This is a genomic window from Methylobacterium sp. Leaf111, from assembly GCF_001423285.1.
In the GTDB taxonomy this organism is placed as follows: Bacteria; Pseudomonadota; Alphaproteobacteria; order Rhizobiales; family Beijerinckiaceae; genus Methylobacterium.
This window is the reverse complement of the sequence record NZ_LMNE01000014.1, coordinates 1-54,678: the sequence shown is the minus strand read 5'-3', so window position 1 is coordinate 54,678 and position 54,678 is coordinate 1. Positions and strand designations below refer to the sequence as shown.

Annotated in this window: 54 protein-coding genes; 23 read left to right on the top strand and 31 right to left on the bottom strand. The window is 71.5% G+C overall.

From position 1 onward, the window contains the following. Positions 1–80: 80 nt before the first annotated feature. Entirely contained in the window at positions 81–2,822 is a 2,742-nt protein-coding gene (locus tag ASF41_RS11115; RefSeq protein WP_056493198.1) for a heparinase II/III family protein, read from the top strand. Between the two features lie 63 nt (positions 2,823–2,885). On the opposite strand, the gene ASF41_RS11110 is transcribed toward ASF41_RS11115, so the two are convergent. The 6 genes from ASF41_RS11110 to flhA form a co-directional block, all read right to left on the bottom strand. After that, positions 2,886–3,332, bottom strand: coding sequence for a hypothetical protein (locus tag ASF41_RS11110; RefSeq protein ID WP_056213214.1), 447 nt, complete (start codon positions 3,330–3,332; stop codon positions 2,886–2,888). A 15-nt stretch (positions 3,333–3,347) separates the two neighbouring features. Continuing rightward, positions 3,348–3,677 (bottom strand): hypothetical protein, encoded by a 330-nt coding sequence (locus ASF41_RS11105; RefSeq protein ID WP_056213212.1) that lies wholly within the window; start codon positions 3,675–3,677, stop codon positions 3,348–3,350. A gap of 6 nt (positions 3,678–3,683) precedes the next feature. After that, positions 3,684–4,175, bottom strand: coding sequence for a rod-binding protein (locus ASF41_RS11100; protein WP_056213211.1), 492 nt, complete (start codon positions 4,173–4,175; stop codon positions 3,684–3,686). 87 nt (positions 4,176–4,262) lie between these two features. Beyond that, complete coding sequence (locus ASF41_RS11095; RefSeq protein ID WP_056493195.1) at positions 4,263–4,664, bottom strand: hypothetical protein; 402 nt, start codon at positions 4,662–4,664, stop codon at positions 4,263–4,265. Positions 4,665–4,668: 4 nt separating this feature from the next. Next, a complete protein-coding gene (fliR, locus tag ASF41_RS11090) occupies positions 4,669–5,439 on the bottom strand; it encodes a flagellar biosynthesis protein FliR (RefSeq protein WP_056213207.1) in 771 nt (256 codons plus the stop codon). After that, positions 5,436–7,517, bottom strand: coding sequence for a flagellar biosynthesis protein FlhA (gene flhA, locus ASF41_RS11085; protein ID WP_056213205.1), 2,082 nt, complete (start codon positions 7,515–7,517; stop codon positions 5,436–5,438). Before flhA ends, fliR begins: the two co-directional genes overlap by 4 nt. Positions 7,518–7,764: 247 nt before the next feature. On the opposite strand from flhA, the gene ASF41_RS11080 reads away from it, so the two are divergent. From ASF41_RS11080 to ASF41_RS11065, 4 genes are read left to right on the top strand one after another with little or no spacing between them, the layout of a single operon-like run. After that, the gene (locus tag ASF41_RS11080) at positions 7,765–8,016 is read left to right on the top strand and encodes a hypothetical protein (RefSeq protein ID WP_056493192.1); all 252 of its coding nucleotides are present in this window, start codon (positions 7,765–7,767) and stop codon (positions 8,014–8,016) included. A gap of 48 nt (positions 8,017–8,064) precedes the next feature. Beyond that, complete coding sequence (locus tag ASF41_RS11075; protein WP_056493189.1) at positions 8,065–8,826, top strand: allophanate hydrolase subunit 1; 762 nt, start codon at positions 8,065–8,067, stop codon at positions 8,824–8,826. Further along, complete coding sequence (locus ASF41_RS11070) at positions 8,826–9,881, top strand: biotin-dependent carboxyltransferase family protein (RefSeq protein ID WP_056493186.1); 1,056 nt, start codon at positions 8,826–8,828, stop codon at positions 9,879–9,881. Before ASF41_RS11075 ends, ASF41_RS11070 begins: the two co-directional genes overlap by 1 nt. A gap of 49 nt (positions 9,882–9,930) precedes the next feature. Beyond that, positions 9,931–10,713 carry a 5-oxoprolinase subunit PxpA gene (locus tag ASF41_RS11065; protein ID WP_082487887.1) on the top strand — a complete coding sequence of 261 codons (783 nt, stop codon included), beginning with the start codon at positions 9,931–9,933 and terminating at the stop codon, positions 10,711–10,713. Here ASF41_RS11065 and ASF41_RS11060 read toward each other — a convergent pair. The 11 genes from ASF41_RS11060 to ASF41_RS24760 form a co-directional block, all read right to left on the bottom strand. Then, on the bottom strand, positions 10,686–10,952 hold the full coding sequence (locus tag ASF41_RS11060) for a flagellar biosynthetic protein FliQ (protein WP_056181443.1): 267 nt from the start codon (positions 10,950–10,952) through the stop codon (positions 10,686–10,688). The two genes, ASF41_RS11065 and ASF41_RS11060, sit on opposite strands and share 28 nt — an antisense overlap. 55 nt (positions 10,953–11,007) lie before the next feature. After that, on the bottom strand, positions 11,008–11,427 hold the full coding sequence (flgD, locus tag ASF41_RS11055) for a flagellar hook assembly protein FlgD (protein WP_056213421.1): 420 nt from the start codon (positions 11,425–11,427) through the stop codon (positions 11,008–11,010). A gap of 28 nt (positions 11,428–11,455) precedes the next feature. Beyond that, entirely contained in the window at positions 11,456–11,929 is a 474-nt protein-coding gene (gene flbT / locus ASF41_RS11050; RefSeq protein WP_056493182.1) for a flagellar biosynthesis repressor FlbT, read from the bottom strand. 8 nt (positions 11,930–11,937) lie between these two features. Further along, entirely contained in the window at positions 11,938–12,285 is a 348-nt protein-coding gene (gene flaF / locus ASF41_RS11045; protein ID WP_056213195.1) for a flagellar biosynthesis regulator FlaF, read from the bottom strand. 143 nt (positions 12,286–12,428) lie between these two features. Continuing rightward, a complete protein-coding gene (locus ASF41_RS11040; protein WP_056274202.1) occupies positions 12,429–13,478 on the bottom strand; it encodes a flagellar hook-associated family protein in 1,050 nt (349 codons plus the stop codon). A gap of 5 nt (positions 13,479–13,483) precedes the next feature. Continuing rightward, positions 13,484–15,379: a flagellar hook-associated protein FlgK gene (gene flgK, locus ASF41_RS26450; RefSeq protein WP_056493179.1), complete on the bottom strand. Its 1,896-nt coding sequence runs from the start codon at positions 15,377–15,379 to the stop codon at positions 13,484–13,486. 118 nt (positions 15,380–15,497) lie between these two features. Then, positions 15,498–16,736 (bottom strand): flagellar hook protein FlgE, encoded by a 1,239-nt coding sequence (locus tag ASF41_RS11030; RefSeq protein ID WP_056274209.1) that lies wholly within the window; start codon positions 16,734–16,736, stop codon positions 15,498–15,500. A 142-nt stretch (positions 16,737–16,878) separates the two neighbouring features. Beyond that, positions 16,879–18,204, bottom strand: coding sequence for a flagellar protein export ATPase FliI (gene fliI, locus ASF41_RS11025; RefSeq protein WP_056493175.1), 1,326 nt, complete (start codon positions 18,202–18,204; stop codon positions 16,879–16,881). A gap of 4 nt (positions 18,205–18,208) precedes the next feature. Next, positions 18,209–18,934 (bottom strand): flagellar basal-body rod protein FlgF, encoded by a 726-nt coding sequence (flgF, locus tag ASF41_RS11020; protein WP_056274212.1) that lies wholly within the window; start codon positions 18,932–18,934, stop codon positions 18,209–18,211. A 6-nt stretch (positions 18,935–18,940) separates the two neighbouring features. Then, positions 18,941–19,717 carry a DUF1217 domain-containing protein gene (locus tag ASF41_RS11015; protein WP_056213182.1) on the bottom strand — a complete coding sequence of 259 codons (777 nt, stop codon included), beginning with the start codon at positions 19,715–19,717 and terminating at the stop codon, positions 18,941–18,943. A gap of 169 nt (positions 19,718–19,886) precedes the next feature. Continuing rightward, positions 19,887–20,438 carry a hypothetical protein gene (locus ASF41_RS24760; protein WP_056213179.1) on the bottom strand — a complete coding sequence of 184 codons (552 nt, stop codon included), beginning with the start codon at positions 20,436–20,438 and terminating at the stop codon, positions 19,887–19,889. A gap of 140 nt (positions 20,439–20,578) precedes the next feature. Between ASF41_RS24760 and ASF41_RS11005 the strand changes: the two genes are divergently transcribed. Further along, complete coding sequence (locus tag ASF41_RS11005) at positions 20,579–20,872, top strand: PilZ domain-containing protein (protein WP_056213176.1); 294 nt, start codon at positions 20,579–20,581, stop codon at positions 20,870–20,872. A 333-nt stretch (positions 20,873–21,205) separates the two neighbouring features. Further along, entirely contained in the window at positions 21,206–22,609 is a 1,404-nt protein-coding gene (locus ASF41_RS11000) for a flagellin (RefSeq protein ID WP_056274226.1), read from the top strand. A gap of 118 nt (positions 22,610–22,727) precedes the next feature. Here ASF41_RS11000 and ASF41_RS10995 read toward each other — a convergent pair whose 3' ends face one another. The 4 genes from ASF41_RS10995 to ASF41_RS10980 form a co-directional block, all read right to left on the bottom strand. After that, positions 22,728–23,402: a response regulator transcription factor gene (locus ASF41_RS10995; protein ID WP_056213171.1), complete on the bottom strand. Its 675-nt coding sequence runs from the start codon at positions 23,400–23,402 to the stop codon at positions 22,728–22,730. A 392-nt stretch (positions 23,403–23,794) separates the two neighbouring features. Then, a complete protein-coding gene (locus ASF41_RS10990; protein WP_056493172.1) occupies positions 23,795–25,951 on the bottom strand; it encodes an FUSC family protein in 2,157 nt (718 codons plus the stop codon). Positions 25,952–26,187: 236 nt separating this feature from the next. Then, positions 26,188–26,928 carry an aquaporin Z gene (gene aqpZ / locus ASF41_RS10985; protein WP_056213419.1) on the bottom strand — a complete coding sequence of 247 codons (741 nt, stop codon included), beginning with the start codon at positions 26,926–26,928 and terminating at the stop codon, positions 26,188–26,190. Between the two features lie 538 nt (positions 26,929–27,466). Then, positions 27,467–27,844 carry a hypothetical protein gene (locus ASF41_RS10980; RefSeq protein WP_056213166.1) on the bottom strand — a complete coding sequence of 126 codons (378 nt, stop codon included), beginning with the start codon at positions 27,842–27,844 and terminating at the stop codon, positions 27,467–27,469. A gap of 421 nt (positions 27,845–28,265) precedes the next feature. Between ASF41_RS10980 and ASF41_RS10975 the strand changes: the two genes are divergently transcribed. The 3 genes from ASF41_RS10975 to ASF41_RS10965 all read left to right on the top strand — a co-directional run bounded on the left by ASF41_RS10975 (position 28,266) and on the right by ASF41_RS10965 (position 32,464). Continuing rightward, positions 28,266–29,096 (top strand): PRC-barrel domain-containing protein, encoded by an 831-nt coding sequence (locus ASF41_RS10975; protein WP_056493169.1) that lies wholly within the window; start codon positions 28,266–28,268, stop codon positions 29,094–29,096. Further along, positions 29,093–30,445: an MFS transporter gene (locus ASF41_RS10970; RefSeq protein WP_056493166.1), complete on the top strand. Its 1,353-nt coding sequence runs from the start codon at positions 29,093–29,095 to the stop codon at positions 30,443–30,445. Before ASF41_RS10975 ends, ASF41_RS10970 begins: the two co-directional genes overlap by 4 nt. Before the next feature lie 255 nt (positions 30,446–30,700). After that, positions 30,701–32,464, top strand: coding sequence for an ABC transporter ATP-binding protein (locus ASF41_RS10965; protein ID WP_056213159.1), 1,764 nt, complete (start codon positions 30,701–30,703; stop codon positions 32,462–32,464). Between the two features lie 204 nt (positions 32,465–32,668). Here the strand turns inward: ASF41_RS10965 and ASF41_RS10960 are convergent, their stop codons facing one another. Beyond that, positions 32,669–33,883, bottom strand: a complete 1,215-nt coding sequence (locus ASF41_RS10960) for a polyhydroxyalkanoate depolymerase (protein WP_056493163.1) — start codon at positions 33,881–33,883, stop codon at positions 32,669–32,671. Positions 33,884–34,257: 374 nt separating this feature from the next. Between ASF41_RS10960 and ASF41_RS10955 the strand changes: the two genes are divergently transcribed. Together ASF41_RS10955 and ASF41_RS10950 are read left to right on the top strand one after the other, a co-directional pair. Next, on the top strand, positions 34,258–34,914 hold the full coding sequence (locus ASF41_RS10955) for a glutathione S-transferase family protein (RefSeq protein ID WP_056379850.1): 657 nt from the start codon (positions 34,258–34,260) through the stop codon (positions 34,912–34,914). A gap of 229 nt (positions 34,915–35,143) precedes the next feature. Then, a complete protein-coding gene (locus tag ASF41_RS10950; RefSeq protein WP_056493160.1) occupies positions 35,144–35,413 on the top strand; it encodes a hypothetical protein in 270 nt (89 codons plus the stop codon). A 104-nt stretch (positions 35,414–35,517) separates the two neighbouring features. Here the strand turns inward: ASF41_RS10950 and ASF41_RS10945 are convergent, their stop codons facing one another. Together ASF41_RS10945 and ASF41_RS10940 are read right to left on the bottom strand one after the other, a co-directional pair. Continuing rightward, positions 35,518–36,951: an ATP-binding protein gene (locus ASF41_RS10945; RefSeq protein ID WP_056379846.1), complete on the bottom strand. Its 1,434-nt coding sequence runs from the start codon at positions 36,949–36,951 to the stop codon at positions 35,518–35,520. Continuing rightward, positions 36,948–37,676, bottom strand: a complete 729-nt coding sequence (locus tag ASF41_RS10940) for a response regulator (RefSeq protein ID WP_056213417.1) — start codon at positions 37,674–37,676, stop codon at positions 36,948–36,950. Before ASF41_RS10940 ends, ASF41_RS10945 begins: the two co-directional genes overlap by 4 nt. Before the next feature lie 298 nt (positions 37,677–37,974). On the opposite strand from ASF41_RS10940, the gene ASF41_RS10935 reads away from it, so the two are divergent. The 4 genes from ASF41_RS10935 (at position 37,975) to ASF41_RS10920 (ending at position 40,754) form a co-directional block, all read left to right on the top strand. Then, positions 37,975–38,253: an accessory factor UbiK family protein gene (locus ASF41_RS10935; RefSeq protein WP_056213148.1), complete on the top strand. Its 279-nt coding sequence runs from the start codon at positions 37,975–37,977 to the stop codon at positions 38,251–38,253. A gap of 303 nt (positions 38,254–38,556) precedes the next feature. Beyond that, positions 38,557–39,060, top strand: a complete 504-nt coding sequence (locus tag ASF41_RS10930) for a YbjN domain-containing protein (RefSeq protein ID WP_055957499.1) — start codon at positions 38,557–38,559, stop codon at positions 39,058–39,060. Beyond that, positions 39,057–39,884, top strand: coding sequence for a pyrroline-5-carboxylate reductase (gene proC / locus ASF41_RS10925; protein WP_056213146.1), 828 nt, complete (start codon positions 39,057–39,059; stop codon positions 39,882–39,884). Before ASF41_RS10930 ends, proC begins: the two co-directional genes overlap by 4 nt. Before the next feature lie 66 nt (positions 39,885–39,950). Then, the gene (locus ASF41_RS10920) at positions 39,951–40,754 is read left to right on the top strand and encodes a hypothetical protein (RefSeq protein ID WP_056493221.1); all 804 of its coding nucleotides are present in this window, start codon (positions 39,951–39,953) and stop codon (positions 40,752–40,754) included. A gap of 4 nt (positions 40,755–40,758) precedes the next feature. Here the strand turns inward: ASF41_RS10920 and ASF41_RS10915 are convergent, their stop codons facing one another. After that, on the bottom strand, positions 40,759–41,112 hold the full coding sequence (locus ASF41_RS10915) for a cupin domain-containing protein (protein ID WP_056493156.1): 354 nt from the start codon (positions 41,110–41,112) through the stop codon (positions 40,759–40,761). Between the two features lie 266 nt (positions 41,113–41,378). On the opposite strand from ASF41_RS10915, the gene ASF41_RS10910 reads away from it, so the two are divergent. Then, entirely contained in the window at positions 41,379–42,290 is a 912-nt protein-coding gene (locus ASF41_RS10910; RefSeq protein WP_156653263.1) for a DUF3471 domain-containing protein, read from the top strand. A gap of 102 nt (positions 42,291–42,392) precedes the next feature. On the opposite strand, the gene ASF41_RS24755 is transcribed toward ASF41_RS10910, so the two are convergent. From ASF41_RS24755 to ASF41_RS10900, 3 genes are all read right to left on the bottom strand, one after another. Beyond that, positions 42,393–42,530, bottom strand: a complete 138-nt coding sequence (locus ASF41_RS24755) for a hypothetical protein (protein ID WP_156389601.1) — start codon at positions 42,528–42,530, stop codon at positions 42,393–42,395. 98 nt (positions 42,531–42,628) lie between these two features. Next, entirely contained in the window at positions 42,629–43,768 is a 1,140-nt protein-coding gene (locus tag ASF41_RS10905) for an HPP family protein (RefSeq protein WP_056493149.1), read from the bottom strand. A gap of 217 nt (positions 43,769–43,985) precedes the next feature. After that, on the bottom strand, positions 43,986–45,212 hold the full coding sequence (locus tag ASF41_RS10900) for an App1 family protein (RefSeq protein WP_056355373.1): 1,227 nt from the start codon (positions 45,210–45,212) through the stop codon (positions 43,986–43,988). Positions 45,213–45,420: 208 nt separating this feature from the next. Here ASF41_RS10900 and gntA point away from each other — a divergent pair, with 208 nt between their 5' ends. From gntA to ASF41_RS10880, 4 genes are all read left to right on the top strand, one after another. After that, entirely contained in the window at positions 45,421–46,119 is a 699-nt protein-coding gene (gene gntA / locus ASF41_RS10895) for a guanitoxin biosynthesis heme-dependent pre-guanitoxin N-hydroxylase GntA (RefSeq protein WP_056493146.1), read from the top strand. Beyond that, complete coding sequence (locus tag ASF41_RS10890) at positions 46,109–46,732, top strand: DUF1989 domain-containing protein (RefSeq protein WP_244476400.1); 624 nt, start codon at positions 46,109–46,111, stop codon at positions 46,730–46,732. The genes gntA and ASF41_RS10890 overlap by 11 nt, the downstream gene beginning before the upstream one ends. Before the next feature lie 95 nt (positions 46,733–46,827). Continuing rightward, positions 46,828–47,601, top strand: a complete 774-nt coding sequence (rnhA, locus tag ASF41_RS10885) for a ribonuclease HI (protein WP_056493143.1) — start codon at positions 46,828–46,830, stop codon at positions 47,599–47,601. Then, positions 47,598–48,233 carry a DNA-3-methyladenine glycosylase gene (locus ASF41_RS10880; protein ID WP_056493140.1) on the top strand — a complete coding sequence of 212 codons (636 nt, stop codon included), beginning with the start codon at positions 47,598–47,600 and terminating at the stop codon, positions 48,231–48,233. The genes rnhA and ASF41_RS10880 overlap by 4 nt, the downstream gene beginning before the upstream one ends. Here ASF41_RS10880 and ASF41_RS10875 read toward each other — a convergent pair. Continuing rightward, positions 48,199–49,890 carry a methyl-accepting chemotaxis protein gene (locus tag ASF41_RS10875; protein WP_056379835.1) on the bottom strand — a complete coding sequence of 564 codons (1,692 nt, stop codon included), beginning with the start codon at positions 49,888–49,890 and terminating at the stop codon, positions 48,199–48,201. The genes ASF41_RS10880 and ASF41_RS10875 overlap by 35 nt on opposite strands. Positions 49,891–50,333: 443 nt before the next feature. Here ASF41_RS10875 and ASF41_RS10870 point away from each other — a divergent pair, with 443 nt between their 5' ends. Then, complete coding sequence (locus ASF41_RS10870) at positions 50,334–50,552, top strand: hypothetical protein (RefSeq protein ID WP_156389600.1); 219 nt, start codon at positions 50,334–50,336, stop codon at positions 50,550–50,552. Positions 50,553–50,917: 365 nt separating this feature from the next. Next, positions 50,918–53,053: a carbohydrate porin gene (locus ASF41_RS10865; protein WP_082504276.1), complete on the top strand. Its 2,136-nt coding sequence runs from the start codon at positions 50,918–50,920 to the stop codon at positions 53,051–53,053. 22 nt (positions 53,054–53,075) lie between these two features. Here ASF41_RS10865 and ASF41_RS10860 read toward each other — a convergent pair whose 3' ends face one another. Both ASF41_RS10860 and ASF41_RS10855 read right to left on the bottom strand, forming a co-directional pair. Continuing rightward, on the bottom strand, positions 53,076–53,369 hold the full coding sequence (locus ASF41_RS10860) for a hypothetical protein (RefSeq protein ID WP_156389599.1): 294 nt from the start codon (positions 53,367–53,369) through the stop codon (positions 53,076–53,078). Between the two features lie 130 nt (positions 53,370–53,499). Beyond that, a complete protein-coding gene (locus ASF41_RS10855) occupies positions 53,500–54,129 on the bottom strand; it encodes a recombinase family protein (RefSeq protein ID WP_056213119.1) in 630 nt (209 codons plus the stop codon). Between the last annotated feature and the right edge of the window lie 549 nt (positions 54,130–54,678).

The following is a 54,678-nucleotide window of genomic DNA, read 5'->3' as shown; positions in this document are numbered from 1 at the left end:
CGTCGGCCAGACCGACTTACCCCCGCGCCGCACCCCGCCTTGCCGATGTCCCCTCCCCCCGCCTCCGCCCGGTCCGCCTCGTGAGCGAACCGAGCGCGCCCGGCCTTCGGGTCCTGCTGCCCGAGGCCGCCCGCTATGCCGGGGGCGCGCGCGTCGGGCCGGGGGAGAACGAGCATTGGGTTCCGGCCAAGAACCGCTGGTCGCGGGTGGTGCTGCCCTTCGGGGGGCTGATGCCGGAGGCGTGGTGCTGCCTCGGCTTCCGCCTCGCCTGGGCGGCGGAGGAGGCCGCCGGGTCCGCCCTCGACTTCGCCCTGGTGGGGATCGACTTCCTGGCCGAGGACGGCTCGAGCCTCGACTTCGACCACGTGCCCGGTCTCGACCGGACGCTCCTCGACCCGCACGGCACCTGGATCGCCGGGCCGGCCGCCCTGCCGCCGGAGACGCACGGGGCGCGGGCCGGGCGCCTCCAGCTCGCCTTCCGGGTCCCGGCCCCGGCCACCCGGATCACGGTGACGCTCCGCTCCTGGCGCAACAGCGCGCCGTTCGCGGTCTCGGAAGCGCGTCTTGCCCAGGGGACGGATCTGGCACCGTCGCCGGCCCTGATCCCCCGCGCCCGGCACCGCCTCGGGCCGGAGCCGGCCTGGCGCGACCACGCCCTGGTGCCGGGCTGCGGCCTCGTGCTGCGCGGCCAGCTCCACACGCCGCAGCCCGGCACCCACGCGGCGCTCGCCCGCATCGTCTACCGCGATCGGTCCGGGGCGGAGCTCGCCCCCCCCTATCCCGGGACCCTCTCGGTGCCGGGGCTCGGGGCCTTCGTCGACCTCTCCGCCCACCAGCAGGCCCGCCGCTTCACCCTGGAGCTCCAGCCCCCCGCCGGGGCGGCGCGGGTGGCGGTGGGCTTCGCCACCTGGGAGGCGGACGGGCCGGAGGCCGAGCTCCTCGCTTCGCCGGAGGTGGCCCTGGAGGACCGGATGCGGCTGGAGAGCCTCTGCGCCGACGACCTCCTCGCGGCCCCGGATTTCCTTGCCCGCCTGGCCGAGCGCCTGTCCCTGCCCGGGGCCGCCTTCGAGGGCTGGTGTCCGCAGCCCGAGGCGGTGGCCGCCGTGCCGGCGGTGCTCGCCCGCGCCCGGGCGATCCAGCGCGGCGAGGGCCACCGCGCCGCCGGCCTCGACCGGGCCCTGCGCCTCGCCGGCCAGCCCGCCTGGACCCTGCCGGAGGCGCCGGACTGGACCGAGGATCCGTTCCGCTCGGTGCCCTGGCGCCTGGAGTACCAGTCCCTGGCCTGGCTCGCGGCGCTGGCCGAGGCACCGGGCGGCGGCGCCACCGCCGTCGGCCTCGCCCTGTCCTGGTCCCGGGCCAACCCCTGGGGGGCGCCCACCGACGGCCTCGCCCTGCACCCGGCGGCCCTCGCCGCCCGCACCGAGACCTTGGTGCGGCTCCTCGCCCGGGCCGGCAAGCCCGGCGGCCCGGCCTCCCTCACCCTCACGGGCGAGGCGGTGCGGCACGGCTTCGCCCTCGCCGAGATTCTGGGCCAGAACACCTTCGGCCGCTCAATCCACCAGCTGCAGGCGGCGGCGGCCCTGCGCATCGTCGCCCGCGCCCTGCCGCTGCTGCCGCTCGCGGCACACTGGCTCGCCCTGGCCGGGGCCGCCCTCGAGACCGGCCTCGCGCCGCTCCTCGACGCGGAGGGGCGGTTCTCCGACCCCGCCCTGCACCCGCGCCTCGAGCTCCTGACCCTCCTGCGCGCCCTCGGGCTCGGCCTCGACGCCGACGACCCCGCCGAGTCGGCGCTTAGGGGCCGCCTCGACCGGCTCGTGGCGGCCGGGCTCCCGGCGGTCGCCGGTCTCCTCGATCCGACCGGGCGCCTGCCCCCGTTCGGGGACGCGCCCGCCGGCGAGGATGCCGCCGGCTGGATCGGGCGCCTCGGTGCGCAGGCGGGTCGCGCGCTGAGTGCGACGCGCTGGTCCGGAGACGCGCGACCGCGACGCGACCGTCCCGGTATACCACGCGTCACCCTGGAGCCCGCCGCGGGCCGCGTCGACCCGTCCTCGGGCATGATCGCGCAGCGCCACGACGCCCCCGGCCGCGGCTGGGGCCATTTCGCCTGCACCTTCGCCAGCCAGGGCCAGGGTCCCGGCCCCGGCCACCGGGACGTCGGCTCCTTCGTCTACGCCTGCGAAGGGGTGCGCTGGATCGTCGAGGCCGGCGGGTCGAGCCAGGTCGAGAGCGGCGCCGCCCGCCACCACCTCCTCTCGGGGGCCGGCCACAACGTGGCCGCCCTCGACCAGAGCGAACCGATGGCGGGGCCGGCCCTCTACCTTGGGGCCGAGCGCCTCATCGGCGCCACCGCCCACCGCCTCGCCACGCAGGTCCACGGTCCCGACGTCGCGCACCGGCGCGTTTTCCTCGTTCTCGACGACCTCTCCGGACTGGCGGTGTTCGACCGCTTCAGCGGGTCGGGCAGCCTCAGCTTCGAGGGCGCGGTCCACCTATCGCCGGAGATCCTGCTGGCCCTGGCGGGTCCGCGCCGGGCCATGGCCCAGGCCGGGCGCCACCGGCTCTCGCTCTCCCCCGTGGCGGTCGCCGGGCGCTGCGCCGGCCTGACTCTCCGCAACGGCTGCAACGCCCATCCGGGGGCCCTGCGGGGCTTCGTCGCCGCGGCCGCCGGCGGCCTTCAGCCGACGAGCGTGCTCGGCTACGCCTTCGCCGGTGCCGGCACGGTCTGCGGCGGTCTCGCCCTCGCGGCCGATGCCGATGCCGACCGGCGGCTCACCGCCCTCCTGGACGAGCCCGCCTTCGAGCGCCTGCTTGCGGAGGCGTGAGGCCCATCCTCGGATACGCACTTCGCATGAGGAAGGGAGGTCCCTTCGGGATCGGACATCCCTTCAGGAACGGACTTCGCGCTTGGCGACGAAGTTGAATTCTTCGACCAGCACGTCCTTGACCACGTCGGAGCCGAGGCGGGCGTTCACCTGCTTGCGGATCTCGGCAAGGCGCTGGGTGACGTTGTAGCGGGACAGGCGTTTGAAATCGATCGCCGGGTCCGTATAGATCTGCCGGAACGTCTCATCGACGACGAAGGCATTCGGCGGCACAGAGAGAGTGTGCATCAGCCGCGCATCGGCAGTAAAGACCAGGACGGCGACGATGTAGCCCTGTACTTTGCCATCGACGACCATCGGCACATTGATGGGTGGCAGTTTCTGGTACTGGAGACCTTCGAGGTAAGGCTCAGTTTTCTTGGCGAACAGCCCCGCCCCCCAGGTCACCGCGGCGTAGCAGGACAGGATGGTGAGGCCGCAGATCCACAGGCCGGTGACGAGGATGCGCATGGCGGGGAGCGGACCTCAGCGCCGGACGTGGCCGGAATAGGTGCCGTCGGATTCCGCCGCGCGCAGGGACTCCGCGACGATGCCGGAGATCTCCTCGACGGCCCGCAGGTGCAGGCCGACGGCGTCCTGATTGCGCTCGAGGGCGCCGCGCAGACGCAGCAGCTGGTCGAGCACCGGCGTGTCGAGTTCGGCGGGATCGAGGTCGCGGGTCAGGCGGGTCAGTTCGAGGAGGCTCTGGCTCTTGCGACGGTTCACCGCCTCCTGGTCGACGGGGTGATGCGCCAGCAGGGCCTCGGTCTCCGCCGTCACGGTGGCTTCCAGGCGCTTCAGGGATGCGAGCAGCATGGGGTTTCAGCTCTCCGAAGTCTTGGTCGACGCGGTCTTGGTCGACGGCGCGACGGCCGCCGCGGGCGGGTTCAGCGGACGCGCCGCCTCGAGCATCCGGGCGATGCCGACGCCGCCGGCCCGGGCGACCTGCGTTCCGACCTGATCGGCGAGCATCGACTTCCAGATCCCGCCGGCATTGCCCTTGCCGAAGACGGCGCTGGCCTTCGAGGGCATCATGGTCTCGACGAACTGGCGCAGGACGAAGGCCTCGAACTGCTTGTAGGGATCGCCCGCCTTGCCGGCGCCCGAGACCGCGTTGTCGGTCTGCAGGGCGGTCAACGTCCCGCGAGCGTCGAGGGGCATGTGCACCGAGACGCCGGCCATGCGGTAGGCATCGCCGAACGCCGCCGGATCGGTCCCGGGGGCCGACAGCTTCGCGGCGGCCTCCTGCACGCGGCCGGGATCGGCGGCGCGAGCCACATCGAGGACGATGTCGGAGGGAGGCGAGATGCTCATGGCAGGCGCTTCAGCGGGTTCGGGGAGCCGGTCCCTGGGAGGCATAGGCGCCCTGGCTTTCGGCAGGCTTGCATCGTGGCCTGGGGATCAGTCGAGCGGCCTTGCCCCGCCTGCGGTCATGAGGTCGAGCTGCTCGAGCAGGGCGTGCTGCTCGCGCTCGTGGTCGCGCAGCTTCAGGAGGCTGTCGGCCTGGCGCTCGGCGCGCTTTTCGGCGAGGCCGCGGGCCTTCAGTATTTCAGACAGTCGTGTCGAGGTCGCGCCGAGTTCGCTCGCCTCCGTGGCGAGGGCGCGCAGGCGCCGCGCGGCGGCGTCGAGGAACAGGCCGTGCATGGTCTCGCCGGCCAGGGTGGCCAGCATGGCCGCCCGGTCGGCCTCGACGCGGGCGGTCCGGGCGCGGTTGGCGGCGAGGTCGCGCTCGGCGAGGCCCCGCATCTGCTCCTGGACCTTGAGCAGGCGCTGAGCGCGCAGGAGCCGGAGGCGGGTGGTCATGGTCTCAGCCCCGGCGCAGGTAGTCGAAGTAGCCCATGACGAACTGCATCATGAACTCGTTGCTGATGAGGTACAGCAGCATCAGGCCGCCGGCCATGATGAACGGCGTGGCGATGAAGTAGACCGGGATCTGCGGCACGAGCTTGTTGATGAAGCCGGCGGCCAGGTTCACCGCCACCGCGTAGACGAGGAACGGCGCGGTGATGCGCAGGCCCAGCACGAAGGCGGTGGTCACCTGGTCGACGATGCGCACCAGGGCGACCTGCGAGCCGATGCCCTCGCCGGGCGGGATCCGGCCGTAGGAATCGACGAGGCCGCGGAACAGCTCCCAGTGCAGGTCGGCGGCGAACAGCAGGGCGGCGGCGGCCATCATGATCATCGCCTCCACCGCCGGCACCGGGTCCATGCCCTCGGCCACCGACCCCGGCATGCCGCCGAAACCCACCATGGTGGCGGCGGCGTTCACCACGGTCTCGAGGACCACGTAGTAGATCCGGCCGAGGAAGCCGAGGACGAGGCCGGTCAGGCTCTCGGTGACGATCCAGCCCAGGGTGGCGCCGGGGTCCTGCGCGGCGAGCTTGCCCTGGAACAGGGGCAGCAGCATCGGGGTCAGGGCGAGCGAGACCGCCAGCGCGATCAGGAGGCGGACCTGCGCGGGCACGCGGGGACTGGAGAAGCCCGGCACGATGAGGAGGCAGGCGCCGACCCGGCAGAAGATCAGGAACACCCCGAGAAAGCTCTCGGGGCCCAGCACCGCCAGGAGCGGCGCCGTCACGAAATCGTCCCGAGGGAGCGGATCTCGACCCCGCGCGCGATCTCCAGGTGCGAGAGGACGGCGAGCGTCGGATAGAGCCGCTCGATGATCATGCGCACGTAGGGGCGGGCGTCCGGCGCGGTCACGAGGGCGAAGTTGCGGGTCTCGCGCATCTGCTTGCGGATCGCCTCCGACGCCTCGGTGCCGAACTGCTCCACGAGGCGCGGGTCGATGTCGAACTCGATGACCTCGCCCTTGCCGTCGCGCTTCAGGCTCTGGTGGAAGGAGAGGTCCCAGGCGCTGCCGAGGCGCAGCACCGCGAGCACGCCGTTCTCGGCAAGGTCGCCGCAGATCTGCTGGGCGATGCGCATGCGGACGTGCTCGGCGATCTGCTCGGCCCGGCGGGCATGGGGCGTGATCTCGGCCACGGCCTCCAGGATGAGGTGCAGGTTGCGGATCGAGACCCGCTCGGAGAGCAGGAGCTTGAGCACCGCCTGCAGGCCCGAATAGGAGATCTGCGAGGGGCAGATCTCGTCGAGCAGGCGCTTGTACTCGGGGTCGAGCCGGTCGAGCAGGTTGCGCATGTCCTTGTAGGACAGGAGCGTGGGCAGGTTGTTGCGGATGACCTCGGAGAGGTGGGTCAGCAGCACGGAGGAGCCGTCGATGGGCTCGAAGCCGCCGCGCCGCACTTCGCCCGCATAGGCGTCGAGGACCCAGCGCGCCTTCATGCCGAAGGCGGGCTCGCGGACCTCGTCGCTCGGCACGTCCGGCACGGGCCCGTCGCCGGTGACCACGAGGAGCTCGCCCGGGCGCAGTTCCTGGGTCGCCACCACGGTGCCGTGGATGAGGATCTGGTAGCATTTCGGCGGCACGGCCAGGCTGTCGGTGAGCTTGATGTCGGGCACGACGAAGCCGTACTGGCGCGCGAACTTGCGGCGCATCTTGGCGACCCGGTGCGACAGCTCGGACTGCGTCCCCTGGACCTGGGCCGCGATCTGGCGCCCGAGGCAGAGCTCGATCTCCGGGGTCTTCAGCGACTCCTTGACGGATTCGCGTAGCGCGACCTGCTTTTTCTCCTCCTCGGCCTCCGCCTTGGCATCGACGATCGCCTTCTGGGCGGCGAGCTTCTTCGGGATCGCGTAGGCGGTGAAGGCCATCAGCCCGGAGAGCGCCATGAAGGGCACGAAGGGCAGGCCCGGCACCAGGGCGAACAGGAACATGAGGGCCGCGGCCACCGAGAGGGCGCGCGGGTAGGCCCCGAGCTGGCCCATCACCGCCTGCTCGGCGGTGCCCCGCGTGCCGCCCTTCGAGACCAGGAGGCCGGCGGCCAGCGAGACGATCAGGGCGGGGATCTGCGAGACGAGGCCGTCGCCCACCGAGAGCTTGGTGAACACGTCGGCCGCCTGGCCCAGCGGCATGCCGTGGCGGGTGGTGCCGATGATGATGCCGCCGAACACGTTGACGGCGATGGTGATGAGGGAGGCGATGGCCTCGCCGCGCACGAACTTCGAGGCGCCGTCCATGGAGCCGAAGAAGGCGCTCTCCTCCTCCAGCTCGCGCCGGCGGTGCTGGGCCTCCTTGTCGTCGATCAGGCCCGCGTTCAGGTCGGCGTCGATCGCCATCTGCTTGCCGGGGATCGCGTCGAGGGTGAAGCGCGCGCCCACCTCGGCGATGCGGGTGGCGCCCTTGGTGATGACGAGGAAGTTCACCGTGATCAGGATCAGGAAGACCACGATTCCGATGACGAAGTCGCCGCTCATCACGAACTGCGAGAAGCCCTGGATGACGTGGCCGGCCGCCGACACGCCGTGCTGACCGTTGGCCAGGATCAACCGGGTGGTGGCGATGCCGAGGGCCAGGCGCAGCAGGGTCGCGATCAGCAGGACGGTGGGGAAGGCCGAGAATTCCAGCGGCTTCTTGATCCAGAGGGCCACCATCAGGATCAGCACCGACAGGGCGATCGAGAAGGCGAGCCCGATGTCGAGCAGGATCGCCGGCACCGGCAGGAACAGGATCGCCAGGATGGCGACGATGCCCGCCGCGAACCCGATGTCCCTCTGGGACCGGCGCTCTCCTGCGATCGTGGCGCTTGCCGCCATGGCGGATCCTCAACCCCCGTGAATCAACACGGGCTTGTCGCGCCGCAAGCTTGCGCGAGGGTCGCCTGGCATCGGGCACGGCCTCGGAGACGCGACCGAACGGGCGCGACGCGCGTTGAGGGGACGTCGATTCCGCCGCGCGGGTGCGCGCGTGCTAAGATCATTGTCTGCATCGGCGCCGGGCGTTGGGATTTCGAACCCAGCGGGCGTCGCCCGTCCCGTGTCCCTGGAAAGTCCCGATCGCCCCATGCCTGATCTACGCCTCGTCCTCCCCCTCCTCGGTGCCGCCCTGGTTTCGGGCACCGCGTCGGCCGAACCCACGCCGATCCGCGAGCTGCTCAAGCTCTCCTGCACCGGGGACTACCTCGAGCACTGCAGCATGCATCCCCCCGGCGGACCGGAGGTCGAGGCCTGCTTCCGGCAGAACCTGCGCAAGCTCTCGCCGGACTGCGCCCGGGCGATCCGTTCCTACCAGCGCGAGAAGAAGTCCACCCGCTGAGGGCCGCCCGCGCTGGGCCCCCCGCCGCAACCGTCTCAGGATCACCCCGTGTCGCAGGCCGAGGCCAGCACGCCGACCGATCCGGACGCCGTCCGGTTCCGCGATGCCGGCGAGGCGGCGCTCGTCGTCGAGTTCGGCGCGCGGGTCGATCCGGCCCTGAACGCGCGGGTGCTCGCCCTGGACGCGGCCCTGGCGCAGGACCCGGTCGCCGGCATGCTGGAGACGGTGCCGACCTATCGCTCGCTGATGATCCACTACGACCCGCTGGTGCTCGACCGCGACGCCCTCGCGGCCCGGGTGGGCGGCCTCCTCGACCGGCCCCCGGCAGGATCGCGCCCCGGCCGCACCTGGACGCTGCCCTGCTGCTACGACCCGGCCTTGGCGGAGGATTTGGCGGAGGATCTCGGGGCGGTCGCCGACTGGGCCGGCCTGGCGCCCGCGGATGTGGCCGCGCGTCACGCAAGCGGGACCTACCGGGTCTACATGTACGGCTTCGCGCCGGGCTTCGCCTATCTGGGCGGCCTGCCGGAGGCCCTCGCGATTCCCCGCCGCCGGACGCCGCGCCCTCCCCATCCCGCCAACGCCCTCCTGGTGGGCGGCGGCCTCGCGGCGGTGGCGACCGTCCCGATGCCCACGGGCTGGTACGTCGTCGGCCGGACCCCGGAGCGGCTCTATTCCGAGGCCCGCCCGCAGAGCTTCCTCGTCGAGCCCGGCGACGGCTTGCGCTTCGAGCCGATCGACGCGGCCACCTTCGCGGCCCTCGAGGCCCGCGCGGCGCGCGGGGAGATCCTCGCGCGGAGGGACCCGTGATGGACGGACCCGTGACGGAAGAGCCCGTGAAGGAGGAGCCCGTGACGGCGCAGGCCACGCTTCGGATCCTCTCGGCCGGGGCGGGCGTCACCCTGCAGGATGCCGGCCGGCACGGCTATCTCCGCTACGGCATCACGCCGGCCGGGCCGATGGATCCCCTCGCCCACGCCACCGCCAACCGCGCCCTCGACAATCCCCCGGGCGCCACCGCCATCGAGGTCTCCCTCGGCGGATTGTCGCTCACGGCGGAGGCGACCGCCCTCGACGTCGCCCTGGCGGGCGGCGACCTGCGCATCGACCTCGACGGGCGCCCCCTGCCCGGCGCCGTCGCCCTTACCCTGCGGCCGGGCGCGCGGCTCACCCTGCGGGCGGGCCGGGCCGGGGCCTGGTGCAGCCTGGCGGTGGCGGGCGAGATCGCCGTGGCGCCGGTGCTGGGCTCGACGGCGACCCACACCCGCTCCGGGCTCGGCGGCCTGCACGGTCGCGGCCTGCGGGCGGGCGACGCCCTCGCGGTCCGGGCTGCGCGCGCCTCGGTCGGCGACCCGTGCCGCCTCGCGGCGCCCTGGCTGCATCGGCCGCCGGACGTGATCCGCGTCGTCCTCGGACCGCAGGACGATCTGTTCGAGGCGTCCGCCATCGAGACCTTCCTGGCGGGTCCCTGGCGGATCGGCCCGCGCGGGGACCGCATGGCCAGCTTCCTCGAGGGCCCGTCCCTCCGGGCTCGGACCCACGACATCGTCTCCGACGGCATCGCCATGGGGGCGATCCAGGTCCCGGGCTCGGGCCAGCCCCTGGTGCTCATGGCCGACCGCCAGCCCACCGGCGGCTACCCGAAGATCGCCACGGTGATCGGCGCCGATCTCGGCCGCCTGGCCCAGGCCCAGGCGGGCACGGCGTTGCGCTTCGCCGCCGTCGACCGCGCGCAGGCGGTGGCGGCGCGGCGGGCGGAGCGCGACGCCCTGATCCCCGACATCCCGCGCCAGCCCGTCCTGCGCACCGACTTCCCGTCCGAATTCCTGCTCGGGACCAACCTCATCGACGGCGTCGTCGGTTAGGATCGCGCCGCCAGCGGCCGGGGGTCGCGCCGAGCCGGGGATGCGCCAGATGCCGACCATCGACCTGAATGCCGATCTGGGGGAAGGCTTCGGCGCCTATCGCTGCGGCGACGATGCGGCGATGCTCGCCCTGGTGACCTCGGCCAACGTCGCCTGCGGCTTCCATGCCGGCGACCCCGAGATCATGGCCGAGACCTTCGCCCTGGCGCGGGCGCGGGGCGTCGCCGTGGGGGCGCATCCGGGCTTTCCCGACCTTGCCGGCTTCGGGCGCCGGCCGATGCCGTTCGGCCCGGCCGAGATCGAGCGGCAGGTCGCCTACCAGGTCGGCGCCGCGCAGGCGCTGGCCGCCCTGGCGGGCCATCGCCTGACCTACGTCAAGGCGCACGGGGCGCTGGCCAACCGCGCGGCGGCGGAGCGGGACGTGGCGGATGCGATCGCGCGGGCGGTGCGCGCGGTCGATCCCGCCCTCGGCCTCCTGGCCATCGCCCGGACCGAGCAGGTCGCGGCCGGCGAGGCGGCGGGCCTGGCCGTCCATGCGGAGATCTTCGCCGACCGCGGCTACACAGAGGCGGGCCAGCTGATCCCGCGCGGCCAGCCCGGCGCGCTCATCACGCAGGCCGAGGCGGCGGCGGACCGGGTCCTGGCGATGGTGCAGGCCGGCGGCCTCCTCACGGCGGAGGGCTCCCTGCTGCCGACGCGGATCGACTCGGTCTGCGTGCACGGCGACAGCGCGCATGCGGTGGGCCTGGCGCGGGCGGTGCGGGCGCGGCTGGAGACGGCCGGGATCGTCCTGCGGGGCCTCGGTCAGAACCCGGTGACGATGCGCCCGTAGGTGGCCTCGGCGAAGGTGTAGATCTGCGCCCCGATGAAGGAGCTGGTCACGAGGAGCACCAGCAGGATCACCACGATCTTGGGCACGAAGGTGAGCGTGACCTCCTGGATCTGGGTCAGCGCCTGGAGCAGCGCCACCAGGATGCCGATCAGCATCGCGGCGCCGATCGCGGGTCCCGCCGCGACGATCACGGTCCAGATCGCGGCGCGCACGAGTTCGAGGGCGTCGACCTCGTTCATCCGGGGAGCGGCCTTGTCCTGTGGGGTTTCGCGTCCACTCTACGCCGGAACGCCGTCACTGCGACAGGGAAATGCCCTGCGCCAGGAGCACGTCCTGGCCGTTGGTGAGGCGGGCCAGGGCGCCCTCGCTGGTGATCTTCACGGACTGGACCTCGCCCGTGACCGTGCCGTCCGAGGACGTGATGGTGCGGCCGATGATCTGGTCGGCCTGCGACAGGAAGCTCGAGGAGAGCAGCGAGTCGAGCTTGGTGTTGGTCTTGGTCGCCTGCTCCACCTGCGAGAAGGTCGCCAGCTCGCTGACATAGGCCGTGGAATCCATCGGCTTCGTCGGATCCTGGTTCTTCAGCTGCGTCATCAGCAGGGTGAGGAAGGTGTCGGCGTTCATCGAGGCGGCGATGCCGGTCGCGGACTTGGTGGCGGCGGCGGTGGCGGCCGTCTGGGATGTGGCCGTGCTGGGGACGCTGGCGACGCTCATAGGCGGGCCTCCTGGTTCGATGGCCCGGTCAGGCCGGGTGGACGGGGGATACGACGGGCGCGGCCCGCAGCACCGGTGCGGCGGCCCCGACCGGAGCGAGGGCGGCCGAGGGGGCGGCCGAGGGGGCGGCCATGAGGGCGGCTTCCGCCGCGTAGAGCCCGCGGATCAGCTTGAGCGCCTCGATCAGCCGGCCCGCCTCGACGAGCCGGCCGGCGCCGAGGACGCCCTCGCGGATCTCCGGATCGGCGACGACGGCGAGGAGACCCGCCTGCAGGGTGCGGCAGAGCTCGCGGGCGCCGTCCGCGTTGGCCGGATCGATCACCAGCGCCTGGACCGCGAAGTAGAGCTGGCGCAAGGGCGTGGTCGCCGCCTCCGCCTGCAGCACGTGGGTCTCGAGCAGGAAGGTGGCGTCGTTCAGAAGCTCCAGGGAGACCTTCCGATCGACGCGCAGGACCGCGCCGTTCACGTAGACGCGCTCGCCGGCGCGCAGGGACAGGCGCATGGTCCGGCTCACCGCAGGCCGTCCCGGATCGAGGTGTTGACCGCGATGAGCGCCGACAGGGCGCGGTCGGGCTCGGCGATGACGGCGTTGGCCTCGTGCATGCTCCACAGGCCGATGGAGACGAGGTCGGCGCGCAGGTCCGGCGGCAGGCCGTTCTCCTCGCTCTGGAGGTCCTCGATGAGCACACCCCAGAGGCTCTGCAGGAAGCCGGCCGCCATGGCGCGATCCGGCTGCTGGGCATCGGGCCGGTCGGCGATGCGCAGCAGGTCGAGCGCCCGGTCGAAGGCGGCGCGCTCGCGCTCGCGCGCGATGGCCGGGGCCTCCTCCAGGATCTCGGCGTAGGAAAACTGGTACATATCGGTCCTGTCCCGTGTATCCGCGGCCCGCCGCGCCCGGGCGCGGATCGGACCGATGAGCCGTTGGGGCCGACGGGGCCTTCCGGGGAAGGCGCCCGCCGCCGGGTCGTGACGGGGCTCGGTCGTCCGGGCCCCGCGCCGCGCTAGAGGTAGTTGACGAGGGAGAGCTGCCGCAGCTGCGCGGTCAGGGCGTAGGAGATCTGCACCTGCGTCGACAGGCGGTCGACCCGGGTCTTGGCCTCGGCCCGGTCCACGCCCTCCATGTCCATGATCTGGGCGTCGAGCAGCGAGGTCTGCGACTCGAGCCGGGTGTTGGCCGCCGCGATCGCGGCCTGCGAGCGGCCGAGATCGGCCTGGAGCGTGATCAGGCCCTTGCTCGCCTCGCCCAGCAGCCCGGCGACCCGCGTGGTCAGGACGCCCTGGGCGGCCGCCGAGAGGTTCGCGGACCCGAGTTCGGAGGCCATCACGTAGGCCATGGCGAGCTTGCGCAGGGCCGGTGCGTTGGCGCTCGCCGACGTCTCCACCGTCTCGCTGAGCGAGATCTGGTTGGTCAGGGGCGCGGTGCCGGCCGCGGACCAGGTCGTCCCCCACGACGCTTCGGCGAACAGGCCCTGGAAGGCCGGCCCGTCGAGGAAGGCCGCCATGTCGCCCTCCGTGATCGCGCTCACGCCGGCGCTGTCCTGCGACAGCCCGAAGGCCGCGCGGAAGGCCGCGTCGACGGCGGTCTTCGCCGGGGAGGCCGGACTCGTCGCGTAGGTGGACATCGGCGCCGCGGCGGTCCGGGTGCCGCCGAAGACGTACTGGCCGCCCGCGGAGGTGTTGAGGAGCGCGGTCAGGGTGCCGAGCCGGTTCGCCGCCATGTCCTTGAGGACGCCGGCCCGCTTGTCCTCGGGGACGCCCGTCAGCGCCGTCAGGGTGGCGTCGGCCCCGTCCTGGATCTGCTTCAGGACGGCCTGCGAGGTGCCGAGCCGGAGGCTCGCGGCGTTGTTGCTGTCGCGCAGGGCGGCGAGCTCGGCGCTCTTCTGGCGCAGCCCGACGGCGAGGCCGGTGCGGCTGCCGAGCGCCAGGCCGACATCGGCATAACGGCCGGTGACGATCTCCTGGTTGGCCTGCGCCATGTCGGATTGCATGCGGGCCACGCCGATGCGCGGCGTGTTCCAGAAGCTCAGGGTGGAGAGGGCGTTGGTCCGCATGGGGTCTATCGCACCGCGTCCATCAGGGTTTTCAGGAGATCGTTCACCAGGGTCAGCAGCTTGGCCGAGGCGGTGTAGGACCGTTCGAGCGCGAGGGTCGTCGCCGTCTCGTCGTCGGTGTTGACGCCGGTGGCGTTCGAATAGGCGTCGGAGGCGCGGGCGAGCAGCGTCGACTGGTAGTTCGACTCCGCGGTGGCGGCCTGCCGCTTGCCCGCGAGCCAGCCCACGGACGCCGTGGCGAAATCCTGGAGGCTGCCGCGGCTGGGAAGGTCCGCCGAGGCGTCGAAGGCGCGGTCGGCCGTCAGGACCGAGGCCAGCGTCCGCAGGCGGCCCGCGAAGGCGGTGCCGCCGCTGGCCGCCGGATTCGACCGGTAATCGGCCCCCGCGATGCCACCGTCCCGCAGCAGTGCGACGTCGCTGCCGCGCTGCGGATCGACCGAGGCGTTTACCCGGAGCCGGGCGGCCAGCCCGGTGGCGGCGAAGGGACCGCTCGGCACCGACCCGCCGGCATCCGCCGCGAACAGGCCGGCCGCCCGCGGCGGGACCCCGCCCGTGACGCCGAAGCCGACATCGACCAGCGTCCGGCCGGCCGTGGCGTCCAGGTTCTGGACGGTGAGCTGCGCGGCGGCCCCCGAGGCCGCCGCGGTGGTGAAGGTGAGGCGCCCGGCGCCGTCGAGGGCGGCGGTGACCTTGCCGGAGAGCGACGGCGTCGCGGTGTCGGCGGCGATCCGGCCGTTGATCGCGGCGACGAGCTCGGCCGGGGTCACCCGGGACGGGTCGGCGGCCGCACCCGCCATCGTGCTCGCGTTCAGCACGATCTTGACGGCGGAGCCGTCGGCGAGGCTAAGGGCGAACGCCACTTCGTTGGCGCCGCCGAGATCCGCCGTCCCGGCCGTGCCCGCGGCGGCCCCCGGGCGGAACGCCTCCGTCGTGGCGAGGGCGCCGAGGGCGCTCACCTGGCGCGTCGCTTGGTTCAGGACGCGGGTCCCGGTCTCGGCGAAGGCGTCGATGAGGCTGGCGGCGATCCCGTCGAGCTGGGATTCGTAGCGGGTCGCCACGCCGTCGCGCAGTTCCGCCAGGCCGGCGATGCGGCCGGACTGCACCGGCATCGGGGAATCGGCGCCCGTCACCGGCACGCCGTCGACGATGACGGCGGCCCCGGTGGTGCCGGCCGGGAAGGCGGCGGTGGGCGTGAAGGCGACGCGCCGGGCGCTGCGCTCGAACAGGGGGACGCCGCTGTCGGTGTAGATCGCGACGTCGTTGCCGGCGCGCACGACCGTGGAGATGCCGATCTCCTGGGACAGGCCGGCGAGGATGCGGTCGCGGTCGTCGAGGGCGTCGGTCACGTCGCTGCCGTTCGCGGTGCCGCGGGTCACGACCCGGTTGGCGGCCTCGAACTGGGTTAGGAGGTCGTTGATGCGCACGACCGACTCGGCGAGGCCGGCATCGGCCTGCGCGCGCACGGTCTCGACGGCCGCCGCGCTGCTGTTCAGGCTCGTCGCGAGGTCGCGCGCCCGGTCGACCGCGTCGCGCGCCAGCGCCACGTCGTCGGGCTGGTTGGCCGCGGCCTTCAGGGCCGCGTTGAGGGCCCCGAGGCGCGCAGCCGGAGAGGTGCCGTCGCCGGTGTCGCCGATGGTGCCCTGAAGGGTGGCGAGACCGTCGAGCACGGCCTCGCTCGCGGCCACGGAGGAGGTTCCGGCGAGCTTGCGGTCGAACAGGGCGACGTCGGTGGCTCGCTGGATCGAGACCGCGCTGCCCCCGCCGGCCGCCACCAGGTTGGCGATCTTGCGGGTGTAGAACGGATCGCTCGCCCCGGCCGTGTTGCGCGCGGCGACGGCGATCTGCGTCGAGGTCGCGAGCAGCGAGGTCCGGGCGGAGTTGAGGGCGAGGGCGAGGCCCATCGGGTATGTCCTGGAAAGCGGGCGGGTGGTGGGCGGCGGGCGCCGCCGCACCGGGGGGCGCGGCGGACGGGTCGTCGAGGCCCGGCGCCGGAGCCCGGCGCCGGGCTCCGGCGTGGCCTCAGCGCTTGAGGTTCATCAGGGTCTCGAGCAGCTCGTTGCCGGTCATGAACACCTTCGAGTTGGCGGTGTAGACGGTCTGCGACTCGATCATCGAGGTCAGCTCGGTGCTGACGTCGACGTTGGACTGCTCCAGGGCGCTCGCCTTGAGGGTGCCGAGGCCGCCGAGACCGGCGAAGCCGATCTGGAGGTCGCCGGAGTTCAGCGACGGCAGGTAGACGTTGCCGGCGCGCGGATCGAGATTGTCGGGGCTCTTCACCTCGGCGATCGGGATCTTGAAGGCCTCGAGGCGGGTGCCGTCGGCGTAGGTCGCGTAGACGAGGCCGTCCGGGCCGAATTCGGTGCCGGTCACGGCCGAGGGCGCCTTGCCGTTGGCGGTGCCCTTGAGGGCGTCGGCGCCGGCGAGCTGCGTCATGCCGCTCATGTCGAGGGTGAAGGGCTCGCCCCCGGGAATCGTGAAGCTCGCGGTGGTCGGGCCGGAGAGCTTGCCGTCGGCGTTGAAGACGAACTGGATCGGCGCGGTCAGGGCCGTCTGGTCCGGTCCATAGACCGAGGCGGTCCAGGTGTTGGGGAGGACCGGCGGAGTGGCGGTCGCGTCCGCGGGCGTGTGCTTCAGATAGATGTCGAGGGTGACGCTGTTGCCGAGCTTGTCGTAGGTGACGAGCGAGGTCTTCTTCGAATAGTTCGTCGGCGACACGGTTCCGCCGAGCGTCGGCGTGTCGGCCGCGAGGTTGCCGCCCATCGTCGCCTTGGTGGAGGGCGACGCCCGGAGGCCGAGGCTCGCCATGTTCACGGGCACCAGCCCGTCGGTGCTGTTGAGGGCGGGGGTCGGCGCCTGGCCGTCGACGAGGCTGTAGCCCATCAGGGTGAAGCCGCCGGCGTTGACGAGGTTGCCCGTCGGCCCGTCCACCACGAAGTTGCCGGCGCGGGTCAGGTAGGACGCCTTGTTGTCGTCCTGCACCACGAAGAAGCCGTTGCCCTGGATGGCGAGGTCGGTCTTCGAGGACGTGAAGGTGACCGGGCCCTGGGTGCCGATCGACCGGCGGATCGTGGTCTCGACCGCGCCGGAGGTGTAGTTCGCCGTGGAGCCGCCATCGATCAGCAGGGACGAGAACTCGGCCGCCGAGCGCTTGTAGCCCGTGGTGCTCGAGTTCTGGACGTTCTCGGCGACGGTGGAGATGCGGTTCGACTGCGCATTCATGCCGGAGACGCCGGTGCGCAAAACGCTGATGAGACTCATGACGTCACCTCGAAGAGGGGGATCGCGGCGCGGCGCGACGGTGTGGCGGGCACTAAAGGAAGGCAGGCTTGCGCGGGGCTGGGTGGCCGCGCGCGCGGGGGACGGAACGGGGCGGATGGGGCAGCGGGCGGCATGATCGGCCTCACGTCCGCAGGAACTGCGCGAGCTCCAGGAACGCGTCCTGGCTCGCCGCCATGCCGGGTTCCTGACGCAGAGCCTCGTAGATCCGCGGCACGAGGAGGATGGCCTGGTCGAGCTCGGCATCCTCGCCGGTGCGGTAGCCGCCCATCAGGCGCAGGTCGCGGGTCTCCTCGAACCGGGCCATCATGGCCTTGAGGCGCCGGACGAGCTCGCGCTGCTCGGGCGTCCAGACTTCGGAGGCCAGGCGCGAGATCGACCCGAGGAGGTGCACGGCCGGATAGCGGCCCTGCTCGGCGATGGCCCGGTCGAGGACCACGTGCCCGTCGAGGGTGCCGCGGATCGAATCCGCCACGGGATCGTTGTGGTCGTCGCCGTCGACGAGCACCGAGAACACGCCCGTGATGGTGCCGGCGCCGTCGAGGCCGGGGCCGGCCCGCTCGAGGAGGCGGGGCAGGTCGGAGAACACGCTCGGCGGATAGCCCCGCGCCACCGCGGGCTCGCCGGCCGCCAGGGCGACGTCGCGGGCCGCGTGGGCGTAGCGCGTGATGGAATCCACGATGAGCAGCACGGATTCGCCGGCGTCGCGAAACGATTCCGCGATGGCGAGCGCCATCTTGGGCGCCTGACGGCGCATCATCGGGCTCTCGTCCCCGGTGGAGACGACGATGACGGACCGGGCCCGGTTGGGCGCCATCGCGCCGTCCAGGAATTCGCGCACCTCGCGGCCGCGCTCGCCCACCAGGGCGACGACGACGCTGTCGAAGCCGGTGGCCCCGGCCAGCATCGCCAGCAGGGTCGACTTGCCGACGCCGGAGCCGGCGAAGATGCCGATGCGCTGGCCGAGGCAGAGGGGGGTGAACAGGTCGAGGGCGCGAACCCCGGTGCGCAGGGGCTGCGTCACCCGCGCCCGCTCCATGGCGGGGGGCGGGGCGGCTTCCAGCGGCACGGCGCGGGCGCCCGGGACGAGGTCGCCGAGGCCGTCGATGGGGCGCCCGAGGGCATCGATCACCCGGCCCTTCCAGCTCGGGTCCGGGCGCAGGGTCGGGTCGCCGAGGCGATAGGCCAGGGTTCCGATCCCGGCATCGATCCGGGAATCGAACGGCTTCACGGTCACGCCGCCCGCATCCACGCGCACGACCTCGCCGATCTGCTCGCGGCCGTTGGCCAGGAAGCCCATGCGGTCGCCGAGGGTCATGAACGGCGCCACGCCGGCGACGCGGGCCGCGCTGGCGGTGACCTCCTGGATCGGCCCGCCGACGCGCACCAGGGGCAGGGCCTCGCGGCCCCTCGCCAGGGCCGCGCCGAGGCGGTCGAGGAGATCGGGCATCGGCTCAGCCCTGGGGGCTCAGGGAGCGGATCGCCCCGGAGAAGGTGGTCTCGGTCTCGGCGCTGAGCGTCGCCGCGCTCTCGAAGGCGCGCTGGATGGTGATGAGCTTCGTCATCTCCAGCACCGGGTTGACGTTGGCGCCCTCGACATAGCCCTGGACCATGCCCATGCGGGTGAAGTCCTGCACCGGGACCGCCGGCAGGCTGGTGCTGACGCCGTTCGGCTCGGCGCGGGTGAGCGTGGTCTTCGGGTCGAGGGTGAAGAGGCCGATGGCCCCGACCTGGTTGATGCCCTGCGAGACGCTGCCGTCGCGCCCGATGGTGGGCGGGCCGGCCTGCGGATCGAGCAGGATCGGCGCGCCGCCGGGATCCAGCATCGGCTGGCCGGTGAGGCTGCGCAGCTGGCCCAGCGCGTCCATCGTCATGCGGCCGTCGCGGGTATAGACGGGGCCCTTGGCGCCCCGCACCGCGAACCAGGCCTCGCCCTGGACCGCCACGTCGAGGGGGCTGTCCGTCTTGATCGTCGGCCCGGCCCGCTGGGAGATGTAGGTGTCGCCGGAGGAGGCGAAGGCGACGGCGCCCTTGGTGGCCTGGGCGAGGAGCGCGGTGAACTTGGTGTCCTCGGCGCGGTAGCCGCTGGTGGACAGGTTGGCGACGTTGTTGGCGACCGCGTTCAGCCGCTTGTCGAGGGCGATCTGCGCCGAGAGCGAGACGTAGAGGGCGTTCTGCATGGCGCCTCAGCTCCCGAAACGAATGCGCTGGAGGCTGAGGAGCAGACTCGCGTCGAGGCCCTGCGCGGTGGAATCGGCGAACAGGTTGAGGACGGGGGCCGACGCGGCGTTGTTCTGGGCATCCCAGATCGCGGTGAAGCGCTGCACGAAGCGCTGCAGCTTGTCCGGGTCCTTGAAGCTCGCGAGATCCACCCGCTTCTCGATGATCGCCGCCTGGCCGGCGATGCCGTCCGCGCTGGAACTGTCGGGCAGGCCCAGGACGGTCTTGACCACCTGCGACAGCGCCGGATCGCCCAGAACGCCGTAGCCCGAGGAGACGGTGGGCGCCATGCGGGCGAAGTACAGGGCGAGACGCACGCCGGCATCCTCGCTGCCCGCATCGGTCTCCAGGCTCTGGCGCAGGTAGGCGGCGGTGGTGTCCGTGGTGGCGGCGGGCAGCGTCGTCGTGAAGGCGCCGTAGGTGTTGAAGTCGAAGGCCTTGGCGAAGGCGACGTAGCGGTCGTCGGCGAGGCGGTTGGCGAAGGCTTTCGAATCCGAGACCCCTTCGGTCAGCACCTTGCGCATGAAGGCCTTGGCGTAGGTCATGTCCTCCAGGCCGTAGGCCTTCATCGCGTAGGCGTAGAGGCGCCGGTCGCCGAGAAAATCGTCGATGGATTTCACGTCGCCGATCTTCGCCTTGTAGTAGGCGGTCTCGCGGGCGACGTCGGGCTGCGCGGCCTTGCGCGCCAGGGTGCCGTCGAGGTCGCGGGCGATCAGGCGGTAGCTCGTGAAGGTGCTCGTCATGGCAAGGCGCGATCGCTCGTGCGGCGCGGTGGCATCGCCGGATTGCAAAGAGAGGGGCGGGACGGCCGGGCGCCCGAGGCGTCGCGGAACGGAGCTGGGGCGGCCCCCGTCCGGCCTAGGCCGCGGGGCTTGCCGGAGGCTGGCGCCGAGACCGGGCCGCGGGCGGCCGTCACAGCGGGGTCGGCCCGATGATCGTCTCCGAGGTGATCACGACCCAGCCGGACCCGGTGGCGCGGATGGAGAGGATGCGGCCCGCGCCCGGCAGGACGGCGCCCGGCACCACTTGGCGCAGGCCCTCGGGGCCTTCCACCAGGGCCGCGCCCTCCGTCACCCGGCGCAGGACGTAGCCCCGTGCCTTCGCGGCGGAGTCGCCCCGCGGCTCGTCGGCGCGCGGCGGGACGGGATCGGGCAGCGCGCCGGTGGTGGTCGGATCGAGGTCGAGGGCCGCCTCGCGGACGGGGGTCGCCGTCCGCTTCCAGGCGAAGCCGCCGCCCACCGCCGGCAGGAACGGCTGGACCGAATAGGTGTTCGAGGCGCCCGTGATCGCGAAGGCCGCGAAGGTGCCCGAAACCACGGCGAGGCCGAGGCAGAGTCCGACGGCGGCGCGCTCCACGGCGGCCGCCCGGGACCGGCGCAGGATCTCGGCCCCGGCGGAGGGACGGGTGTAGCCGGGACGCGGCGAGAGCGGGGTGGCGGCGCGACGGGAGAAGGTCGGGGTCATGGCCATCGCAAGGGGAGCCGGCGGACGAGCCAAAACACTCACATGTTATAGTTACCAAGCCGTTAAGATCCGGCCCGGATCGACAGTCCGGAAACCCGCTGTTAAGCCTGCCCGCAGGTCGCGGACGGGACGGCGGGACGATGGCGGATTGGCAGGAGGCGGTTGCCCGGGGAGACCGGCCCGCGCGCACGCCCTCGCCGAAGCGCTTCCGCGTGATGCAGCAGGGCCGCATCGTCCTCGGCCCGGAGAGCCTAGTGCCCTGCATCGTCCGGGACCTCTCGCCGAAGGGCGCGAGCCTGCGCCTGCCGCGCCCGACCCCCCTGCCCGAGCGCTTCGATCTCGTCATCGCCGGCCACGAACTCCGGACCGTCGCGGTCCGGCTGCGCTGGCAGCGCGCCGACTTCGCCGGCGTGACCTTCCTGGCCCAGGACTGAAACCGTCCCCCTCGGGGGTGCGTCCCGCGGGCCTGCGGCACATCCGGGCACAGGCCCGGGCGATCGGCCTTAAGCTCCTGCTAAGCCGGACCGGGCATAGTCGCCTCATCGGCAAGCGACTGTCCCGGATCGGGACGGAAGCCCCTCGATACGAACGCGGTGGATAGGTTTCGTGGACCTATAGACATGATGTCGTCCCACCGGTCCGGTGAAACTCCGGGATGTATGAAGCAATACTTGACCTCTCCTGAGAGAGATCTTTAGCCCTCGGGGCGTATTGCTCGGCTACGCACACGAATTCCTTGCAATTCCTGCCAACCGGACATCCTCGCAATGACCAGCTTGCTGACCAACAACGCCGCCATGACGGCGTTGACGACCCTGAAAAGCATCAACACCCAGCTCGACATGACCAGCAACCGGGTCTCGACCGGCCAGCGCGTCTCGAGCGCCGCGGACAACGCCGCCTACTGGTCGATCGCCACCACGGTCCGCACCGACAACGCCTCGCTCGGTGCCGTGAAGGACTCCCTCGGCCTCGGCTCCTCGGCGGTGGACACCGCCTACAACGGCCTGAACTCCGCGATCTCCGATCTGCAGAACATGCGCGCCAAGCTGCAGACGGCCCTGCAGCCCGGCGTCGACCGCGCCAAGGTGCAGGTCGAAATCGACGCCATCCAGAACAAGATGGACAGCACCGCCAAGTCGTCGGTGTCGAGCGGCCAGAACTGGCTCTCGGTCGATTCCTCCGCATCGACCTATCAGAAGGATCGCCTGGTCATCGCCGGGTTCTCGCGTGAGGCCGACGGCGACATCGCGTTCTCGACGGTCAAGATCAACGTCAACGAGATCAAGCTCTACGACGCCAACGCGGGCACCAGCGTGGACGTGCCGGGCACGGCCGCCCAGGTGTTCGGCTCCCAGACGATGACCGGTCTGGCGGCCTTCCGTCCGGCGGACGCAACGCCCGCGAACCGGGGCACGGCCGATTTCTCGGGCGCCGCCACGGTCGCGCTGGACATCCGCGTGGACGGCTCCGCCACCGCGGCCGTGATCACGCTCAACAAGGCCAGCCTCACCTCGGCGGTCTCGAACCTGGCCCGCGTGACCACCGATGAGCTGCTCTCGGCGATCAACAACCAGATCGCCGGCTCAGTCGATCTGGCCGGCAAGGTCACCGCTGGTCTCGACACCCAGGGCCGCCTCACGTTTACCCGGAGCACGGTCGGTTCGCCGGAGTCCCTCCAGGTGAACACCACCGCAGCCAACACCGTCGACCTCGGCTACGGTGGCGCGACGGCCACCGGAAAGCTGGCAACCGGCACGGATGCGACCACGGTGGTGAGCAAGGGTATCCTGGACACGGCCGGCGGCACCTACACCACCCCAGGGGTCACGGGTAACTACACCGTCGCCGATTTCGACATCTCGAAACTGGTCGGGACCGCCGGCGACGCCGACCTCAGCAGCATCATCAACATGGTCGACAAGGCGATCGCCAAGGTCACCGATGCCGGCACCAAGCTCGGTGCCAACAAGACCCAGATCGACGGCCAGAAGTCGTTCATCGACACCCTGATGAAGGCCAACGACCGGACGATCGGCACCCTCGTCGATGCCGACATTGAGGAGGAGTCCACGAAGCTCAAGGCCCTGCAGACCCAGCAGCAGCTCGGCGTGCAGGCCCTCAGCATCGCCAACGCCGCGAGCCAGAACGTCCTCTCGCTCTTCCGCTGAGCCGAACGGCGCCCCGGAACTCCGGGGCGCTCCACGCAAGACAGGCCACGCCTCCGCGAGGAGGCGTGGCCTTTTGCATTCCGGAGGGTGCGCGACCGCGGCGGGACCCGGGCGCGGATCAGCCCACGAAGGTGTAGCCGGCCAGCCGCTTGGCCTCGATCGGGTCGTAGCCGAGGCGCATCCGCAGCTTCTTGCGCAGCTTGCTGATGTGGCCCTCGACCACGCTCTCCTCGACGTCGGTGCCGTGGTCGGCATAGACCGCGGTGAAGATCTGCGCCCGGCTGAGCTGCCGGCCGCGATGGCCGGCGAAATACTCGAGGATGTGCCGCTCGCGGCGCGGCAGGATCAGGCTGATCCCGTCGATCTCAGGGTCGCGGCCGTCGGAGAACACCTTGAGGCGGCCGCTGCGATCCTGGGCGGCGGGCGCCTGGATCTCGCCGCGGATGCCGCGCCGGCGGATCGCCTCGGCCCGGGCTAGGATCTCGCGGACATGGACCGGGCGGCGCACGACGTCGTCGATGCCGGCGGTGAAGAGGTCGAGGGTCTGCTCCAGGGAGCGGGTCTCGTTGAGGGCGATGATGGGCGCCTGGGAGAAGCTGCGGATCCTGGCGGTCCGGCTGGCGCGATCGGCGCATTCGCCGAGCACGATCCCCTGGAGAGCATCGGCCGGGTTTCCGGCGAGCCAGGCCAGGAAGTCGTCCGCATTCGTGCTGCGTGCCGGAACCGCCTGCGCGTTGAAGCCCGCCACGTACTCGGCGGCCACCGAGTGCCTCTCATCGACAACGATATACATTTCAGCGCCCCGCCGAAAACGAACTGTTCTGCAAGCCCACCGGACGATCACCTTGGAAGCGGAGCGACTTCGTTGTTCGCCCTTGGCATCCAGGTTTTACTTGATGATGACTTCGCAGCGGCCTCTCTTGAAGAGGATCTATTCGCTGCCGTCCGTCGCCTTGCGTTGGAAATGTTTCTTTAAGGAAATGGTTAATTTTGGATTAAGTGGTTCGGCGTCCTGTGATCCCGGTCCGATTTTCGGGCCTCTGGGATACCAGGGACGGCCTCGGACGGGCCGGATGTGGCAAATCGATCACGGTTTCGCGAGCGGCCCGGCACGCGAGCCGCAGCGCACGAATCGTGCGGCCGGCCGGCGGGCCTGGTCGGGGGCGCCGGACGATGGGCCGGCGCCTACCCGCGGGGGCTCCGCGCCGCGGCGGGTGCCAGGGTCTCGCCCAGCAGTTCGATCTGGGCGACGAGGCGGGTCAGGCCTTCGCTGCGAGGCACGGCGGGCATGGGCGGTGGCGTCTCCTCGCCTTCGCCCCCGAGGCTCGCCAGGGTCGCGGTGATCCAGCCGCTCCAGGCCGCGAGGGCCTCGGGTTCGGCCACCTCGACGGCGTAGCGCAGGGCCGTGAGGCGGGCCGAGATCCGCCGCAGGGTGGCGTCCGCCACCATGGCGGATTCCACCTGCGGGTGTCGCCCAGCCCGGGGCTGCTGCAGGGCGCGGGCGAGCGCGGCTTCAAGGTCGTTGAGGGCGAGGCCGGCGCCCCGGGCGGCCTGGGCCCGCAGGCCGCTGGCCTCCGCCTCGGGTCCGGCGCAGAGAACCGCCCGGGCGAAGGCCGCATGGGCCCGCACCGCCCTGCGCAGCTCGAGGCGCACCTGGTCGGGCTCCCAGATCGGCCAGAGCACGAGGGCGCTCGCCACCGCGATCAGGCCGCCGAGGAGGGTGAGGAGGGCGCGCATGCCCGCCACCTCCCAGGAGCCGTGCCCGGGTTCCACCACCTCGACGAGGAGGACCACGAGCGGGGTCAGGCAGGCGATGAAGACGCCGTAGCTGACCTGCCGGGCGGCAAAGCCGATGATGCTCAAGGGAAAGACCAGGGCGGCCAGGGCCAGGGGCGAGGTGGCGAAGCTCGCGAGAATGGCCCCGATCAGGCCGCCGAGCACCGTGCCGCCGATCCGCTCCAGGGCCCGCTGCCAGGTGGCGGCGTAGAACGGCTGCATCGTCAGCACCACTGTCATGGTGAGCCAGTGGGCGAACGGTCCGGCCCAGACCAGGGTCGCCCAGAGGGCGGGGGCCGCCACCACGGTGGCGCGCACGGCGTGGCGCAGGTTGGCGGAGGCGACGGTGAAGTTGGTGCTGAGCGGCCCGAGGAGCCGGGTCCCGAGGGGGAGGCTCGCCCGGCCCAGCAGGGCGCCGCCGGGCCGGTAGCCGTCCGGCGTCGAGAGCTTGGCGCCGATGCGGACGCGGTCGAGGATGCGGGTGGCGAGATCGTGCAGCCCGCGGTCATGGGCGAGGCGCCGGGTGCTGCGGTCGATCGCCCGGTCCAGGCGGGCGAGGTCGATCACGCTGTCGTCGCGGATGGCCCGCGCGATCACCCCGAGGAGCGGACGCAGGCGGCGCAGGAAGCGGCGGACCATGCGGCGCCGGCGCGGGTCCGGCTCGCCCTCGATCAGGTCCGAGACCGCGATCAGGGCGGCGAAGATCTGCTCGGCCGCCTCCAGGCGGATCAGGGCCTGGGCCGTGCGGTCGGAGATGCGCTCGCGGCTGCGGGCGAGGTCGACGATCACCGTGCGGGCCTGCTCGATCGCCTCGCGCACGCCCCGGCGATGGGCCCGGGCGTGGCGGTCGAAGGCCTGCAGGTCGAAGGTCTGGCGGTCGAAGATCTGGCGGGCGCCGCCCCGGGGGGCGGTCCTGGTCTCGAGCGTCTCCGGCCAGGCCAGGGAGGCGAGGTCCTCGAGATCGTCGCAGAGGCGGGTCAGGCGGCGCCAGACCTCGGCCACCGCGCGATGCGTGGGGCGATAAGGGTGAAGCCGCCACAGGAGGAGCGCCAGCAGCGTCGCCCAGAGGCCTCCGGCGGTGAAGACCAGCCCGGCCACCAGGGCCTGGTCGGGCGTGAGCGGCCGGTCCAGGGCGAAGCACAGGACGAGGACCAGGACGTTGCCGGCGGCCTGGGCCTGCACCCCCCAGACCCGGGCATAGGTGCAGCCGAAGATGACGATGCCGGCGAGCGGCACCACCGGCACCGGCCCCAGCGGCTGCATCAGGCCGAACAGCCCCCAGATCATTCCGCCGAGGAGGGAGAAGACCGTGAGCACGAGGAGGCGCGAGCGCATCGGCCCGCCCGCATCGGCGAAGCACGCGAGATTCGCGGCGAGCGCCACGGTGAGGAGCGGCGGCCAGGGAAACCATTCGTGCAGCAGGATGACGAGGCCGAAGGCCAGGGCCGCCCGCACCCCGTCGACGAGGCTGAGACCGCGGGGGTCGAGGCCGATCGGCAGGCGCGTGAGGTCGAGCCCCGGATTGGTCAGCGTCCCGCGCCCCCGCAGGAAGGCGGCCGCGCGCATCCGCCGGCGTCGGCCGGCCGCGGGACCGGTCGGGGCGGGATCGGACGGGCCGGGAGCGGACCGGGCGGAAGACGAGGGCATCGCGGACGAGGGGGACTCCCGGCGGGCGCAGGCCCGCCGTACCTCCGCGATCTAGGGCGTCTGCGCCCCGCGTGGAACCGCCGGGCTCGGCACGGGAGCCCTGCGTGACGCGGGAGCCTTCCGTCGCCCGCAGCGCCCGGCGCCGGTGGCCGGGGTTAGATCGCGCTGCCCTTCTCGACCACCGTCGTGTCCACGACGTCCGCGGGCTCATAGAGCCAGCGCGTCATGGCGCCCGCCGCCATCGCACCGACGATCGGCGCGAGCCAGAACAGCCAGAGCTGCGCCACGTATTCGCCGCCCGCGATCAGGGCCGGACCGGTGCTGCGCGCCGGATTGACCGACGTGTTGGTAACCGGGATCGAGATCAGGTGGATCAGCACCAGGGCGAACCCGATCGGGATGCCGGCAAAGCCCGTCGCAGCCCCCTTCGAGGTGGTGCCGACGATGATGACGAGGAAGAAGAACGTCGTCAGGACCTCGGTGACGAGGCAGGCCGCGAGGTTGTATCTGCCCGGGCTGAGATCTCCGTAGCCGTTCGCCGCGAACCCGTTCGGGACCCAGCCGGCCTTGCCCGAGGCGATGGAATAAAGAACGCCCGCCGCCAGGAGCGCGCCCGTCACCTGGGCGACGATGTAGGGCAGGACGTGCCGGTTGGCGCAGCGATGGGCCGACCACAGCCCGAGGGTCACGGCCGGATTGAAGTGCCCGCCGGAGATGTGCCCCACCGCGTAGGCCATCGTCAGGACCGTCAGTCCGAAGGCCAGGGCGACCCCGAGGAAGCCGATCCCGAGTTCGGGGAAGGCCGCCGACAGGATCGCGGCGCCGCAGCCGCCGAAGGTCAGCCAGAACGTTCCGAAGAACTCGGCGGTCGCCCGCCGCATCGTATCGTGATCCATGACGATGCCTCCCGCTCGCAGGGTCGCGAGGCACTCGTCCCATGGCGGGTTCGCCGCCATCGCCGGTACGACGCGAGACCGAATCTCCTCCGCCGCCGCGCGAGCGGCGCACCATCTCAGGATTACACAGTCGCAGGACGACAGCAACGAAGCCGGACAATCAAATTGTCACGCATCCGCCCAGGGCCGAAACCTTTCGTGTTTCAGTTGTCGGCGACCGCGAACCGGACCGAAGACTGAACAGGACCGGGGGAAGGCCGGCGCGCGGGCCATCCCCCACGGGGTGACGTCCATCAGTCACGGCGTCGGGTCCGCATTGTTCGGACGCCGCGCGGATCTCCTCGCACTCCCGTCGGGTAAGGGCCGGAGCCTCCGCGGGTTTCGGTCGGGGTCTGGAGGCGCGCCCCGACGCTGCGCGACACCCGCGCGAATCCGGCCCCCGCGAGGCTGGGCGGCGTCGCGGGGCCGGACCTTCGGACGTGGACGTTCCGTTCCGACCTCGGCCCTCAGGTCTCGGCCGTCAGAACGAACCCGGTCGTCAGAACTTGCCGCCGAGACCGACGCTGCCGCCCTGCCCCATCTGGGGGGCGAGGCCGCCGGAGCTCGACCGGCTCGTGGTCTCGCCCTCGATGTCCTCGCGGCGGATCCGGCGCTCCTCGTTCGCGGCAGCGCGGCTCTGGCCGCCGGCGGAGCTCGGCAGGTTGAGGCGGCGCGTCGGCGCGGTCTGCAGCGGGCCCCCGTCGGGGTCGACCTCGGCGGAGCGGCTGCGCTGGGGACCCGGCACCGCGCCACGCATGGAGGGCGGTGGCCCGACCTCCGTCTCGGGCATCACGCCGCCGCCGCCGCCGAGCGCTTGGCACCCGGCGAGCGCGGCGGCAACGAGCGCGACGGCGCAGGCTCTGGACGGAAGGGACATCGGGTCTGGTCCTCGGTAACACCGGCGACCGCATTCGGACGCCCACGCAAGCTATTCGCCTCTGTACGACGCAGATTTGTCGAAAACCAGACACGCTCCGGTGCGCAAGAGGATTGCGGCCACGCTTGGCCCGGTGCCAGAGTGCTGGTCTCGGAACCCAGATCGGTCGCAGCCCGGTCCGTTTCTTGCGCGCGATCGCGTCGTCCTGCTGTCCCCGGGGTTCGTTTCATCCCTCCCCGGGGATCGGCAGGAAGGGCCGCCGCTCGCGCGTCCCTTCCTGCCGCCCATCCACAACTTCGCCTTGGTCCACGCGCAATGAGGCCGGAACCGCCCGTCAGGCGGAACCCGCCGCCCAAGCTTCCATTGTGTCAGGCCGGCGAGACGCACCATTCGGGGAACGCGCGTGTTCAGAACTGTCCGGATGATCGCCACTGCGACGATCACCCTGTTGGCCGCCTCCGCGGCCGCCGAGACCCCGGCCGCGCCGGGCAAGGACGCCGCGCCGAGCTCCGGCGAGGTGACGACGGGCTCGTCCACGCCGCCGGCGTCCGCCCCGGTCCCGACTCCGGCGCCGCCAACCCAAGCTCAGCCGGCTCAAGTGCAGCCGGTTCAAGGGCCCGCGCAACCCGCTCCGGTTCCTGCCCCGGCGCCCGCCCAGCCGGCGGCGCCCGGGACGCCGCCCGTGGCCGGCCCGCCCGCGCCGAGCGCGCCCGCCGCCGGGGCGCCCGCGACGGGCACGCCCGCCACCGTTCTCGACACCCAGGATTACGAGGGCGTCCTCGGCAAGGCCGTGCGCAGCTCCACCGGCGAGGATATGGGGCGGATCATCGACATCATCCTCGACAAGGACGGGCGTCCGCGCGCGGCCATCATCGATTTCGGCGGCTTCCTCGGCGTCGGCTCCCGCAAAATCGCGGTGGACTGGCGCGCCATGCGCTTCACCATCGACGGCAAGGCGAGCCGGCCGGTGCTCCAGCTCAGCCGCAACCAGGTCCGCGTCTCGCCGGAATACAAGCCGGGCGAGCCGATCGTGGTGCTCGGCCCGGCGAGCCCGGCCGCTCCGGCCGAGGGCGAGCAGGCGGCGGCCCCGGTCCAGGGTCCGCTCGCGCCGCCGGCGCCCGTCGCGTCGCCTCCGGCCGCCGGTCCCGCCCCGACGACCGCGCCCGCCGCCACGATGCCGCCCGCCCCGGTCGCCGCGCCGGCGCCTGAGAAAGCGCCGGACAAACCGGCCGAGAAGTCGCCGGATCGATGACGGTCCCGCTTCCGAAGGATCGCCGGGCCCTCAAGCCGCGGGAGGTGGCGCGTCCGGAGTTCCGGCCGCGGCCGCTCCCGCGCCGCGACGCCCTCACGGACGACGCCCCGTCGGCGACGGCAGCGGAGAACCCGGCCGACATGAAGGTGATCTCGCGCCGGAGCACGCGCGGCCTCGACGGGTTCGCGTTCTTCGTGGCGAACCTCCAGACCGGCTTCGGCCCGTTCCTGGCCGTCTACTTCACCCAGGCGAAGTGGACGCAGTCCGATATCGGCTTCGCGCTGACCGTCGGGAGCCTCGTGAGCCTGCTCGGCCAGGTGCCCGGCGGCGCTTTCGTGGACGCGGTGCACGCGCGCCGGTTCGCCGCCGGCTTCTCGGTCGTGGCCATCGCGCTGAGCGCCTTCGCGCTGGCGATGTGGCCGAACTTCCTCGTCGTGCTCCTGGCCATGGCCGCCCACTCGGCGGCGAGCTGCATCCTCACCCCCGCCATCGCGGCGATTAGCATCGGCCTCGTCGGGCATGCCCGGGCGGGCGAGCGGCTGGGCCGCAATGCCAGCTTCTCGGCCCTCGGCAATGCCGTGGCCGCCGCCGGCATGGGCGCCTGCGGCTACTACCTCTCGAACGACGCGGTGTTCTACCTGACCGCCGCCCTGATGGTGCCGACCCTGATCGCGCTGTCGCGGATCCGGCCGGAGGAGATCGACGGGCCGGCCCACGTCAAGGCGAGCGGGACCGCCGGCGCGGGCCAGGGCGAGGCCGGCCTGCGCGCCCTCCTCACCAACCGCGCGCTCCTGTGCTTCGGCGCCTGCATGACCCTGTTCTTCCTCGCCAACGCGGCGATGCTGCCGCTTGTGGGCAGCATGCTGACCCTACGGGCCAGCGAGACCGCCACGGCGCTGATCGCCGCCTGCATCGTCGTGCCCCAGGTCGTCCTTGCGGTGTCGGCGCCCACCATCGGGCGACTGGCCGAGCGCTGGGGCCGCCGCCCGCTGCTGCTGCTCGGCTTCGCCGCCCTGCCGATCCGCGGGCTGCTCTTCGCCTACGTCGACAGCCCGGAACTCCTCGTGGCGGTGCAGATCTTCGACGGCATCTCGGCGGCGGTGTTCGGCGTGATGGTGCCCCTCGTGGTCTCGGACGCCACCCGCAAGACCGGCCACTTCAACCTCGCCCTCGGCGCGGTCGGCACCGCCATGGGCATCGGCGCCGCCCTGTCCACTTCGCTCGCCGGCGTGATGGCGGATCGGCTCGGCAGCCACACCGCGTTCCTGGGCCTCGCGATCGTGGGCTTCGCGGCCTTCGCCCTCGTGGCGCTCATCATGCCCGAGACGCGCCGCGACCCCGCGGTGTAACCTCGGGCGGGTCCGCGGACGGATCCGGGCGGCATCGAATTCGCTTGCCGCTCAAGCGACGTTCAGGTTTGCACGCTAAAACGCGCAAACCTCCGCCAGACACTGCAACGCTTGCGTCCGCTTCGCGTTGCGAGTCCGGGGGGCTCCGAAACCTGTGTGGGGCACGCGCGGGAAATCAGGGTCCGCGAGGACGCCTTAACAGTAGCCGGTCCACCCTACGTCCGGGCGGGCCTCGAAACCGGGACGGTCACCGCGATGGAAGACCTCTGCGTTTATGCCGATAGGCCGTTCGCCTTCGTGGGACGCTATCTGCGCCGGCGCGCCCTGCCGCACCTCGTCATCCTGTGCGCCGTGCTCGGCGCCGTGGGCTTCTCCGTCAGCACGGACTATGCCCTGAAGGGCGTCGTGGATGCGCTGAGCAAGGGTCCGCAGGCCGGCCTGATCTGGGGCGCCCTCGCCCTTCTCATCGCCTTCATCGCGGCCGACAACATGCTCTGGCGCGTGGCGAGCCTCGTCGGCTCGTTCACCTTCGTGGGCGTCACCGGCGACATCCGGCGCGACCTGTTCCGGCACATGACCGGGCACTCGCCGACCTTCTTCGCCGACCGGCAGCCCGGCACCCTGGCCTCGCGCATCACCGCCACCTCGAACGCGATCTTCACGGTCGAGAACATGTTCGTGTTCAACGTGATGCCGCCCTGCGTCGCGGCCTTCGGCTCGATCCTCTACATCGCCACCGTCAACCTCACGATGGCCCTGGTGCTGGCCGGCATCTTCGCCGCCGTCGTGCTGCTGATGTTCAAGATGGCGGCGGCCGGAAAGCCGCTGCACCACGACTTCGCCGCCAAGGCCGCCTCGGTGGACGGCGAGATGGTCGACCTCGTCGGCAACATGCCGCTGGTCCGGGCCTTCTCGGCCTTCAAGCGCGAGTATACCCGCTTCGACGGGACCATCGGCCAGGAGATGCGCTCGCGCCGCTCGTCGCTGCTCTACCTCGAGAAGCTGCGCATCGTGCACGCCATCCTGACGGTGCTGGCGGTGCTCGGCCTGCTCTACTGGGCGATCACCATGTGGGAAGCGGGCCAGGCGACCAACGGCCAGGTCGTACTCGTCTGCACCCTCGGCATCCGCATTCTCGCCGCGACCCGCGACCTCGCCGTGGCGCTGGTGGACGCGACGCAGCACACCGCCCGTCTCTCGGAGGCGCTCCACACGCTGCTGCAGCCCCACGACCTGATCGATCACCCGGAGGCGGAGCCGCTCACCGGCACCGGCGCCGAGATCACCTTCGACCACGTCGCCTTCTCCTACCCGGACGGGCGCGGCGTCTTCACCGACTTCGACCTCGTGATCCAGCCGGGCCAGCGGGTCGGCCTCGTCGGCAAGTCGGGCGGCGGAAAGTCGACCCTGTTCTCCCTGCTGCAGCGCTTCTACGACGCGCAGGGCGGCCGTCTCCTGATCAACGGCCAGGACATTCAGCGCATCACCCAGGAATCGCTGCGCGAGGCCATCACGGTGGTGCCGCAGGACGTCTCGATGTTCCACCGGACCCTGCGCGAGAACATCCGCTACGGCCGGCCCGATGCGTCGGACGAGGACGTCTGGAAGGCCGCGGCCGCCGCCCACTGCACCGACTTCATCGACGCGCTGCCCGAGGGCTTCGACACCATCGTGGGCGACCGCGGCGTGAAGCTCTCCGGCGGGCAGCGCCAGCGCATCGCCATCGCGCGGGCCATCCTCAAGGACTCGCCGATCCTGCTCCTCGACGAAGCGACCTCGGCCCTCGACGCCGAGTCCGAGGAGGCGATTCGCCATGCCCTCGCGAACCTGATGAAGGGCCGCACGGTCATCGCGATCGCGCACCGCCTCTCGACCCTGAGGGACTTCGACCGGATCGTGGTGCTGGAAGGCGGCCGCATCATCCAGGACGGGTCGCCCGACAAGCTGACGCACCTCGACGGCTTCTACCGCGAGCTGATGAAGAAGGAATCCATGTCGATGGCGCTCGCCGCCGCCTGAGGCGCGCGGGACGACGCACCCGACCGTCGACACCGACCGGCGCCCTCCCCCCCGCGGGGAGGGCGTTTCGCCGTTGGGATGCGAAGCCGGCCCCGCTGGGCGGTCTCCTGGGCGCGCACCGCGATCCGAGCGGTTCGGCCGCACGGGAAACCGTTCGACGCGGTCGCCCGCGCCGTCGGGATGGTCCGGCGGGACGCCGTCGGCTCAGTTGTGCGACTGGATGAAGTTGCGCACCAGCGGGTAGGTCTGGCTCTCCCACTTGCGGCCCGAGAAGACGCCGTAATGGCCGACGCCGGCCTGGAGGTGATGGCTCTTCATGTGGTGCGGCAGGCTGGAGCAGAGGTCGTGCGCCGCCATGGTCTGGCCCACGGCGCAGATGTCGTCGCGCTCCCCCTCGACCGTCATGAGCGCGGTCTTGCGAATGGCGCCCATGTCGATCGGATTGCCACGATAGGTCAGTTCGTTCTTGGCCAGGGTGTAATCCTGGAACACGGTCTTGACCGTCTCGATGTAGAACTCCGCCGCGAGGTCGAGGACGGCGAAATACTCGTCGTAGAAGCCCTCGATCTGGCGCGCCTTCTCGTTCTCCCCGTTGGCGAGATGCCAGAACAGGTCGGCATGGCCCTGGACGTGGCGCTTGGCGTTCATCGAGACGAAGGCCGAGACCTGCATGAAGCCCGGATAGACCCGCCGCCCGGCGCCCTTGTGCCGCTCGGGCACGGTGGCGATCAGGTTCTTCTCGAACCACGCGATCGGCTTCGAGGTGGCGAGGTGGTTCACCGAGGTCGGCGAGATCCGGCAATCCACCGGGCCGGCCATCAGCGTCATGCTGCGGGGATGCGCCACGTCCTTCGAATGCGCCATCACGGCCGCGGCGGCCAAAGCCTGCACGGCCGGCTGGCACACGGCGACGAGATGAGCCCCCTCCCCGATCACCCCGAGGAACTGCACGAGGTGGTCGACATAGTCGTCGAAGCCGAAGGGGCCGGCCTCGAGGGGCACGTCGCGGGCATTGTGCCAGTCGGTGATGTAGACGTCGTGATCGGGCAGCAGGGTGCGCACCGTGCCGCGCAGCAGCGTGGCGAAATGGCCCGACAGGGGCGCCACCACGAGGACGCGGGGCTGATCGGTGTCGATGTCCTTCTTGAACCGCAGCAGGGTCCCGAACGGCGTCGCGAACGCCGTCTCCTCGGTCACCGGCACCTCGCGGTTGCCCACCGTCACGCTGTCGATGCCGTAGGCGGGCCGCGAGAAGGTCAAGCCGGCCCGCATCATCATCCGGGCACCGGCCGACCACCAGCTCAGCGGCTCCTTGAAGCCGGCCGCGGTCCAGGGCGAGACGGCGTCGTGGACGAGCCGTCCCCAGGCGCGCGTCTGCTCCGCCAGATCCGACTGGGCATCGAAGGCACGATAGAGCATGCAGCCCGAACTCCTACGCGAACGGTCAAATCGCAGATCGTCCGCGGCAAGCGGGCGCGACGGCAGAGCCGCCGACGATGGGGCGCTAGGCTGCGGCAGGCTGGGCCCGGACGCAACGGCCTTAACGTGTGATATCCTGCGGTTGTTGTGCGTATGCATCACCGGAGACATGTCGCACGTCGCATCGGAATAACAGGTGAACAATGGATCGCCGGAGGTCGTGACTGTGAAAGGTCAACCTTCGCGGTGGGAAAAAGCTCCCGTGTCCGCCGAGCATGCGGCGGATGAACCGGAAACATCCTGCGTGTCGGGGCCTCGGGCGGCACAAGTCTTGGATCACGTGTCGGCGAGGGACCAACAGGGGGGACGGATCGATGCCCGCGGCAACGCTGACGATTTCAAGCCGGAACTACTCGTCGTGGTCGCTGCGGGGTTGGCTGGTCTGCCGCATGGCCGGCCTCGACTTCGAGACGGAGCTTCTGTCGGGGAACGACGCCTCCACCCGGGCGGAGCTGCTGCACCTGTCGCCGTCGTTCCTCGTGCCCCGCCTGGTCCACGGCGAGATCATCGTCTGGGACACTCTCGCCATCGCCCAGTATCTCAACGAGATCCGTCCCGAGGCGGGGTTCCTGCCGCCCAATGCGGTGGCGCGCGCCCATTGCCGCTCGATCTCGGGCGAGATGCATGGCGGCTTCATCAACCTGCGCTCCGCGCTGCCGATGAACCTCAAGGCGCGCCACGCCAACTTCAGGATCTTCAACGGCGCGCGCGGCGATATCGAGCGCATCATCACGATCGTCGACGAGTGCCTGGGGCGCTACGACGGACCGTTCCTGTTCGGCGAGACGCCGAGCCTCGCCGATGCCATGTACGCCCCCGTCTGCACGCGGTTCCGCACCTACGACGTGAGCCTGCCGCGCCGGACCGAGGCCTATCGCGACACCATCCTGGCCTGGCCGCTGATGACGGAATGGGCGGCGGACGCGGCGCGGGAGCCCGACGAGATCGAGGAACTGGACATGGAGTTCTAAGTCTCGAGTTCTGAGGCCCCGAGGTCCGAAACTCCGGGTTCCGAACCTCCGCGTTCCGAAGCGCCGCGACGTCGGGGCCACAAGGGTCCGGGGCACAGCGTCGGCGCCCCGCCGCGCCTACGTGCGCGGTGGCACGTCGTCCCGGTCGGACGCGTCCCATATCACGCTCACCGCAGTCGAGACGCAGGGACATACGGTCCTCGTCTCACACAAGAGTGATATTCTTTCGATGAAACATCGTCTTTTCGCCCTCGCCGCCGCGACTGTTCTTGCCGTTGCGGCCCCGGCGACCGGCAGCTTCGCGCTCGATCGCGTCGCGCCGACCTACGGCGATGTGCCGGCCTCGCGCTACGACGACATCACGACGGGGTCGATCCGCTCCTACGACGTCCCGGTGACCGGCCGTTGTGCGGACAATTCGGCGAGCCAGGGCAACGCCAACCAGCAGAACTTCTCGGTCCAGCAATACGGCCAGACCTCGGGCGGCCCGCGCTGCTGACGCCCTGACGGGGTGACGCAAGCCGGCGCGGAGCGCCCGGCCTCGCGGTAAGGCCCGCCCCGGGAGGGGCGGGTCTTCTTTGCTTCTGCGCCTCTCCGGCGCAATCAGGCGGCGGCGGCGCGGTGGTCCGCATCGACCGTGACGCCCGCTGGGGTCGCCTGGGCGGTGGCGGCGCGCGGCAATTCGATCCGCGCCGTGAGGCCCCGCGGGGTCCGGTTACGCAGGGTGAAGCGACCCTCGTGCGAATCCGCGATGGCGAGCACGATGGACAGGCCGAGGCCGAAGCCGCTGGCGGTGTCGAGGTTGCGCGCCCGGTCGCCACGCACGAAGGGCTGGAGCATCGCGTCCCGCTCCGCCTCCGGGATGCCGGGGCCGTCGTCGCTGACCTCCACGGCGACGCCGCGCTCGGTCTGGGTCACCGTCAGCCGCGCCGCGCCGCCATACTTCACCGCGTTGTCCACGAGGTTCATGATCGCGCGCTGAAGCTCCTCCGGTCGGCCCTGGACCAGCACGTGGCGGGTCTCGGCCACCCGGACGTCGGCGCCGATATCGGCGAACTCGTCGGCGACGGTCTGGACGATGGAGGCGAGGTCGATCAGCATCTTCGCGCCCCCCTCCGGGCCGTGGCCGTCCCGCACGAAGGACAGGGCCGCCTCCACGAGGCCGTTCATCTGGTCGAGGTCCCGCAGGGTCATGGTCCGCGCGTGATCGTCCTCGATGAACTCGGCGCGCAGGCGCAGGCGGGTGATCGGGGTGCGCAGGTCGTGGCTGATGGCCGCGAGCATCTGGGTGCGGTCGTCGATCAGGCGCCGCACGCGGGCCCGCATCCGGTCGAGGGCGCGGGACAGGGCGACGACCTCGCGCGGGCCGTTCTCGGGCAGATCCACCAGATTCATGCGGGTGCCGAACACGTCCGCGGCCTCAGCGAGGCGCGCCAGGGGCGCCGTCAGCGCCCGCGTGGCCCAGAGGCAGATCAGCGAGACGGCCACGCCCAGGAACACGAAGGTGAAGATGATCGCGCCCTGCCGCATGGGCGGGCGGTCGTCGTCCGGCACCAGGGCGGAGAGCCGGGCGCCGCCCGGCGTCGCGAGGCCCACGCGCACGCCCGTGGGCGCCTCCGCCGGTCGCTTGGCCGCCGACAGGTCGGTGATGGCGAGGGGGCGTCCGAAGCCGTCGCGCAGGCGCTGGACCACGAAATGATCGCCGATCCGATCGCCGCCGGCCGGCTCCGTGGCGGCGGCCCCGGCATCGGTCGCGTCCCAGGGCTCGATCCGCAGGGTCGGCAGCATCCGGGCGGCGTTGGCCAGGAGCGCCGGGCGATCGGCCGGGCTCGCACCGTCGAGGAGGCGGGCGACGGTGGCGAGGCGGTTCGCGGCGACGCCGGGATGGTCGTCGGGCCGCCAGGGCTCGCGCAGGGTGAAGAAGGCCAGCGTCGCCATGGCGTGGGCCAGGACCACGGCGGCGACGATGAGCAGGGCGATCTGCCCGGCGACGCTCGACGGCACGAGGGCGCGCAGGCGGCTCCAGGGGGGCCTCATGTGCGGGTGACCTCGGGCGTGAACAGATAGCCGCCGGAGCGGATGGTGCGGATGATCTCCGGGTTGCGCGGATCCGGCTCGATCTTCTGGCGGATGCGGCTGATCAGGACGTCGATGCTGCGCTCGAACGGGCCGGCGGCGCGCCCCTGCGTCAGGTCGAGGAGCTGGTCGCGGGAAAGCACCCGGCCGGGACGCAGGCAGAGGGCGTGCAGCAGGTCGAACTCCGCCCCCGTGATGGCGATGCGCGCGTCCTCCGGGCTGAGGAGCTGGCGCAGGGAGACGTCGAGGGTCCAGCCCAGGAAGTGGAGGCGGCGTACGCCCTCCTCCGCCTCGGCCTCCGTGCCCGAGCCCCGCCGCAGGATGGCGCGGATGCGTGCCAGGAGCTCGCGCGGGTTGAAGGGCTTGCCGAGATAGTCGTCGGCCCCGATCTCGAGGCCGATGATGCGGTCGATCTCCTCGGCCTTGGCGGTGAGCATCAGGATGGGGATGCGCGAGGTGGCGCGCAGGCGTCGGCACAGGCTCAGGCCGTCCTCGCCCGGGAGCATCAGGTCGAGCACGACGAGGTCGACCCGGGCATCGGCCAGGACCTTGTCCATGGCTGCCCCGTCCCCGGCGAGGCTGACCCGGCACTCGTTGGCGCGCAGGTAGCGGGCGACGAGGGCGCTGATCTCGCGGTCGTCCTCCACGAGGAGGATGTGCGGATGGGTCGTGGTCGTCTGCGTCATGGTCCCGAGCATCGCGGCTCCCTCCGCATCCGGGGCCGGTGCCCGGCTCTCCTGCGGATCTGTCAACGCGCGAGTATGCGCCGGCACACCCGGAGTTCGAAGGGCCGGCGGCGCAGGATTTTGTAAACGCCTGTTTCGCGAGGCCCCATCGGACAACGGCGGAAACATTCCCGTCGGGGCTCCCGAAGCACCGGCGCGGATTGCCGGGACGCGCGGTAATTCTTATGTCGTGCCGCACAGGCGCCGGTCTCGTGGCCGTCACGGACGGATGGCGGCCTCATTGCTCCGGGAGACGACGATGCAAGGCTCGAACCGGCTGTTCGACGATTTCGCCCGCCTGATGACCGATGCCGCCGGCGCCGCGCAGGGCGTGCGCCGCGAGGCGGAGACGGTGTTCAAGGCCCAGGTCGAGCGCCTGATCCGCGACATGGACATCGCCTCCCGCGAGGAGCTCGACGTGCTGCGCGACCTCGTCTCGGCGCTGCGCAGCCAGAACGACGCCCTGGCCGCCCGGATCACCGCGCTCGAGGCGAAACTCGGCCCCGAGCCCGTGGCCGGAGCCAGCGAGGCGATCTGATTCTGGGTTGATTCGCGGGGTCTCCGGCCCCGCCACGCTTGTGCACAGGAAGGAACGGTGGACGGTCGCTTTCCTGTTCACCGGCTTCCCGGGCCGCTTTGAAACGCGAGTCCGGCACGGTCTATAGTGGGTCATGACCTGATTCGCTCCTGCCCCGAAACGCCCTGAACCGAACAGAATCGTTCCCTGCCACACCCGTCCGGGTGGGCGTGGAGCAAGTCCGGAACAGAGGTCCGACGGTCACCGGAGCGCGTTTCACAACGACTTCGCCGATCTTCGACGAGATCGACACACTGGACCGCCATGACCCAACTCCACATCGAAGATCACGATCGGCACGAGCATCCCCTCGACATCGTCGAGCGCCTCGCGTCGCTGCGCGACTGGATCTTCGACCGGGCGGAGACCGACGAGATGTCCGTCTCCGTCGCCGGGCGCTGGGCCGACTACCACGTGGCCTTCACCTGGATCGAGGACGTGGAGGCGCTCCACGTCGCCTCCGCCTTCGACCTCAAGGTGCCGGAGCGCCGGCGCACCGAGATCCTGACGCTGGTCTCCCTGGTCAACGAGCAGCTGTGGGTCGGGCATTTCGACCTGTGGTCCACCGACAACGTCGTGATGTTCCGCCACTCGCTGCTGCTGACCGGCGGCGCGGCCCCGACCCAGGGCCAATGCACCATGATGCTGAAGTCGGCGGTCGATGCCTGCGAGCGCTACTACCAGGCCTTCCAGTTCGTGCTCTGGGCCGGCAAGTCCGCCCGCGAGGCCCTCGACGCGGTGCTGTTCGAGACCGAAGGCGAGGCGTGAGCGCGCCCGTCGACGCCGCCCTCCCCGCCTCCCTCACCCTGGTGGGGGCCGGCAAGATGGGGGGCGCCATGCTCTCCGGCTGGCTGGCGGGGGGGCTCGACCCCGCCCGGACCACGATCCTGGATCCGCAGGCCTCCCCCGAACTGCAGGCGCTCTGCGCCGCGCGCGGGCTCGCCCTGAACCCCGCCGCGCCCCCGGTCGCGGAGGCCCTCGTGCTCGCCATGAAGCCCCAGGGGCTGGAGGCCGCGGCGCCCGCGCTGGCGCCGCTGATCGGTCCCGGAACCCTGGTGGTGTCGGTGCTGGCGGGCAAGACCATCGCCAACCTGCGCGACCGCCTGCCCGGCGCCCGCGCCATCGTGCGGGCGATGCCGAACCTGCCCGCCAGCATCGGACGGGGGGCCACCGGCGCGGTGGCCAGCCCGGAGGTCGATGACGGGCAGCGGGCGCAGGCGCACGCGCTCCTCGCCAGCGTCGGCCTGGTGGAGTGGCTCGACGACGAGGGGCTGATCGACGCCCTGACGGCCGTGTCGGGCTCCGGGCCCGCCTACGTCTTCCTCCTGGCCGAGGCGATGGCCGAGGCGGGCATCGCCGCCGGCCTGCCCGCGGACATGGCCACGCGCCTCGCCCGCGAAACCGTCTCGGGGGCCGCCGCGCTCCTCGCGGCCGATCCCCGGGACGCCGCGCGTCTGCGCCAGGATGTGACCTCGCCGGGCGGCACCACCGCCGAAGCCCTCGCGGTGCTGATGCGCAGCGGCGGCCTGCCGGACCTGATGCGCGAGGCCGTGGACGCGGCGCGGCGCCGCGCCGGGGCCCTCGCGGGCTGAGCCGGACCTGACGATCCGGCCGCGGGACCCTACATGAAGGCCTGATTGGACGAGGATCGCACGACCATGGCCAAACGCCCCGGCTCTCCCAAGCCCGAGACCCAGACGACCGAGACGGACTCCGCCGACACCCTGCCGGTGGCGACCGCAGCGCCCGAGAAGGCGCTGCCCCCGCGCGAGGCGGCCGTCGAGGCGCTGATGCGCCTCGCCGCCGAGCAGCCGTGGAACGACATCGAGATCGGCGACATCGCCCGGGAGGCCGGCCTGACGCTGGCGGAGTTCCGCGACCTGTTCCCCTCGAAGGGCGCCGTACTCGGCGGCCTGTCGCGCCTCATCGACCGCGCGGTGCTGGAGGGCGACACCGCCGATCTCGCCGACGAGCCGACCCGCGAGCGCCTGTTCGACGTGCTGATGCGCCGCCTCGACGCGATGACGCCCTACAAGGACGCCCTGCGCCGGATCTCCTACGCCCTGCGCGGCGATCCGCTCTCGATGCTGGCGTTGAACGGCGTCGCGCTGAACTCGCACCGCTTCATGCTGGCCGCCGCCGGCATTAACACCGAGGGTCCGCTCGGCCGCCTCAAGCTCCAGGGCGTGGTCATCGCCTTCGCCCGCACGGTGGAGGTCTGGCTGGACGAAGACGATCCGGCCCTGGCGCGCACCATGGCGCGCCTCGACAAGGAGATCCGCAACGGCGAGCGCTTCATGGAGCGCGCCGACGATGCCCGCCGCCTCACGGCCCCCTTCCGGGCGCTCGGCCGCTCGCTGCTCGACCGCGGCGGCCGCGCGCGCCGGGAACGGCACGCGGCGGACGACCGCAACGAGGATGCGGGCAATCCCCTCGGCGGCGACCCGGCCGCGGCGATCTGAAGCCCTAGGCCCCGGCCGGGCAATCGGTCTCGCCGAGATGGACGGCGAGCCAGACCGTCGGCCGGTCGGGATCCGTGAAGGTGACGCGGTGCACGCACCCGGCCGGGATGAACAGGGTATCGCCCGGCCCGAGCGCGACCTCAGCGCCCGCCAGCGCGACGCGGGCCGCACCCGCGAGAAGCAGCACCCACTCGTCGTGGGCTTGGCGATAGGGCTCGTCCGGCGGCGTGACCTGGCCCTGCGAGACGATGCGCTCGATCCGGCAGCCCGGCCGCGCGAGGAGTTCGGTGAAGACCTCGCCCGCCGCGGCGTCGGGCAGGTTCGCGAGCAGGTTGCCCGCGTGGGCGGGGCGGGTCATGCGGCGGATCCTGATCGTTTGGGCGACTGAAGAAGGGTTCCGACATGAGCGGCCGGAACCGGATTTGCCCGACTGGCCCGTGAGGGTCCGCCATGGACGGGTGTCGGCCCCTCTCGTCGTTTTGCGGGCCTGATCCTAACATCGCCTCGGCCTCAGGATAGGCCAACGGTCCGCGTGAAGGGCTCAGCCCGTTCGTCGTCGTCTGATCATTCCCCGACTTCCTGCCCGAGAACGCGGACAAAGGGCGCTGAGGAAGGAAGGATTCAATGACGGCTACGCTTCCGTCGAGCGGCGCTTGCCGCCGCGCACTCCCCGACCGCCCCAACCTCGAACACCTGCGAAATGAAGCCAAGTCTCGGTTGAAGCAGATGCGCGCCGCCGACCCGACAGCGCAGCTCGCGACGGCGCAACGCGATCTCGCCCGTGACTACGGTTTCCCCAGTTGGCGCCGGCTCCGGGCGGAGGTCCGGCGGTTGACCGAGGGGCGGACGGAGACCGACAAAGACCGCATGGAGCGGCTCAGGATCGGGCAGGCGCGTCCACGAACGGAAGTCCGGATCGATCCAAAGGTCGTGGACGGATACGTCGGCTTCTACGAACTGACTCCCAAGACCATCATCGTTGTACAGCGGGACGCGAGCGATCTCATCGTTCGCCTCACAGGACAGTCGTTTTACTCGATCATCCCGGAAAGCAGTCGAAAATTTTTCTATCGAAATCGCAATATCCAGGCACAGATCAGCTTCATGGTCGGTCCGGATGGCACCGCGACTGCCGCCATCCTTCATCAGAACGGGCTTGAACAGACCTCTCCGCGGATCAGGGAAGACCGGGCGAACGCCATCGAGGCACGGCGGGAGGCGCGGCAGGCTGCGAATACGCCGGCCCCTGGAAGTGAAGCGGCTCTGCGTCGGATCATCGAGGCGACCCAGCAGGGCAGCCCGGAACTCGCGCGCATGAGCAAGCCGCTCGCACGGGCGTTCAAGGAGCATTTGCCGGACAACATAAGGACGGTGAGGTCCTGGGGCGACCTCGTGTCGATCGCCTTCGAGGGCATCTCCCGCGTCGACGACAGCGATGTCTTCACCGTCATGTTCTCTGCCGCGCACAGCGAATGGCGGCTCACCATGAACGACCCGGAGACGATCGAGAGCGCCAGTTTCCGATTGGCTCCCTAAGACAGGTGCACGGTGCGGGGCGTGCGTCGACCGGCGACGGCGGGGCCCCTGCCTTCGTAATGGACCACGCAGCCGGCCGGCACGCCTGCCGGCCATCATCCGTCAGGCCCGGCCGAGGAGCCGATGGACCTGCCAGGTCAGCATCATGCTGGCCACCATCAGGGTGGCGTACAGGAGGTGGAGGAGAAGCGGCGCGTCGTGCATCGGCTCGAACCCGTGGGCTTCGGTGCGAGGGAGCACGTCTCCTCGCAACAACCGCGCCACGCGCCCGGGACCAAGCGCCGGGCCAAGCGCCCGGGGCGAAGTGTCGGACCAAGTGCCGCCGGCCCCTGCCCCGCTCAGGCCGCCGCGGCCGGGCTCGCGTCGAAGGCCTTGGCGGAGGCGAGGCGCGTCAGCACGGCGAGCAGGTCGGTCTGGGTGATGATCCCGTGGATCCGGCGGTCCTCGCCCGTCACCACCACCGCATGCGCGTGCCCGTTGGTCAGGGGCTCCACCAGGCTCAGCACGGGCTCGGCCGCCCGGGCCGTGTGCGCCTCGGACATCACCTGCGCGAGGCTGCCCTCCCCGCGCAGGGCCAGTTCGCGCAGGCCCAGGGTTCCGGCGAGGCGGCCCGCCTCGTCCACCACCGGCAGGGTCCGGATGTTGTGCCGGAGCAGGAGGTCGCGTGCCCGGGCGAGCGACTCGTGCAGGCCGATCGTCACCACGTCGCGGGACATCACCGCGCCGCAGTCCAGGGCCCCGTGCGCCCGCACCAGGGCCTGGCTCTCGACCTCCCGCAGCAGCCGGTCGAGGTCGCTGCGGTCGATGTCGAGGGTCTCGTTGAGGTTGAGGAGCGCGGCGTCGACGTCGCGGGCGTTGAAGCCGCCCCGGATGGGGGCCGGCAGGTCGGTCGTGCCGTGCAGGTTGGCCGGGGGGGCCGACGGGACGTGCGGATAGGTGCGCCCGGAAATCCGGTGGAAGGCGATGCCGAGGCTGACCAGGATGATGGAGTTCAGGCAGACCGGCACGAAGGGGAACAGGAAGCCCGAGGAGGCGATGGCCGGGCCGCCGATGAGCGCGGTGAGCGCCGCGGCCCCGCCCGGCGGATGCAGGCTGCGCGTGAACGACATCGCCGCGATGGCCAGCGAGACGCCGACCCCGATGGCCAGCACCGGATTGGGGATGAAGTGGGCGGCGGTCACGCCGATCAGGGCCGAGATCGTGTTGCCGCCGATGATCGGCCAGGGCTGGGCCAAGGGGCTCGCCGGCACGGCGAAGAGCAGCACCGCCGTGGCCCCCATGGGCGCCACGATGAAGGGAATGTATGGGCCTTGCCCGACCATCCAGCCGGTCACGAGTCCCGTCAGGGCGATGCCGATGAGGGCGCCAAGGCAGCCGATCAGGCGCTCGCGCAGGGTGGCGCCGGCCAGGATCGGCCGGAACAGACGGGCGCCGAGCAGCGCACCGGCCGGGCGGTCGGGACCGATAGGGTCTGACATCCTCTCCCCCTCGCTCGCGATGCGCACGCTGCACGAGCGAACGCTGAAAATGCAGGCCGACGCCTCTGGTATACCAGTGCGACCTTACAGGGCGAGGTCAGAATTGCAAACGGTTCGGGCAGATTGCCCACCTCGACGGCAGAGCCCTGCGCAGGGCGGCGAGAGGTTTCCCGGAGACCGGCCCGGATCGGCGCAAGCCGGCACTCCGATGGCGGGTTCAGGCCGGCGGATCGGACCGGCCGGGCTCGACGATGACGTTGGGCGGCGTCGGCCCGGCCCCGCCCAGGATCTTGCGCAGGCCGCGGGCGCGGGTGCGGCCGGCGCGACGGCGGGTTTCCGGCACGGTCCCGTGTTCCCGCGCCACATCGGCCACGTCCGCGTGGGCGATCAGGCCGTGCTCGGCGGCATGCTCGGCCATGGCGAGGCTGTCGGCGGCCAGAACCAGGCTGCTGCCGGCAGCCTCCACCGCCTCGGCGAGCTTGGCGATCTCTTCCAGCCGGCCCGCATCCCGCGAGACGTTGCGGATATAGACCGCGGCCACCCGGCCGGGATAGGCCGCGACGATGCCCGCGTAGACCTCGGGATCGTGCTGGCCGCTGTCGCCGATGAGCACGAAGGGCAGGTCGTGGTAGAGCGTCAGCATGTGGTCGATGAGGTGGCGCTTGTGATCCTCGGCCCGGCGCGGCAGCGGGCTCGTCCAGGACAGACCCCATTCGCGCAAGAAGAGCACCGGCCCGACCGGGATCCGATGCATGACGAAGAATTCGCTGAGCATGTCGTAGATGCCCCACGGCGCCCGGGAGACGTAGAGCATGGGATTGCCCTCCGCCCCGCACGGCCCGGCATAGAGCGCCCGGTACAGGGCGGCGGCCCCCGGGAAGGCGACCCGGTTCTCGGCATCCTCCACGAACAGCCGCCAGAGCATCTTGACCTTGTTGGCCACGCCCGTGTGCATGATCGTGTCGTCGATGTCGCTGATCACCACCCGCCGGCAATCGACCGAGGGGATGAACACCTGCGCCTTCGCCCGCACGGGCTCGGGGCCGGCCAGATCGAGCTCCAGGCTGTGCCAGGAGGCCTGCGGCGGCGCGGGCAGGTTCGGGCGCAGGTGGACGCGGAAGTAGCCGTCCCGGTCGGTGACGACCTGCTCCTCGCAGCCGAAGAAGCGCGCGGTGAGCGCGGCACCCGCCACCGTGCGGCGGGTGATGCGGCGCCGGATGTCGCGCAGCTCGGCGGCCCAGCCCTCGTCCGGCGCGTCGGCCGCCCGGCTCGACTGCCGAAAGACCCGGCCGATGAGGAAGACCTCGTCGCGGGAGCCGTAGCCCCGATAAGTTTCCACCACCGTCCCGGCGCGGCCTTGAGACCGTCGAACCGGCTTGGCCAGCAGGCGCAACGCCCGCAGGGTGCCTTTCGCGAACCGGGCAGCCCCCTGTCGGCCGGTCATGGTTGCGTCGTCATCGTCGTGGGGCCCCGTCTCGACATCGTCGGTTCAATGCCCGGCGCTGGCAAAGGTTCGCCGCGGGGCATCGCCGCCGTCGCCGGGACGGCTGTGGAGCATGCGTGCCATGCCGTCGCGCGAACGGAACTCGGCCATGTCCCTCCGGTTCACCACATGCACCCTGCGTTCCGGGTGCTGTCAGCGTCGAGTCTCCATGCATCTCCCCACCGACGACAGCGGCCATCCCCTGGCCGTGGAGTTCCAGGATTTCATCCGAAGCCAGCCCTTCCCCTGCGTCGGCGCGAAATCGGCCCTGTCGAAGGGCCAGATGAAGATCGTCGTGGCGCGCAGCATCGCCTCGAGCTGGGACGATCCCCGGCTCTATCCCGCGCTTCTCGCCTTCATCTGCCGCTACCGGGCCAAGCCCGACCTGTTCCAGAGCTTCGCCGTGATCTTCGAAGGTCCGACGGACCTCGGCGAGGAGGCCTTCGAGGGCCACCTCTGGGACCGCGTGCAGTCCCTGTCGGACAAGGACGCGTTCCTCGGCCAGCGCTACGACACCCGCGTCGAGGCCGATCCGAACGACCCGCACTTCTCCCTCTCCTTCGGCGGCGAGGCGTTCTTCGTGGTCGGCATGCATCCCGGCGCCAGCCGGCCGGCCCGGCGCTTCCCGCATCCGGTCCTGGTGTTCAACCTGCGCGCCCAGTTCGAGCAGCTGCGCGCCGAGGGGCGCTACGAGAAGCTGCGCAGCGCGATCCTCTCGCGCGACGAGGCGCTGGCTGGCTCGATCAATCCGATGCTCGCCCGGCATGGCGACGCCTCGGAGGCGCGCCAGTACAGCGGTCGCGCCGTCGACGCCGACTGGGTCTGCCCGTTCCGCGGCCGCGACGCGGAGGCCCGCGATGCCGCCTGAGCCCCGCCCGCACCCATCGACCATGCACGAGATCGCGCCGCGCTCCGGCGTCGCCTTCACCCTCGACAAGGGCGAGCGCCTCACCGTGATCGACCCGCAGGGCGAGCAGGTGGCCGACCTCCTCGCCTTCGTCCGCGGCGACCTCGACGAGGTGATCTCCTCGGGCCGGACCCTCGATTATGCCAGCCGGATCTACCTCACCACCGGCGACCCGATCTATTCCAACCGCTCGAATGTGCTCCTGCGCATCGTCGCGGACACGGTGGGCCGCCACGACTTCCTGCTGACCCCGTGCTCGGCCGACACCTTCCGGATCATCTACGGCGACACCCACCCGCACCGGGGCTGCTTCGGCAATCTCGCGGCGGCGCTGGCGCCCTACGGCGTCGTGCCGGACCGGATCCCGGTGGCCTTCAACGTGTTCATGAACGTCACCGTCGATGGCGGCACGGGCGACTTGAAGGTCGAGCCGCCCCTGAGCCGGGCGGGCGACCACGTCACCTTCGAGGCGGAATGCGACCTCGTGATCGGGCTCACCGCCTGTTCGGCCCTGCAATCGAACAACAACAGCTTCAAGCCGATCCGCTACCGCATCGACCCGGCCCGCCTCTGAAGCGGGTGCCCGACGGGGCCGCGCCCGTGCTATGGGCGGCGCCCGGCGCCCCCTCTCCCGGGGGGGCCCGTCGTGAACAGGTCGAAGCGAGTCCCATGCGAACCATCGTCTATGCCGACGGCGGATGCGATCCCAATCCCGGCCCCGGTGGCTGGGGCGTCGTCATCGAGGCCGAGAACGGCCGCATCGAGCTCTGCGGCGGCGACCGGGCCACCACCAACAACCGCATGGAACTGACCGCGGCGATCAACGCCCTGCGTCACTTCCCCGAGGGCGCGCAGATCGAGATGCGCTGCGACAGCCAGTACGTCATCAAGTCGGTGACCGAGTGGATGCGCGGCTGGAAGGCCAAGGGCTGGCGCACCGCTACCGGCCCGGTGAAGAACGTCGAGCTGATGCAGGAGCTCGATGCCCTGGCGGCCCGGCGCGACGTGCGCTGGACCTGGGTCCGGGGCCATGCGGGCGAGGCCGGCAACGAACGCGCAGACCGGCTCGCGGCGCAGGGCCGGCGCGAGGCCCTCGGCCTGCCGCTGCGCCCGGAGAGCGGACCGGCACCGCTCACCGGAACGGCCGCCCTGCGCGCGGCGGTTGCCCCGGCTGTCTCGCAGGCGGTCTCGCCGGCGGCCTTGGCCACGGCGCCCGCCGCGTCCGAGCCCGCCCCGGCGCGCACGAGCGCGATCCCCCTCGATCTCGGCCTCGGCCTGGAGGTGTCGCGCGCCGCGAAAGCCTCCGGCCTGACGCCGCAGGCCTACGTGGAACGGGCGGTGCGGCTCGCCCTCGACCTCGGCCCCGAGGGGCTGGAGCGGGCCCGCGCCGACCTGCGCGGCGCCAAGGCTGCCAACGCGGCCAAGGGCGTCTCCACCCCTTGAGTCCAGCGGGCGATCCCCTCGGCGCACGCCTCCCGGCCGGCTTCTTCGCCCGCCCGGCGGCGGACGTGGCCGCGTCCCTCATCGGCTGCGACCTGCGGGTGGACGGGATCGGCGGGATGGTCGTCGAGACGGAGGCCTATGACCGGAGCGACCCGGCCTCGCACAGCGTCAACGGCCCGACCCGGCGCAATGCCAGCATGTTCGGGCCGCCGGGGCACGCCTACGTCTACCGCTCCTACGGCCTGCACTGGTGCCTGAACCTCGTCTGCGAGCCGGGCAGCGCGGTCCTGATCCGGGCGCTGGAGCCCCGCCACGGGCTCGACGCGATGGCGGCGCGGCGGAGGCTGTCCGATCCGCGCCTGTTCTGCGCCGGACCCGGCCGCCTCTGCCAGGCGCTGGCCGTCAGCCTCGCGATGGACGGCCTGGCCCTCGACGCGCCCCCCTTCGCGCTGGCCGCCCCCGAGACGGCGCCGGCCTGGATCGCCGATCGCCGGATCGGTATCTCCCGCGCGGTGGAGACGCCCTGGCGCTTCCTGCTCGCCGGCTCGCGGGCCGTGAGCCGGCCGCCCTCGCGCCACGCGACGCCGGGCGGCCCCCTCACGCCGCCCGGACCGTCTCCAGGAAGCGCGTGACCTGCACGGTCAGGTGCTCCGACTGGGCGGTCAGGTCGGAGGCCGAGACGAGCACCTGACGGGCGGCGGCGCCGGTCTCCTCGGCCGCGTGGGCGACGCCCGAGATGTTCTCGGTGACCTCGCTGGTGCCGCTGGCGGCCTGGCCGACGTTGCGCACGATCTCCTGGGTCGCCGACCCCTGCTCCTCCACCGCCGCCGCGATCGAGGTCGTCACCTGGCTGATCTCGCCGATCCGGCCGCTGATGGTGCGGATGGCCCCGACCGCCTGCTCCGTCGAGGCTTGGATGCGGCCGATCTGCTCCTCGATCTCGTGGGTCGCCCGCGTGGTCTGGTTGGCGAGTTCCTTGACCTCGGCGGCGACCACCGCGAAGCCGCGGCCCGCCTCGCCAGCCCGCGCCGCCTCGATCGTCGCGTTCAGCGCCAGCAGGTTGGTCTGGCCCGCGATGGTGGTGATCAGCGCGACGACGTCGCCGATCCGCGCGGCGGCGCTGCTGAGGTCCTGGACGAGCCCGGCGGTCTGGGCCGCCTCCTCCACCGCCCGCAGGGCGAGGTTGGCCGAGCCGTCGACCTGGCGGCCGATCTCCTGCACCGACGAACCGAGCTCCTCGGCTGCGGCCGCCACGGTGTTGACGTTGGAGGCCGCCTCCTCGGCGGCGGCCGCCACCGTCACCGATTGATCGGTGGTCCGGGCCGCGTTGGTGCTCATCGCCGCGGCGGTCTCCTGCAGCGCGCCGGCCGAGGCCGACACCGTGGCGATGATCGAGCCGACCGCCACCTCGAAGCCGTCGGCGAGCTCATGCATGGTGCGCTGGCGCTCGGCCGCCGCCGCCGCATCGGCGATCTGCCGGCGCTCGGCCTCCTCCGAGGCCTTGCGGGCGACCAGGGAACGGATCTCCTCCACCGCGCGGCCCACGGCGCCGACCTCGTCGCGCCGGTCGCGCCCGAGGATCACCGCGTCGCTGTCCCCCCGCGCCATCCGGCGCAGGGCCTCGACCAGCTGGCCGATCGGACGGGTGATACCGAACACGGCGACGAGCCCGGCCGCGAAGAGGCCCGCGAGCAGGCCGAGGCCGCCGAGGAGCAGGGTGTTGGTTCGGGTCCGGTCCGTCATCGCCGCGAGATCGCGGGCGCCCGCGTCGACGAAGGTCCGGATGTCCCGGCCGAGGGCGCTTCCCTCCGACACCATCGCGTCGAAGGTCGGGTCGACGGTCTGGTGCAGCAGGACGAGGGCCTCCGTCTTCAGGCCGCTGCTCGCCAGGGTGCGTGCCTCGGAGCTGTCGGCCATGAAGCGGTTGACCTTCTGTTTCAGACCGTCGATGCGCGGCGCGAAGCTGGGAGCGGCATCCCGCAGTTCCGCCAGCACCTTGTTCAAGCGCTCGCTCGCCTCGTCGAATCCCTTGTCGGTCTTCTGCATCTCGTCGGGGCTGCCCTCGGCGATGTTGCGGAAGTTGAAGTAGCTCATCGTGAAGACCAGCCGGTTGACCGTCCGCAGGTCGGCGATCGCCTTCGTGTCATGGGAGACGAAGCGGCTGTAGGCCTCGTCGATCTGCGTCATCTGGGTGGTGGCGTACCAGAGGCAGCCACTGACGATGACCCCGATCAGACTGACCACCGCGATCAGTTTGGTGATGATGCTGAAGCGCGCGAGCAAAGCCACGAGAGATCTCCGGACCGGTATCGGTGCCAGAGCTAGCAGCGGGAAACTTAAGGCACCGCTAAAGCATCGTGACTGCTCATCGTTTGCGCTGGATTACGAAGTTATTGAATTATATTTACTTTCCGGATCGTATCTGAACGTCTCCGATTACGGACTTGATCCGGGCCTTATCCGAACCGGACCGGTGGCAATACCTCGACGAACGCGGGCCGCCTGGGGCGGAGGCCGGATCGGAGCGCGGACACAGGCCCGAAAAAACCCGCCTCGGCGTGAGCCGGGAGGGGATGAGGTCTTCGAGCTTGGGTCGTCGGTGCAACGGCCGGCCGGCGCTATGGTTCCGGTCCGCGCCGTCTGAACCCGGGGGCGAAGGTCCGCGTTTCCCGCTCAAGGCCCGCCCGTCAGGCGAGCCGGACGCGTTGCGCGCCATCCGCCAGGGAATGACCATGCCCGTCACCGACGACCGAAAGTCCCAGTACCGCGCCGAGCGCGATCGTCTGATGGCGGAACTCGCCGCACGCGGGCAGGAGGCGCATACGGAGGAGCGCCAGTTCGAGGACGGGTACGCCCTGCGCGACATGGACGAGAGCACCCGGGAAGGCCTCCGCCTGCGCATCGGTGAATTGACGGCGCTCATCGAGAAGATCGAGACCGGCACCGCCTGACGAAGAGTGGATCGGCCGCCGCGACCGAAAAAGAAGCCCGCAGGGGCGATGCCCTGCGGGCCGAGACGGTCCGAAACCTTGGAGACGCCCAGGCTAGACCGCAGCCCCGGTGCCTGACATCCCCCAAATGGAGGGTGCCGAGCGGGTCATCCGATCTTCGCAGAAAACGGCTAAGGGATCGTCCCGCCGCCCCGACGGGCCGCGCTCCGGACGGTCGAACGCAGGGACGCGAGATCCCGCGCGGATCACCCCTGCGCTGTTTGCGCAACAGTGGCCCCGATCCCGTCCCGGCTTGGATTAAACCATATTGTCATAGTTATAGCACCGTCTATACCCCATCCTCGGACAAACGGCGCGGGGGCGGTATGACGAGAGCGGATCGCTATGGACGCGGCGGCCCTGACCGCGCGGGAGCCGCCGGCCTCGCCCTGCTCACCCTGACGGCCGCTTCCGGCGTCCACGCCGCCGATCTCGGCGCGCCACGCCCCCTGGCCACGGCACCGGCCTTCGTCGATTGGTCGGGCCCCTATCTCGGGATCGAGGGCAGCGCCGGCAATTCCTACGGTGCCTACACCTTTCGCGACACCACGGTCGGCGGTCGCCCGGCCCGTCCGTTCAAGACGGGCGACGCCACCGGTCGGTCCGACCTCGGCCGCGACGCCACCACCGCCGTCGGCGGCCTGTTCGGAGGCTACAACTGGCAGACCGGCCCCTGGCTGTACGGGATCGAGGCCGATGTCGCGGGCGCGAACCTGAAGCGGCCGGTGCTCCTGCCCACCCCCGGCTTCGTCGGCGACGGCGATCCGGGCCTCGGCCTGATCCGCGCCAAGACCGACGTCTACGGCACCCTGCGCGGGCGCTTCGGCTACGCCTTCGAGCGGTCGCTGGTCTATGCGAGCTTCGGGCTCGCCGGCGCCAATGCCCGCATCCTGGCGAGCTATCCCGACCCCGGCACCGGCCGCGTCACCACCGCGCGGCGCGACCTCTCCTCGCTCGGCTTCACCCTGGGAGCCGGCGTGCAGTTCGCCGTGACCGAGAGCCTCGCCCTCGGGATCGACTACCGCTATCTCGACCTCGGCGGCAGCGGCCGCTTCGATCTCGGCGCCGTCCCGGGCCTCGGCCCGGTGGCGACGCGGCAGGATTCCTTCACCTCGCACCAGATGATGGCGCGCCTGTCCTGGCATCCGAGCGGCTTCGTGCTGCCGCCGGAGGTCGACGACGCCGCGCCGCACGATCCCGGCGACGGCTCCGGCGATCGGTTCTCGCTCCACGGCCAGACCACCTTCATCGCCCAGGGCGTGCCAGGCTTCCGCGCGCCCTATACCGGTCCGGCGAGCCTGATCGGCCATCAGGTCCAGTCGACCACCACCGCCACCGCTTTCCTGGGGCTCAAGCTCTTCGAAGGCACGGAACTCTACTACAATCCGGAATTCTCCCAGGGCTTCGGCCTGAGCCGGACCCTGGGCGTGGCCGGCTTCGTCAACGGCGAGGCGCAGAAGGCGGGCGCGCCGTTCCCGAAGCTGCGCTCCAACCGCTACTTCGTGCGCCAGACCTTCGGCCTCGGCGGCGAAACCGAGGACGTGCCGGACGGCCCGAACCAGGTCGCCACCCGGCGCGACATCGAGCGGATCACCGTGGTGGCGGGCAAGTTCGCCCTCGGCGACTACTTCGACGGCAACGTCTACGCCCACGACCCGCGGGTGGACTTCATGAACTGGGGCATCTGGGCCTCCGGCGCCTACGACTTCCCCGCCAACCTGCCCGGCTTCACCCAGGGCGTGATGGTCGAGTACAACCGCGCGGCATTCGCGATCCGGGCCGCCTACACCCAGGTGCCCAAGGAGCCCTCCAGCGACGTCCTCGACCCGCGCGTCTTCCGCCGGGCCGGCACCACCATCGAGTTCGAGGAGCGCCATGTGCTGCCGGTCCTCGATCAGCCCGGCAAGCTGCGCCTCGGGTTCTTCACCAATGTGGGCAACTCGGCCGACTTCCGGGAGGTGGTGTCGCTGACCCAGGCCGGGCTCTTCGGCGACATCAACGATGCGGCCGCCGCCACGCGGGCCGCGCGGCGCAAGACCGGCTTCTACCTGAATCTCGAGCAAGCGGTGACGGCGGACCTCGGCGTCTTCGCCCGGTTCAGCGCCAATGACGGCCGCACCGAGAGCCTGTCCTTCACCGACATCGACCGGTCGGTGTCCGGCGGCGTGTCCCTCAAGGGCACCGCCTGGGGCCGGCCCGGCGACACGGTGGGCCTCGGCACCTCGATGAACGCGATCTCGCCGAGCCATCGCGCCTTCTTCGCCAATGGGGGCGTCGGCCTCCTCATCGGCGACGGCCGGCTCAACTATGCCCCCGAGCGCGCGGTGGAGGCCTACTACGCCTTCGCCCTGAACAGGACCCTGACCCTGTCGGTCAATTACCAGCACGTGGAGAACCCGGCCTACAACCGGGACCGCGGGCCGGCGGACTTCTTCGGCACCCGCATCCACGCGGATTTCTGACCCCCGGGGCGTCGGTCCGGCGTCAGGAGCGCGGCCGCTCCGGCTGGTCGCAGCGATAGGCCCGCCCGTTGACCGACGCGACCGGCACGAACCGGCCGCCCGCCGCCCGGCATTCGGCGACATGCGCGTCCATGGCCCACTTGTCGGCGAGGGCGAGGCTGAGCGGGACGACCGTGACCACCAGCAGCAGCGCGACCACGGCACAGACCGCCCAGCCGACCCCGCGGGGCGGCGGCTCCGGCGGATGGTAGCGCTCCGGCGGCAGCGGCGCGAGGAACGCCAGCGTGGTGAGCCCGAGGAGAGTGGCGGCGCCCATGGTCATCCCGCATCGGTCAGGCGCCCCAGACTAAGCCGAGGCGGGCGCCCGGGGGAGGCGACCATACGAAGCAGCGCCCCCGGCCGAGCCCAGGGCTTCCGCCGGCCCAGACCTCCCGTCGGCCCGAGCCTCAGGCCCAGCGCGCCAGGGCCGCCTCCGCTTCCGCGGCGTTGTCGCGGATGCGGTAGACGGTCTGCCGGCTGAGGCCGGTCGCGACGGCGATCGCCGAGATCCCCCGCCCCTCGACGAGGGCGGAGCGCACCGCCTCGTACTGCGCCCGGCTGAAGCTCGGCTTGCGTCCGCGATAGACGTCGCTGCGCGCCCGCGCCTGGGCGATGCCGGCCTTCTGCGCCTCTCGCATGGCCTCCGCCTGGGCCTGGGCCGTCGCCGCCATGAAACCGATGAGGGCATCGCGCACGGCCTGCTGCATCGGATCCGCCGTGGCGCCGTCGAAGGTCAGCCGGTGGATGACCGTGCGCACCACGACGCCCCGGCGCATCATCTCCCGCAGGGTGTCGCAGACGTCGGCGTAGTTGCGGCCGAGGCGGTCGACCCAGCGCACCACCAGGACGTCGCCCCGCCGCAGCAGGTCGAACAGCCGGCGCCCCTGCGGCCGCTCGCGCAGGCAGGTGCTCAGGCCCGACACGCCGTCATCGGCCACGACCTCGTCGACGACGAAGCCCGCGGCGGCAGCCTGCGCCTCCTGATGGGCGATGGTCTGGTCTCCGGTCGAGACCCGGGCATACAGAATGGTCTTCATCGATCACGGCCGCACTCGGACATTCGGGCCCGCAGGACGACGCCCGTGCGTTGCCGTGTCAATCCATTCGACGGCGCAGGGACGAAGGTGCGGCGGCGTGATGCGGGGGTGGTTCGGCACCCTGGGGCTGCGTCCGTCGCCCCGCCCCGGCGCTACGGAGTACGGCTCTCAGCGGCCGTCACCGCGGATCCCGTTCAGCACGCGGTCGAGGTCCCGCTGGCGTTCGGTGCGGACGTCCGGATCGGCCGTTGAAGCGTCCCCGCGGCACCGTCTGGCCGGTGGGCAGGGTGCCGCGCGACCGACGCCGGATGCGCGCGTCACTTCGGCGAAAGCCGGCGTCCAGGGCATCCTTGGCCCGAGACTTACGGCACCTTTGTCCAAGATGTATTCATGATGCATCGAGAGGGGGCGACCCCTCATCTCAGGTCCCACCGTTTAATCCTGTCCTCGACGTGCCTGGCCGCACGTCATGGCTGAGATCGAGGCCCCATATTGGACTCAGACAGATGAAGCGAACCAAGAAAACCAGTTCGCACTGTATAGGAGCCC

Bases quoted from the DNA above. Each gene is read 5' to 3' on its own strand.
- ASF41_RS10950 (WP_056493160.1), top strand. From the start codon at position 35,144: ATGAAACATCGTCTTTTCGCCCTCGCCGCCGCGACTGTTCTTGCCGTT.
- ASF41_RS10980 (WP_056213166.1), bottom strand. From the start codon at position 27,844: ATGTCCCTTCCGTCCAGAGCCTGCGCCGTCGCGCTCGTTGCCGCCGCG.
- flbT (WP_056493182.1), bottom strand. From the start codon at position 11,929: ATGCGCCTGTCCCTGCGCGCCGGCGAGCGCGTCTACGTGAACGGCGCG.
- ASF41_RS10900 (WP_056355373.1), bottom strand. From the start codon at position 45,212: ATGACCGGCCGACAGGGGGCTGCCCGGTTCGCGAAAGGCACCCTGCGG.
- ASF41_RS11105 (WP_056213212.1), bottom strand. From the start codon at position 3,677: ATGCTGCTCGCATCCCTGAAGCGCCTGGAAGCCACCGTGACGGCGGAG.
- ASF41_RS10915 (WP_056493156.1), bottom strand. From the start codon at position 41,112: ATGACCCGCCCCGCCCACGCGGGCAACCTGCTCGCGAACCTGCCCGAC.
- ASF41_RS10970 (WP_056493166.1), top strand. From the start codon at position 29,093: ATGACGGTCCCGCTTCCGAAGGATCGCCGGGCCCTCAAGCCGCGGGAG.
- ASF41_RS11005 (WP_056213176.1), top strand. From the start codon at position 20,579: ATGGCGGATTGGCAGGAGGCGGTTGCCCGGGGAGACCGGCCCGCGCGC.
- ASF41_RS10990 (WP_056493172.1), bottom strand. From the start codon at position 25,951: ATGCGCGCGGCCGCCTTCCTGCGGGGGCGCGGGACGCTGACCAATCCG.
- flgK (WP_056493179.1), bottom strand. From the start codon at position 15,379: ATGGGCCTCGCCCTCGCCCTCAACTCCGCCCGGACCTCGCTGCTCGCG.
- ASF41_RS11100 (WP_056213211.1), bottom strand. From the start codon at position 4,175: ATGAGCATCTCGCCTCCCTCCGACATCGTCCTCGATGTGGCTCGCGCC.
- ASF41_RS10860 (WP_156389599.1), bottom strand. From the start codon at position 53,369: ATGGGCGCCGCCACTCTCCTCGGGCTCACCACGCTGGCGTTCCTCGCG.
- aqpZ (WP_056213419.1), bottom strand. From the start codon at position 26,928: ATGGATCACGATACGATGCGGCGGGCGACCGCCGAGTTCTTCGGAACG.
- flhA (WP_056213205.1), bottom strand. From the start codon at position 7,517: ATGGCGGCAAGCGCCACGATCGCAGGAGAGCGCCGGTCCCAGAGGGAC.
- ASF41_RS10930 (WP_055957499.1), top strand. From the start codon at position 38,557: ATGACCCAACTCCACATCGAAGATCACGATCGGCACGAGCATCCCCTC.
- ASF41_RS10935 (WP_056213148.1), top strand. From the start codon at position 37,975: ATGCAAGGCTCGAACCGGCTGTTCGACGATTTCGCCCGCCTGATGACC.
- ASF41_RS10995 (WP_056213171.1), bottom strand. From the start codon at position 23,402: ATGTATATCGTTGTCGATGAGAGGCACTCGGTGGCCGCCGAGTACGTG.
- ASF41_RS11065 (WP_082487887.1), top strand. From the start codon at position 9,931: ATGCCGACCATCGACCTGAATGCCGATCTGGGGGAAGGCTTCGGCGCC.
- rnhA (WP_056493143.1), top strand. From the start codon at position 46,828: ATGCGAACCATCGTCTATGCCGACGGCGGATGCGATCCCAATCCCGGC.
- ASF41_RS10890 (WP_244476400.1), top strand. From the start codon at position 46,109: ATGCCGCCTGAGCCCCGCCCGCACCCATCGACCATGCACGAGATCGCG.
- ASF41_RS10975 (WP_056493169.1), top strand. From the start codon at position 28,266: ATGATCGCCACTGCGACGATCACCCTGTTGGCCGCCTCCGCGGCCGCC.
- ASF41_RS10960 (WP_056493163.1), bottom strand. From the start codon at position 33,883: ATGCTCTATCGTGCCTTCGATGCCCAGTCGGATCTGGCGGAGCAGACG.
- ASF41_RS10940 (WP_056213417.1), bottom strand. From the start codon at position 37,676: ATGACGCAGACGACCACGACCCATCCGCACATCCTCCTCGTGGAGGAC.
- ASF41_RS11030 (WP_056274209.1), bottom strand. From the start codon at position 16,736: ATGAGTCTCATCAGCGTTTTGCGCACCGGCGTCTCCGGCATGAATGCG.
- ASF41_RS11095 (WP_056493195.1), bottom strand. From the start codon at position 4,664: ATGACCACCCGCCTCCGGCTCCTGCGCGCTCAGCGCCTGCTCAAGGTC.
- fliI (WP_056493175.1), bottom strand. From the start codon at position 18,204: ATGCCCGATCTCCTCGACCGCCTCGGCGCGGCCCTGGCGAGGGGCCGC.
- ASF41_RS11060 (WP_056181443.1), bottom strand. From the start codon at position 10,952: ATGAACGAGGTCGACGCCCTCGAACTCGTGCGCGCCGCGATCTGGACC.
- ASF41_RS10945 (WP_056379846.1), bottom strand. From the start codon at position 36,951: ATGAGGCCCCCCTGGAGCCGCCTGCGCGCCCTCGTGCCGTCGAGCGTC.
- ASF41_RS10955 (WP_056379850.1), top strand. From the start codon at position 34,258: ATGCCCGCGGCAACGCTGACGATTTCAAGCCGGAACTACTCGTCGTGG.
- ASF41_RS24760 (WP_056213179.1), bottom strand. From the start codon at position 20,438: ATGACCCCGACCTTCTCCCGTCGCGCCGCCACCCCGCTCTCGCCGCGT.
- ASF41_RS11000 (WP_056274226.1), top strand. From the start codon at position 21,206: ATGACCAGCTTGCTGACCAACAACGCCGCCATGACGGCGTTGACGACC.
- flgD (WP_056213421.1), bottom strand. From the start codon at position 11,427: ATGAGCGTCGCCAGCGTCCCCAGCACGGCCACATCCCAGACGGCCGCC.
- ASF41_RS11110 (WP_056213214.1), bottom strand. From the start codon at position 3,332: ATGCGCATCCTCGTCACCGGCCTGTGGATCTGCGGCCTCACCATCCTG.
- ASF41_RS10910 (WP_156653263.1), top strand. From the start codon at position 41,379: ATGACGGCTACGCTTCCGTCGAGCGGCGCTTGCCGCCGCGCACTCCCC.
- flaF (WP_056213195.1), bottom strand. From the start codon at position 12,285: ATGTACCAGTTTTCCTACGCCGAGATCCTGGAGGAGGCCCCGGCCATC.
- ASF41_RS10855 (WP_056213119.1), bottom strand. From the start codon at position 54,129: ATGAAGACCATTCTGTATGCCCGGGTCTCGACCGGAGACCAGACCATC.
- ASF41_RS11015 (WP_056213182.1), bottom strand. From the start codon at position 19,717: ATGACGAGCACCTTCACGAGCTACCGCCTGATCGCCCGCGACCTCGAC.
- ASF41_RS10905 (WP_056493149.1), bottom strand. From the start codon at position 43,768: ATGTCAGACCCTATCGGTCCCGACCGCCCGGCCGGTGCGCTGCTCGGC.
- flgF (WP_056274212.1), bottom strand. From the start codon at position 18,934: ATGCAGAACGCCCTCTACGTCTCGCTCTCGGCGCAGATCGCCCTCGAC.
- ASF41_RS10920 (WP_056493221.1), top strand. From the start codon at position 39,951: ATGGCCAAACGCCCCGGCTCTCCCAAGCCCGAGACCCAGACGACCGAG.
- ASF41_RS11080 (WP_056493192.1), top strand. From the start codon at position 7,765: ATGCCTGATCTACGCCTCGTCCTCCCCCTCCTCGGTGCCGCCCTGGTT.
- ASF41_RS10965 (WP_056213159.1), top strand. From the start codon at position 30,701: ATGGAAGACCTCTGCGTTTATGCCGATAGGCCGTTCGCCTTCGTGGGA.
- ASF41_RS10865 (WP_082504276.1), top strand. From the start codon at position 50,918: ATGACGAGAGCGGATCGCTATGGACGCGGCGGCCCTGACCGCGCGGGA.
- gntA (WP_056493146.1), top strand. From the start codon at position 45,421: ATGCATCTCCCCACCGACGACAGCGGCCATCCCCTGGCCGTGGAGTTC.
- ASF41_RS11070 (WP_056493186.1), top strand. From the start codon at position 8,826: ATGGACGGACCCGTGACGGAAGAGCCCGTGAAGGAGGAGCCCGTGACG.
- ASF41_RS10870 (WP_156389600.1), top strand. From the start codon at position 50,334: ATGCCCGTCACCGACGACCGAAAGTCCCAGTACCGCGCCGAGCGCGAT.
- ASF41_RS11040 (WP_056274202.1), bottom strand. From the start codon at position 13,478: ATGCGGACCAACGCCCTCTCCACCCTGAGCTTCTGGAACACGCCGCGC.